51 protein-coding genes and 2 pseudogenes (2 of these 53 running past the window's edge) are annotated in these 57,671 nt (G+C 56.0%); 33 read left to right on the top strand and 20 right to left on the bottom strand.

Going from position 1 to position 57,671, the window contains the following annotated elements; genetic code table 11:
• The 3 genes in view from ETG88_RS17065 to xylR are tightly spaced (at most 25 nt apart) and all read left to right on the top strand, a layout consistent with a single transcriptional unit that may run on beyond the window.
• Positions 1–345 carry the end of a xylose ABC transporter ATP-binding protein gene (locus ETG88_RS17065; protein ID WP_129035899.1) on the top strand. It extends 1,197 nt beyond the left edge of the window, so only the last 345 of its 1,542 coding nucleotides appear in the window; the start codon falls outside the window, past its left edge; the stop codon is at positions 343–345.
• Positions 323–1,504 (top strand): xylose ABC transporter permease XylH, encoded by a 1,182-nt coding sequence (gene xylH / locus ETG88_RS17060; protein WP_129035897.1) that lies wholly within the window; start codon positions 323–325, stop codon positions 1,502–1,504. Before ETG88_RS17065 ends, xylH begins: the two co-directional genes overlap by 23 nt.
• A 25-nt stretch (positions 1,505–1,529) precedes the next feature.
• On the top strand, positions 1,530–2,708 hold the full coding sequence (xylR, locus tag ETG88_RS17055) for a D-xylose utilization transcriptional activator XylR (RefSeq protein WP_100778145.1): 1,179 nt from the start codon (positions 1,530–1,532) through the stop codon (positions 2,706–2,708).
• 66 nt (positions 2,709–2,774) lie between these two features.
• Here the strand turns inward: xylR and ETG88_RS17050 are convergent, their stop codons facing one another.
• Entirely contained in the window at positions 2,775–3,611 is an 837-nt protein-coding gene (locus ETG88_RS17050; protein WP_129035895.1) for a protein bax, read from the bottom strand.
• 314 nt (positions 3,612–3,925) lie between these two features.
• Here ETG88_RS17050 and ETG88_RS17045 point away from each other — a divergent pair, with 314 nt between their 5' ends.
• Positions 3,926–5,956 carry an alpha-amylase gene (locus ETG88_RS17045; protein ID WP_129035893.1) on the top strand — a complete coding sequence of 677 codons (2,031 nt, stop codon included), beginning with the start codon at positions 3,926–3,928 and terminating at the stop codon, positions 5,954–5,956.
• 175 nt (positions 5,957–6,131) lie between these two features.
• A complete protein-coding gene (avtA, locus tag ETG88_RS17040; protein WP_129035891.1) occupies positions 6,132–7,388 on the top strand; it encodes a valine--pyruvate transaminase in 1,257 nt (418 codons plus the stop codon).
• Positions 7,389–7,449: 61 nt separating this feature from the next.
• Here the strand turns inward: avtA and yiaJ are convergent, their stop codons facing one another.
• Entirely contained in the window at positions 7,450–8,265 is an 816-nt protein-coding gene (gene yiaJ / locus ETG88_RS17035) for an IclR family transcriptional regulator YiaJ (RefSeq protein WP_100778149.1), read from the bottom strand.
• 226 nt (positions 8,266–8,491) lie between these two features.
• Here yiaJ and yiaK point away from each other — a divergent pair, with 226 nt between their 5' ends.
• The 8 genes and pseudogenes from yiaK to araD all read left to right on the top strand — a co-directional run bounded on the left by yiaK (position 8,492) and on the right by araD (position 16,047).
• Complete coding sequence (yiaK, locus tag ETG88_RS17030) at positions 8,492–9,490, top strand: 3-dehydro-L-gulonate 2-dehydrogenase (protein ID WP_129035890.1); 999 nt, start codon at positions 8,492–8,494, stop codon at positions 9,488–9,490.
• Between the two features lie 10 nt (positions 9,491–9,500).
• Positions 9,501–9,968, top strand: coding sequence for a YhcH/YjgK/YiaL family protein (locus ETG88_RS17025; protein ID WP_123429678.1), 468 nt, complete (start codon positions 9,501–9,503; stop codon positions 9,966–9,968).
• Positions 9,969–9,995: 27 nt separating this feature from the next.
• Positions 9,996–10,922, top strand: a complete 927-nt coding sequence (locus tag ETG88_RS17020) for a DUF4862 family protein (protein ID WP_129035888.1) — start codon at positions 9,996–9,998, stop codon at positions 10,920–10,922.
• Positions 10,923–10,971: 49 nt separating this feature from the next.
• Positions 10,972–12,291 carry an MFS transporter gene (locus tag ETG88_RS17015; RefSeq protein WP_100778153.1) on the top strand — a complete coding sequence of 440 codons (1,320 nt, stop codon included), beginning with the start codon at positions 10,972–10,974 and terminating at the stop codon, positions 12,289–12,291.
• Positions 12,292–12,340: 49 nt separating this feature from the next.
• Positions 12,341–13,845: pseudogene (locus ETG88_RS17010) on the top strand (FGGY-family carbohydrate kinase).
• A complete protein-coding gene (ulaD, locus tag ETG88_RS17005; RefSeq protein WP_129035886.1) occupies positions 13,842–14,495 on the top strand; it encodes a 3-keto-L-gulonate-6-phosphate decarboxylase UlaD in 654 nt (217 codons plus the stop codon). Before ETG88_RS17010 ends, ulaD begins: the two are co-directional and overlap by 4 nt.
• Positions 14,496–14,497: 2 nt before the next feature.
• Entirely contained in the window at positions 14,498–15,358 is an 861-nt protein-coding gene (locus tag ETG88_RS17000; protein ID WP_100778156.1) for an L-ribulose-5-phosphate 3-epimerase, read from the top strand.
• Entirely contained in the window at positions 15,352–16,047 is a 696-nt protein-coding gene (gene araD / locus ETG88_RS16995; RefSeq protein WP_100778157.1) for an L-ribulose-5-phosphate 4-epimerase, read from the top strand. The genes ETG88_RS17000 and araD overlap by 7 nt, the downstream gene beginning before the upstream one ends.
• On the opposite strand, the gene ETG88_RS16990 is transcribed toward araD, so the two are convergent.
• Positions 16,048–16,866, bottom strand: a complete 819-nt coding sequence (locus tag ETG88_RS16990; protein WP_129035884.1) for an AraC family transcriptional regulator — start codon at positions 16,864–16,866, stop codon at positions 16,048–16,050.
• A gap of 223 nt (positions 16,867–17,089) precedes the next feature.
• Between ETG88_RS16990 and ETG88_RS16985 the strand changes: the two genes are divergently transcribed.
• Positions 17,090–18,490, top strand: a complete 1,401-nt coding sequence (locus ETG88_RS16985; RefSeq protein WP_129035882.1) for an MFS transporter — start codon at positions 17,090–17,092, stop codon at positions 18,488–18,490.
• Positions 18,491–18,500: 10 nt separating this feature from the next.
• Positions 18,501–20,456, top strand: a complete 1,956-nt coding sequence (locus tag ETG88_RS16980) for a glycoside hydrolase family 127 protein (protein WP_129035880.1) — start codon at positions 18,501–18,503, stop codon at positions 20,454–20,456.
• 16 nt (positions 20,457–20,472) lie between these two features.
• Here ETG88_RS16980 and ETG88_RS16975 read toward each other — a convergent pair.
• A pseudogene (locus ETG88_RS16975) lies at positions 20,473–20,714 on the bottom strand (type II toxin-antitoxin system HicB family antitoxin); the annotation flags it as partial.
• A gap of 292 nt (positions 20,715–21,006) precedes the next feature.
• On the bottom strand, positions 21,007–21,747 hold the full coding sequence (locus ETG88_RS16970) for a MipA/OmpV family protein (protein ID WP_100778161.1): 741 nt from the start codon (positions 21,745–21,747) through the stop codon (positions 21,007–21,009).
• Between the two features lie 118 nt (positions 21,748–21,865).
• On the opposite strand from ETG88_RS16970, the gene ETG88_RS16965 reads away from it, so the two are divergent.
• Positions 21,866–22,825 carry a LysR family transcriptional regulator gene (locus ETG88_RS16965; RefSeq protein WP_100778162.1) on the top strand — a complete coding sequence of 320 codons (960 nt, stop codon included), beginning with the start codon at positions 21,866–21,868 and terminating at the stop codon, positions 22,823–22,825.
• Here ETG88_RS16965 and aldB read toward each other — a convergent pair whose 3' ends face one another.
• From aldB to ETG88_RS16935, 6 genes are all read right to left on the bottom strand, one after another.
• On the bottom strand, positions 22,826–24,364 hold the full coding sequence (gene aldB, locus ETG88_RS16960; RefSeq protein ID WP_129035879.1) for an aldehyde dehydrogenase AldB: 1,539 nt from the start codon (positions 24,362–24,364) through the stop codon (positions 22,826–22,828). It lies immediately after the preceding gene.
• Positions 24,365–24,468: 104 nt separating this feature from the next.
• Positions 24,469–26,319 carry a selenocysteine-specific translation elongation factor gene (gene selB, locus ETG88_RS16955; RefSeq protein ID WP_100778164.1) on the bottom strand — a complete coding sequence of 617 codons (1,851 nt, stop codon included), beginning with the start codon at positions 26,317–26,319 and terminating at the stop codon, positions 24,469–24,471.
• Positions 26,316–27,701, bottom strand: a complete 1,386-nt coding sequence (selA, locus tag ETG88_RS16950) for an L-seryl-tRNA(Sec) selenium transferase (protein WP_129035877.1) — start codon at positions 27,699–27,701, stop codon at positions 26,316–26,318. Before selA ends, selB begins: the two co-directional genes overlap by 4 nt.
• A gap of 103 nt (positions 27,702–27,804) precedes the next feature.
• Positions 27,805–28,413, bottom strand: coding sequence for a glutathione S-transferase (locus tag ETG88_RS16945; protein ID WP_102105046.1), 609 nt, complete (start codon positions 28,411–28,413; stop codon positions 27,805–27,807).
• A 62-nt stretch (positions 28,414–28,475) separates the two neighbouring features.
• On the bottom strand, positions 28,476–29,612 hold the full coding sequence (locus ETG88_RS16940; protein WP_100778167.1) for an HlyD family secretion protein: 1,137 nt from the start codon (positions 29,610–29,612) through the stop codon (positions 28,476–28,478).
• Between the two features lie 2 nt (positions 29,613–29,614).
• Positions 29,615–29,971 (bottom strand): DUF3302 domain-containing protein, encoded by a 357-nt coding sequence (locus ETG88_RS16935; RefSeq protein WP_129035875.1) that lies wholly within the window; start codon positions 29,969–29,971, stop codon positions 29,615–29,617.
• A 659-nt stretch (positions 29,972–30,630) separates the two neighbouring features.
• Here ETG88_RS16935 and ETG88_RS16930 point away from each other — a divergent pair.
• The 8 genes from ETG88_RS16930 to trmL all read left to right on the top strand — a co-directional run bounded on the left by ETG88_RS16930 (position 30,631) and on the right by trmL (position 39,173).
• The gene (locus ETG88_RS16930) at positions 30,631–32,541 is read left to right on the top strand and encodes a PTS mannitol transporter subunit IICBA (RefSeq protein ID WP_102105050.1); all 1,911 of its coding nucleotides are present in this window, start codon (positions 30,631–30,633) and stop codon (positions 32,539–32,541) included.
• Between the two features lie 96 nt (positions 32,542–32,637).
• On the top strand, positions 32,638–33,786 hold the full coding sequence (gene mtlD / locus ETG88_RS16925; RefSeq protein WP_446669706.1) for a mannitol-1-phosphate 5-dehydrogenase: 1,149 nt from the start codon (positions 32,638–32,640) through the stop codon (positions 33,784–33,786).
• The gene (gene mtlR, locus ETG88_RS16920; RefSeq protein WP_102105052.1) at positions 33,783–34,373 is read left to right on the top strand and encodes a mannitol operon repressor MtlR; all 591 of its coding nucleotides are present in this window, start codon (positions 33,783–33,785) and stop codon (positions 34,371–34,373) included. The genes mtlD and mtlR overlap by 4 nt, the downstream gene beginning before the upstream one ends.
• A 57-nt stretch (positions 34,374–34,430) precedes the next feature.
• Positions 34,431–34,793, top strand: coding sequence for a YibL family ribosome-associated protein (locus ETG88_RS16915; RefSeq protein ID WP_100778172.1), 363 nt, complete (start codon positions 34,431–34,433; stop codon positions 34,791–34,793).
• A 269-nt stretch (positions 34,794–35,062) separates the two neighbouring features.
• Complete coding sequence (gene lldP / locus ETG88_RS16910; protein WP_102105053.1) at positions 35,063–36,718, top strand: L-lactate permease; 1,656 nt, start codon at positions 35,063–35,065, stop codon at positions 36,716–36,718.
• The gene (gene lldR / locus ETG88_RS16905) at positions 36,715–37,476 is read left to right on the top strand and encodes a transcriptional regulator LldR (protein ID WP_129035873.1); all 762 of its coding nucleotides are present in this window, start codon (positions 36,715–36,717) and stop codon (positions 37,474–37,476) included. Before lldP ends, lldR begins: the two co-directional genes overlap by 4 nt.
• Positions 37,473–38,660: an FMN-dependent L-lactate dehydrogenase LldD gene (lldD, locus tag ETG88_RS16900; protein WP_100778175.1), complete on the top strand. Its 1,188-nt coding sequence runs from the start codon at positions 37,473–37,475 to the stop codon at positions 38,658–38,660. Before lldR ends, lldD begins: the two co-directional genes overlap by 4 nt.
• Positions 38,661–38,699: 39 nt before the next feature.
• Positions 38,700–39,173, top strand: coding sequence for a tRNA (uridine(34)/cytosine(34)/5-carboxymethylaminomethyluridine(34)-2'-O)-methyltransferase TrmL (gene trmL / locus ETG88_RS16895; protein WP_129035872.1), 474 nt, complete (start codon positions 38,700–38,702; stop codon positions 39,171–39,173).
• Between the two features lie 16 nt (positions 39,174–39,189).
• Here the strand turns inward: trmL and cysE are convergent, their stop codons facing one another.
• From cysE to ETG88_RS16870, 5 genes are all read right to left on the bottom strand, one after another.
• Positions 39,190–40,011, bottom strand: coding sequence for a serine O-acetyltransferase (gene cysE / locus ETG88_RS16890; RefSeq protein ID WP_059180464.1), 822 nt, complete (start codon positions 40,009–40,011; stop codon positions 39,190–39,192).
• Between the two features lie 79 nt (positions 40,012–40,090).
• Positions 40,091–41,110 carry an NAD(P)H-dependent glycerol-3-phosphate dehydrogenase gene (gpsA, locus tag ETG88_RS16885; RefSeq protein WP_100778177.1) on the bottom strand — a complete coding sequence of 340 codons (1,020 nt, stop codon included), beginning with the start codon at positions 41,108–41,110 and terminating at the stop codon, positions 40,091–40,093.
• Positions 41,110–41,577, bottom strand: a complete 468-nt coding sequence (gene secB, locus ETG88_RS16880; protein WP_100778178.1) for a protein-export chaperone SecB — start codon at positions 41,575–41,577, stop codon at positions 41,110–41,112. Before secB ends, gpsA begins: the two co-directional genes overlap by 1 nt.
• A 33-nt stretch (positions 41,578–41,610) precedes the next feature.
• Positions 41,611–41,859, bottom strand: a complete 249-nt coding sequence (gene grxC / locus ETG88_RS16875; RefSeq protein WP_100778179.1) for a glutaredoxin 3 — start codon at positions 41,857–41,859, stop codon at positions 41,611–41,613.
• A 13-nt stretch (positions 41,860–41,872) separates the two neighbouring features.
• The gene (locus tag ETG88_RS16870) at positions 41,873–42,304 is read right to left on the bottom strand and encodes a rhodanese-like domain-containing protein (RefSeq protein WP_095280187.1); all 432 of its coding nucleotides are present in this window, start codon (positions 42,302–42,304) and stop codon (positions 41,873–41,875) included.
• A gap of 248 nt (positions 42,305–42,552) precedes the next feature.
• Between ETG88_RS16870 and gpmM the strand changes: the two genes are divergently transcribed.
• From gpmM to ETG88_RS16855, 3 genes are read left to right on the top strand one after another with little or no spacing between them, the layout of a single operon-like run.
• Positions 42,553–44,097, top strand: a complete 1,545-nt coding sequence (gene gpmM, locus ETG88_RS16865) for a 2,3-bisphosphoglycerate-independent phosphoglycerate mutase (RefSeq protein ID WP_129035870.1) — start codon at positions 42,553–42,555, stop codon at positions 44,095–44,097.
• A gap of 33 nt (positions 44,098–44,130) precedes the next feature.
• Positions 44,131–45,390, top strand: a complete 1,260-nt coding sequence (envC, locus tag ETG88_RS16860) for a murein hydrolase activator EnvC (RefSeq protein ID WP_233446128.1) — start codon at positions 44,131–44,133, stop codon at positions 45,388–45,390.
• Positions 45,391–45,393: 3 nt separating this feature from the next.
• Positions 45,394–46,335: a divergent polysaccharide deacetylase family protein gene (locus ETG88_RS16855; RefSeq protein ID WP_129035867.1), complete on the top strand. Its 942-nt coding sequence runs from the start codon at positions 45,394–45,396 to the stop codon at positions 46,333–46,335.
• On the opposite strand, the gene ETG88_RS16850 is transcribed toward ETG88_RS16855, so the two are convergent.
• From ETG88_RS16850 to kbl, 3 genes are all read right to left on the bottom strand, one after another.
• Positions 46,336–47,136 carry a glycosyltransferase family 2 protein gene (locus tag ETG88_RS16850; RefSeq protein ID WP_129035865.1) on the bottom strand — a complete coding sequence of 267 codons (801 nt, stop codon included), beginning with the start codon at positions 47,134–47,136 and terminating at the stop codon, positions 46,336–46,338.
• Between the two features lie 143 nt (positions 47,137–47,279).
• Entirely contained in the window at positions 47,280–48,305 is a 1,026-nt protein-coding gene (tdh, locus tag ETG88_RS16845) for an L-threonine 3-dehydrogenase (protein ID WP_129035863.1), read from the bottom strand.
• Positions 48,306–48,314: 9 nt separating this feature from the next.
• Positions 48,315–49,511, bottom strand: a complete 1,197-nt coding sequence (gene kbl, locus ETG88_RS16840) for a glycine C-acetyltransferase (protein WP_107702526.1) — start codon at positions 49,509–49,511, stop codon at positions 48,315–48,317.
• Positions 49,512–49,726: 215 nt separating this feature from the next.
• On the opposite strand from kbl, the gene rfaD reads away from it, so the two are divergent.
• The 5 genes from rfaD to ETG88_RS16815 all read left to right on the top strand — a co-directional run bounded on the left by rfaD (position 49,727) and on the right by ETG88_RS16815 (position 55,012).
• Entirely contained in the window at positions 49,727–50,668 is a 942-nt protein-coding gene (rfaD, locus tag ETG88_RS16835) for an ADP-glyceromanno-heptose 6-epimerase (protein ID WP_102105062.1), read from the top strand.
• Between the two features lie 105 nt (positions 50,669–50,773).
• Entirely contained in the window at positions 50,774–51,820 is a 1,047-nt protein-coding gene (gene rfaF, locus ETG88_RS16830; RefSeq protein ID WP_102105063.1) for an ADP-heptose--LPS heptosyltransferase RfaF, read from the top strand.
• Positions 51,821–51,823: 3 nt separating this feature from the next.
• Positions 51,824–52,810 (top strand): lipopolysaccharide heptosyltransferase RfaC, encoded by a 987-nt coding sequence (gene rfaC / locus ETG88_RS16825; RefSeq protein WP_123429698.1) that lies wholly within the window; start codon positions 51,824–51,826, stop codon positions 52,808–52,810.
• Entirely contained in the window at positions 52,803–53,906 is a 1,104-nt protein-coding gene (gene rfaQ, locus ETG88_RS16820) for a putative lipopolysaccharide heptosyltransferase III (protein ID WP_129035861.1), read from the top strand. The genes rfaC and rfaQ overlap by 8 nt, the downstream gene beginning before the upstream one ends.
• Positions 53,903–55,012 (top strand): glycosyltransferase family 4 protein, encoded by a 1,110-nt coding sequence (locus tag ETG88_RS16815; RefSeq protein ID WP_129035860.1) that lies wholly within the window; start codon positions 53,903–53,905, stop codon positions 55,010–55,012. Before rfaQ ends, ETG88_RS16815 begins: the two co-directional genes overlap by 4 nt.
• On the opposite strand, the gene ETG88_RS16810 is transcribed toward ETG88_RS16815, so the two are convergent.
• On the bottom strand, positions 54,994–56,094 hold the full coding sequence (locus ETG88_RS16810) for a glycosyltransferase family 4 protein (protein ID WP_129035858.1): 1,101 nt from the start codon (positions 56,092–56,094) through the stop codon (positions 54,994–54,996). The two genes, ETG88_RS16815 and ETG88_RS16810, sit on opposite strands and share 19 nt — an antisense overlap.
• Positions 56,095–56,345: 251 nt before the next feature.
• Between ETG88_RS16810 and ETG88_RS16805 the strand changes: the two genes are divergently transcribed.
• On the top strand, positions 56,346–57,671 hold the 5' portion of the coding sequence (locus ETG88_RS16805) for an O-antigen ligase family protein (RefSeq protein ID WP_187469900.1). The gene runs 45 nt beyond the window's last position; only the first 1,326 of its 1,371 coding nucleotides appear in the window; its start codon is at positions 56,346–56,348; the stop codon falls past the right edge of the window.

Below are 57,671 nucleotides of genomic sequence, written 5' to 3'. Positions count from 1 at the left end.
GAGCTGGCCATTGGGCGGCTGAGCGGGGGCAATCAGCAGAAAGCGATTCTGGCGCGCTGCCTGCTTTTGAATCCACGCATCCTGATTCTGGATGAGCCGACGCGTGGAATCGACATCGGCGCAAAATATGAAATCTACAAACTCATTAACCAGCTGGTGCAACAGGGCATCGCGGTCATTGTTATCTCGTCCGAACTGCCCGAAGTGCTCGGCCTGAGCGATCGCGTTCTGGTCATGCATGAAGGCAAACTGAAAGCTAATTTGATCAACCAAAACCTGACCCAGGAACAGGTGATGGAAGCCGCCCTGAGGAGCGAACGTCATGTCGAAAAGCAACCCGTCTGATATCAAAGTCCCTGTGTCTGCGCCAGGTTTGTTCTCGGGATTTAAAGCGTTAAACCTACAGGTTTTCGTCATGATCGCGGCCATTATCGCCATCATGCTGTTCTTCACCTGGATGACCGACGGTTCGTATTTAAGCGCGCGCAACATCTCCAACCTGCTGCGCCAGACGGCGATTACCGGCATTCTGGCAGTCGGGATGGTGTTCGTCATTATCTCTGCCGAAATCGATCTGTCGGTCGGTTCGATGATGGGGTTACTGGGCGGTGTCGCCGCAATCTTTGACGTCTGGCTCGGCTGGCCGCTACCGTTGACGGTGGCCGTCACGCTGGTACTCGGCCTGCTGCTCGGCACCTGGAATGGCTGGTGGGTGGCGTATCGTAAGGTGCCTTCATTCATCGTCACCCTGGCGGGGATGCTCGCATTTCGTGGCATCCTGATCGGCATCACCAATGGCACCACGGTTTCACCCACCAGCGCGTCGATGTCGCAAATTGGGCAGAGTTATCTCTCCGATGGCGTTGGTTTTACCTTTGGCGCTATCGGTCTGATGGCATTCATCGCCTGGCAGTGGCGCGCCAGAATGCGCCGTCAGGCGCTGGGGCTCGCCTCGACGCCTTCAACGTCGGTCGTCGGGCGGCAGGCGCTGACCGCCGTCATTGTGCTGGGCGCGATCTGGCTCCTGAATGATTATCGTGGCGTGCCGACGCCCGTGCTGATTCTGACCCTGCTGTTACTTGCCGGTATGTTTATGGCGACTCGCACCGCTTTTGGCCGACGCATTTACGCCATCGGCGGCAATATTGAAGCCGCACGTCTTTCAGGGATCAATGTGGAGCGAAACAAACTCGCCGTGTTTGCGATTAATGGTCTGATGGTGGCTATCGCCGGGCTGATTTTAAGCTCGCGCCTCGGCGCGGGTTCTCCCTCTGCCGGTAACATTGCCGAGCTGGATGCTATCGCCGCGTGCGTCATTGGTGGAACCAGCCTCGCAGGAGGCATCGGGAGCGTTGCGGGCGCAGTAATGGGGGCATTTATTATGGCGTCGCTGGATAACGGAATGAGTATGATGGACGTTCCGACCTTCTGGCAGTATATCGTTAAAGGCGCCATTTTGTTGCTGGCGGTCTGGATGGACTCCGCGACCAAGCGACGGGCATGAGTCACTGATTTGGGAAAGATAAACCATGTTTGAGAAGCGTCACCGCATTACGTTGTTATTCAACGCTAACAAAGCCTATGACCGTCAGGTAGTTGAAGGCGTGGGTGAATATTTGCAGGCGTCGCAATCGGAGTGGGATATTTTTATTGAAGAAGATTTCCGCACCCGCATTGAAAACATCAAAGACTGGCTGGGCGATGGCGTGATCGCCGATTACGACGATCCCGTGATCGAGCAGTTGCTGACCGATGTCGACGTCCCGATTGTGGGCGTCGGCGGCTCATATCACTCGCCCGAAAAGTACCCTCCGGTCCACTACATCGCAACGGACAATCACGCGCTGGTCGAGAGCGCCTTTTTGCATTTAAAAGAAAAAGGCGTGCACCGCTTCGCCTTTTACGGCCTGCCCTCCTCCAGTGGCAAAGGCTGGGCGATGGAGCGCGAATATGCGTTTTGCCAGATCGTCGCGCAGGAGAAATACCGGGGCGTGGTCTATCAGGGGCTGGAGACCGCACCAGAGAACTGGCAGCACGCACAAAATCGGCTGGCCGACTGGCTGCAAACCCTGCCGCCGCAAACGGGCATTATTGCCGTCACGGATGCCCGCGCGCGCCACGTGCTGCAGGTCTGCGATCATCTGCACATTCCGGTTCCTGAGAAACTTTGCGTGATTGGCATCGATAACGAAGAGCTGACGCGCTATCTGTCGCGCGTGGCCCTGTCGTCGGTGGCACAAGGGACGCGTCAGATGGGCTATCAGGCCGCGAAATTACTTCATCGTCTTCTGGATAACGAATCCCTGCCTCTTCAGCGCCTGCTGGTGCCGCCGGTTCGCGTAGTCGAGCGCCGCTCCACGGACTACCGCTCGTTAAACGATCCGGCGGTCATTCAGGCCATGCACTACATCCGTAACCATGCCTGTAAAGGTATCAAAGTGGACCAGGTGCTGGACGCGGTCGGTATTTCTCGCTCAAATCTGGAGAAGCGCTTTAAAGAAGAGGTCGGGGAGACGATCCACGCGGTGATTCACGCCGAAAAACTGGAGAAAGCCCGTAGCCTGCTGATCTCAACTTCGCTGTCGATTAACGAAATTTCGCAGATGTGCGGCTATCCGTCACTGCAGTATTTCTATTCGGTATTTAAGAAAGAGTACGACACCACGCCGAAAGAGTATCGGGAGCGGTATAGCGAAGTGTTGGTATAACGCTGTTGTAGCGCTGATTCAGCAAAGAAAAACGCCTTCCGATGGAAGGCGTTTTTTTGAGATGGCTTACATGTGAGCGGCAATTAAGCGCTGGTTATCCTGGTACATCGCAAACAGGTAGTTGTTGTAGCTCTGCCCTTGCGTTGAATACCCTTTTAGCTTGTGAATCATGGTACTCGCCGTCAGTTCCTGGTCCGCTTTACGCAGCTGAGCGCGTGACTTACGGAACGAAGAGTAGGCCGGATGCGTGTTCAGGTTTACCACGTAGGCATTCACGGAATCTTTAACCGATTCGAACTGCGAATAGCCTTTCACTTTGCCTGGCGCGTTGTTACAGCGGCCTTTGGCGCACTTCATGCCGAAGAGATTGTTGTTGTTACGCGCCAGTTTTGACGTGCCCCAACCACTCTCTGCGGCTGCCATGGTCGCGACCATGCTGCCTGGAATAATATCCACGCGCTCAAGCAGTGAGTTCCACGGCACGCGGCGGGTATTACCATTCCAGCTCACCTTGTAGCGCTTCGCGATGTCTTTCAGACGTGCGCGTTCGCTAGGTGACCAACGGCTTTCGTACTGTTTTGAAACCAGCCAGTTACGGTCTGCAGTAATTGCAGAATTTTGGCTTGTAATATAAGGCATTACCGTCCGGAGAAACGCTTTTTTCCTTGGTGTCCCGGAAGGGTATTTTCGCAAATCAGGAAGTGAACTGCTCTTTACACTATTGCGAGAATACTCTTGTTTACTGCTAACCTTAATCTTACTGCTACTGCTGGTCGTCTTTATGACGTGGGCTTTTTTACTCGTTGTATCCGTGTGCGTCTTCGCAAGCACCTCACCTGAAAATGTCACGGTGAGCAACATGAGTATCGTAGCCCCAAATCGTCGTATGGGAGTCGATATCATTAGTTCTCCTGGTCGGATATATGCATTCCAACACCTTATTTTTTTCACAAAATTGAGAGCGGAATCTCAAATCATATCAAAAATAGTCTTCAAGAGCATCCAAAGAAATAGTCTAATTCCGAAACTATGTCACCTGAAACTTGCTCACTTAACCATCATTTCTACAAATTTGTGTGCGATATCGCAGATAAACGCCTAATTTTGCGCGAGATCACTCACCCTTTCGACTCATCCCGCCATAAAGCTCAGGGGGAGGAGTCAGCGCGATAAACCTGATGGCAAACTGGTTAAAATTGCCGCGACAGGAAAATGGAATGAAACGCTCCGCTTTAGCTCTTTTGCTACTACCCGCGATAGCGAATGCAGACTGGTCATCTCCCGGCTTTTCTACCTTTAACGCCGAAGGCGCTGGGGTGTTCACAAGCCATGCAAAGCTCGCGAAGGGTACTCGTCCTCTGACCCTCAATTTTGACAATGCGTGCTGGCAGCCCACAAATCCCATTAAACTCAATGAGATGATGTCGCTTAAACCCTGCGAGGGAATGCCACCTCAGTGGCGTCTGTTCCGTGAGGGCGATTATCAGATGCGCATTGATACGCGCTCAGGCACGCCAACGCTGATGTTGACGGTGCAAAGTGCCGCAGAGAAAACCGTCGCAGAGGTCACTCGCCAGTGCCCGAAATGGGACGGTAAACCGCTCACCATCGAGGTGAAAGACACTTTCCCGGAAGGCTCCGTGGTACGGGATTTCTACAGCCAGCAGACGGCCACGGTGCAGCAAGGGAAAATCACCCTGCAACCCGCTGCGAACAGCAACGGTCTGCTCCTGCTTGAACGGGCCGAAACCGACAAAGCCGCGCCATTCAGCTGGCAGAACGCTACCGTCTACTTTGTGCTGACAGACCGCTTCGTGAATGGCGATCCATCTAATGACAACAGCTATGGCCGCCACAAAGACGGCATGCAGGAAATTGGCACCTTCCACGGCGGCGATCTTAAAGGACTCAGCAGCAAGCTCGATTATCTCCAGCAGCTTGGCGTCAACGCCCTGTGGATTAGCTCGCCGCTGGAGCAAATTCACGGCTGGGTAGGCGGCGGCACCAAAGGCGATTTCCCGCACTATGCCTATCACGGCTACTACACGCAGGACTGGACAAAACTCGACGCCAACATGGGCAGCGAAAACGATCTCCGCCACCTGGTCGACGAGGCGCACAAGCGCGGCATCCGCATTCTGTTTGACGTCGTGATGAACCACGTCGGCTACGCCACGCTTGCGGATATGCAGGAGTATCAGTTTGGCGCGTTGTACCTGCAGGGCGATGAGTTGAAAAAAACGCTGGGCGAACGCTGGACCGACTGGAAACCCGCGCCCGGGCAAAGCTGGCACAGCTTTAACGACTACATCAATTTCAGCGACAAAGCCGGGTGGGAAAAGTGGTGGGGCAAACACTGGATCCGCACCGATATCGGCGATTATGACAATCCTGGCTTTGACGATCTGACCATGTCGCTGGCCTTTTTGCCCGATCTCAAAACCGAATCGACCACCCCTTCCGGTTTACCGAATTTCTACCACCACAAGCCGAACTCCCACGCCGAAGCAATCGCCGGTTACACCCCGCGCAATTATCTTACCCACTGGCTCAGCCAGTGGGTGCGCGACTACGGCATTGACGGTTTCCGGGTGGATACGGCTAAACACGTTGAACTGCCCGCCTGGCAAGAGCTGAAGGATAAATCCACCCAGGCACTGAAAGCGTGGAAGCACGCTAATCCGGACAAAAAGCTGGATGATGCCCCGTTCTGGATGACGGGTGAATCCTGGGGGCATGGCGTTATGCAAAGCGACTATTACCACCATGGTTTCGATGCGATGATCAATTTTGACTATCAGGAGCAGGCCGCCAAAGCCGTCGATTGTCTCGCGGATATCGATCTCACCTGGCAGCAGATGGCGGAAAAGTTACAGAGCTTCAACGTCCTGAGCTATCTCTCGTCTCACGACACGCGCCTGTTCCGCGAAGGTGGCCGGCGCGCGGCAGAACTGCTGCTGCTGTCTCCGGGGTCGGTGCAGATCTATTACGGTGACGAATCAGCACGGCCATTTGGCCCAACCGGTTCCGATCCGCTGCAAGGCACACGCTCAGACATGAACTGGCAGGACGTCACCGGCAGCCAGGCTTTGGGCGTCAAACACTGGCAAATTCTCGGGCAGTTCCGGGCGCGCCATCCGGCTATTGGCGAGGGTACGCAAACCACCCTCACCCTCGCGCAAGGCTACGGTTTTGTGCGCCAGCACCAGGACGATAAAGTGATGGTGGTCTGGGCCGGAAATCACTAATTCCTGCGGCGTCCCCTTCAAGTGGAGGGGACGTTCTTTAATCAGAATAATTCACCACACAAATACAAATCAGCAAAACAAAACAACGATCCGCCCCTCTTCCCTCGATTTGCACCCACACGATGCTAGCGTTATGGTTACCCACTTTCATTATAAGAATGCCAGATCACCTGTTATGACGTTTTCACTTTTCGGCGATAAATTCACCCGCCATTCAGGCATTACCCGCCTGATGGAGGATCTCAACGACGGGCTGCGCACACCGGGCGCCATCATGCTCGGCGGGGGAAATCCGGCCCAAATCCCGGCCATGAACGACTACTTCCACAACCTGCTGGCGGAGATGCTGCAAAACGGCAAAGCCACTGATGCGCTGTGCAATTACGATGGCCCGCAAGGCAAAACTGAGCTGCTGACGCTGCTGGCAGATATGCTGCGCGACGAACTGGGTTGGGATATCGAACCACAGAATATTGCACTGACAAACGGCAGCCAGAGCGCATTTTTCTACTTGTTTAATCTTTTTGCAGGACGTCGCGCCGATGGCAGCACCAAAAAAGTGCTGTTCCCGCTGACGCCGGAGTACATCGGCTATGCCGACTCCGGGCTGGAAGAGGATCTATTCGTCTCCGCTCGTCCTAATATCGAGCTACTGCCTGAAGGCCAGTTCAAGTATCACGTCGATTTTGAACACCTGCACATCGGCGAAGAGACGGGCATGATTTGCGTCTCACGCCCGACCAACCCGACGGGCAACGTCATCACTGACGAAGAGCTGATGAAGTTAGACGTGCTGGCCAATCAGCACGGTATTCCGCTGGTGATCGATAACGCCTACGGTGTGCCGTTCCCCGGCATTATCTTTAGCGAAGCCCGTCCGCTGTGGAATCCGAACATCGTCCTGTGCATGAGCCTCTCGAAACTCGGCCTGCCGGGCAGCCGCTGCGGCATCATCATCGCCAATGAAAAAATCATCAGCGCCATCACCAACATGAACGGCATCATCAGCCTGGCGCCGGGTGGAATGGGCCCGGCTATGATGTGCGAAATGATTAAGCGCAACGATCTGCTGCGCCTGTCGAATGACGTGATAAAGCCGTTTTACTACCAGCGCGTTCAGGAAACCATCGCGACAATTCGCCGCTATTTGCCCGAAGATCGCTGCCTGATCCACAAACCGGAAGGGGCGATTTTCCTCTGGCTGTGGTTTAAGGATCTGCCGATCACCACCGAGCTGCTGTATCAGCGCCTGAAAAAGCGCGGCGTGTTGATGGTGCCGGGGGATTACTTCTTCCCGGGGCTTGATAAGCCATGGCCGCATACGCATCAATGTATGCGAATGAACTACGTGCCAGACCCAGAGAAAATCGAAGCCGGGGTGAAAATCCTGGCCGAAGAGATCGAGCTGGCCTGGAGTGAAGGCAGCCACTAACGGCGTACCCGCAGAACAACAAAAAAAGGCCAGATTCTACATCTGGCCTTTTTTTTAGCACTTATCCGCGCACGGTGAACCCAAGCTCTTGTGAAATCGCTTCAGCGGTTTCGCGCAGCGGTTTAAGCAGATTCTTTTCCCCCACCTGCTTCATGCGTGAGGTCGAAAGGGAAATCGAGATGGCATACGGCACCCGCCCGTGAATATCAAACACCGGGACCGCAATGCAGGATACCCCCAGTTCGTTCTCTTCTTTATCCATCGCCATGCTGCGGGAGCGGATCTCCTCCAGCTCGTCGTACATCGCACTCAGCTCGGTAATGGTATTGCGGGTCAGGGGCTGAATCTGCTCCTGATGGCTCTGCCAGTAACTCGCCACGTAATCCTGATGGCCGAACGCCATGTAGATTTTCCCCATTGCAGAACAGTAGAGCGGCATGTGCTGGCCGATATAAGCGCGCGTACGCAGCATCCCGGTCGTCGGTTCCAGCTTGTAGATCAGAATCGCATGGTCATCTTCCCGGCTGGAGAAGTTCACCGTTTCGCCCGTCACGATATTCAGATTTTCCAGATGGGGCGCCGCCACGTGAATGATATTGAGCGACGACAGCGCTTTTTGCCCCACGGCGATAAATTTCGTGGTCAGACGATAGCTGCCCGCCGCAGGCGCGGGGGTAACGTAGCCGCACGACTGCAAACCCTGCAATAACCGATGCACGGTGCTTTTATTCAGGCCGGCAAGTTCAGATAAATGCGCAAGCGGACACCCGTTCGGATAGTTACTGAGAATTTCAATCAGCATCAGGCCGCGAAACAAGCTCTGGCTGCCTGCTGGCCTCTCTTTTTCTTGCGTCATCTCGCTCTCTTTCATGCTCATTACATCGTTCTCCGTTAATCGCGTCCTGATGGTAGCGCAAAGTGTGGTTCAGTTCACGATCTCAGCATTAAAAACACAATTCGTTGATTTTACTACATTTTGAAAAACATGAATGTCGTTGATCTGACAAAAATTGATCGCTATATTTGAAATCAGATTTCGCAATGTGAAATTTAGAGATAAAAAAGCACTCACACGCGCCCCTCATACGAACAGGAGAACAGGGATGAAAGTGACCTTTGACGAGTTGAAAGCAGCATTCAATCAGGTGCTGCTCAACCGTGGCGTCAAGGCAGAAACCGCCGATGCCTGCGCAGAGATGTTTGCGCGCACCACCGAATCAGGCGTCTATTCACATGGCGTTAACCGTTTTCCGCGTTTCATTCAGCAGCTGGATGCCGGGGACATCATTCCTGACGCGCAGCCGAAGCGCATCACCACGCTGGGAGCCATTGAGCAGTGGGATGCCCAGCGCGCCATCGGCAATCTGACGGCCAAAAAAATGATGGATCGCGCAACCGAGCTGGCCTCGGATCACGGAATTGGTCTGGTGGCGCTGCGCAATGCCAACCACTGGATGCGCGGCGGCAGCTACGGCTGGCAGGCCGCTGAAAAGGGCTATGTCGGAATTTGCTGGACCAACTCTATTGCCGTCATGCCGCCGTGGGGCGCGAAAGAATGTCGCATCGGCACCAACCCGCTGATCGTCGCCATTCCATCAAATCCCATCACCATGGTGGATATGTCGATGTCGATGTTCTCCTACGGCATGCTCGAAGTGAACCGTCTGGCAGGGCGCGAATTGCCGGTAGACGGCGGGTTTGACGACGAAGGCAATCTGACCAAAGAGCCGGGCGTGATTGAGAAAAACCGCCGCATTTTACCGATGGGCTACTGGAAAGGTTCCGGTCTGTCTATCGTGCTGGACATGATCGCCACCCTGCTGTCTAACGGTTCCTCCGTGGCGGAAGTCACCCAGGACAACAGCGATGAATACGGCGTGTCGCAGATCTTTATCGCCATCGAAGTAGATAAGCTGATCGACGGCAAAACCCGTGATGCCAAACTGCAGCGCATTATGGATTTCATCACCACCGCTGAACGCTCTGACGACGACGTCGCCGTGCGCCTGCCGGGGCATGAATTCACCCGTCTGCTGGAAGAGAACCGCCGCAATGGCATCACCATTGATGACAGCGTATGGGCGAAGATCCAGTCGCTGTAAGGAGTGACGTATGATATTCGGACATATTTCACAGCCCAATCCTTGCCGCCTGCCGCAGGCAATAGAACGGGCGCTCGCGTTTCTACGCACCACGGATTTCACTACGCTGGAACCCGGCGTGGTGGAGATCGACGGGCGCACTATCTTCGCGCAGGTTCTCGATCTCACCACCCGGCCGCATCACGAAAACCGCCCGGAAGTCCATCGCCGCTATCTGGATATTCAATTTCTGGCATGGGGCGAAGAGAAAATAGGTTTTGCGATCGACACCGGTAATAACGAAATAAGCGAATCATTACTGGAACAGCGCGACATTATTTTTTATCACCAGATGGAAAATGAATCACTGATTGAAATGATTCCGGGCAGTTACGCCATATTTTTCCCGCAGGATGTTCATCGCCCGCAATGTCATAAACACAAGGAGTCGGCCATTCGTAAAATTGTCGTCAAAGTGGCTGTCAGCGAATTAATGTAATTTTTCTGAATTAGACAGGAAAGCCAAATGACTCACACCGGTTTTATTATTGGTGCGTACCCCTGCGCACCCTCGTTTCACCAGAAAGGGGAACAGGAAGAGCGCGATTTCTGGCGTCAGTTAGCTGATACACCCGATATTCGCGGTCTTGAACAACCGTGCCTGGACAACCTCCACCCGCTGGGGGATGAGTGGCTGTTTCGCCACACGCCGGGGGACTGGCAAATCGTGGTCACGGCGGTGATGGAAACCATGCGTCGGCGCGGCGCTAACGGCGGGTTTGGCCTGGCCTCCGCCGATGAAGATCAGCGTCGTGAAAGCGTGACATTTTATCGTCATCTGCTTGAGAAAATTGTCGCCGTTAACGCCCGCTTCCCGGGGAAAGTGATCGCCCTGGAAATGCAGGCCGCACCGCAGTCTGGCAACCCCTGCGTTGCGCAAGCCACCGAGGCGTTCTCTCGTTCGATGAAAGAGATCGCCGCCTGGGACTGGCCATGCGATCTGGTGCTGGAACACTGCGATGCTATGACAGGCCGCGCGCCACGAAAAGGGTTTCTCCCTCTTGAAAACGTTCTTGAGGTGCTGGACGACACGGATATCAGCGTCTGCATTAACTGGGCGCGCTCAGCCATCGAAGGACGCGACACTGCACTGCCTGTCGCGCATGTTCAGGCCGCGCAGAAGGCAGGAAAGCTCGGCGCACTGATGTTTTCTGGCACCACGGTGACGGGCGATTACGGCGACTGGCAGGATCTTCACGCGCCATTTTCGTCGTTCTGCCCCGACAGTTTAATGACGCCTGAAAAAGTCACTGAGCTATTTACTGCGGCGAGCGCCGCAACATTGAAATTCTCCGGTATCAAATTACTGGAAATAAATGCTAATGCTGACGTCAACCATCGCATCGCCATTTTGCGCGACGGTATTAGCGTTATGAAAAAAGCAACACAATAAAAATAAAAACCTGTATTCCCGAGCCGATTACCTTAATGAGACATTAATTATGACTATTTCTTCTCGTGCTCTACATGCGGATATTCCGCGCCAACGCTGGTTAAGAATAATTCCGCCTATTCTTATCGCCTGTATTATCTCTTATATGGACCGTGTCAATATTGCCTTCGCTATGCCAGGCGGTATGGATGAGGAATTAGGGATCACCGCCACCATGGCGGGACTGGCAGGCGGAATATTCTTTATCGGATATCTGTTCCTGCAAGTTCCCGGCGGCAAAATCGCGGTGCACGGCAGCGGTAAAAAATTCATCGGCTGGTCGCTGGTGGCCTGGGCGGTGATCTCCGTGCTGACGGGGATCGTCACCAATCAGTATCAGCTGCTGGCACTGCGCTTTTTACTCGGTGTCGCCGAAGGCGGAATGCTGCCGGTGGTGCTGACCATGATCAGCAACTGGTTCCCGGACGCCGAGCGCGGTCGTGCCAACGCGATCGTGATTATGTTCGTACCCATTGCCGGGATCATTACCGCCCCGCTCTCCGGCTGGATCATTACGGCTCTCGACTGGCGCTGGCTGTTCATCATTGAAGGCCTGCTGTCCCTGGTGGTGCTGGTTCTCTGGACGCTGACCATCTATGACCGCCCGCAGGAGGCGAAGTGGATTTCCGCCGCCGAGAAAAACTATCTGGTTGAAACGCTGGCCGCCGAGCAGCGCGCCATCGCAGGCAAAGAGGTGAAAAATGCCTCGCTCGGTGCGGTGCTGTCGGACAAAACCATGTGGCAGCTGATCGCCCTTAACTTCTTCTACCAGACCGGAATTTACGGCTACACCCTCTGGCTGCCAACCATTCTGAAGGAGCTAACCCATTCGACGATGGGCCAGGTGGGGATGCTCGCGATTCTGCCGTATGTCGGCGCGATTGCCGGGATGTTCCTGTTCTCTTCCCTCTCTGACCGCACCGGCAAGCGCAAGCTGTTCGTCTCCCTGCCGCTGATCGGTTTTGCTCTGTGCATGTTCCTCTCCGTGGCGCTGAAAGAAAACATCTGGCTGGCCTACGCCGCGCTGGTGGGTTGCGGTTTCTTCCTGCAGTCGGCAGCGGGCGTCTTCTGGACCATTCCGGCACGTCTGTTCAGTGCAGAAATGGCCGGTGGTGCGCGCGGTGTGATCAACGCGCTCGGCAACCTCGGCGGCTTCTGCGGCCCTTACGCGGTAGGCGTGCTGATCACCCTTTACAGCAAAGATGCGGGGGTTTACTGCCTGGCGATCTCCCTGGCACTGGCCTCGCTGTTAGCGCTGCTGCTGCCGGCGAAATGCGATGCCGGCGCACAGCCCAATCCAACGGTGAATCCACACAAACGTGTGGCCTGAAAACGCCGGGTGGGCTGCGCTCACCCGGCAACGACAGAGAATCGCAAAGATGAGTGAAAAAGAGCCCTTCTGGCTGGGTATCGATTGTGGCGGTACTTATCTGAAAGCCGGTCTGTACAACAGCCAGGGTAAAGAACAGTGCATCGAACGGTGCGCGGTCGCCACCCTTAGCCCGCGTCCGGGCTATGCGGAGCGCGATATGTCCCTGCTCTGGCAGCGCTGCCACGAAACCGTCGCCGCACTGCTCAAACGCACGGGTGTCCGTGGCGATCAAATCAAAGGCGTAGGCATTTCTGCGCAGGGTAAGGGGCTGTTTCTGCTGGATAAACAGGATCGCCCCCTGGGCAACGCCATTCTCTCCTCCGACCGACGGGCGCTTGCGATCGTGCAACGTTGGCAGCAGGACGAGATCCCCGAAAAGCTCTACCCGCACACGCGGCAAACCCTGTGGACCGGGCACCCGGCCTCGTTGCTGCGCTGGGTTAAAGAGCACGAGCCGAAGCGCTACCAGCAAATCGGCTGCGTAATGATGGCGCATGACTATCTGCGCTGGTGCCTGACGGGCAAAAAGGGCTGCGAAGAGAGCAACATTTCCGAATCCAATCTCTACAACATGAACACGGGCGCCTACGACCCGCAACTGACGCACTGGCTTGGGATCGCTGAAATCGACGGCGCCTTGCCGCCTATCGTCGGTTCAGCAGAAATTTGCGGTGAAATCACCTCTCAGGCAGCCTCCCTGACCGGTCTTGCGGCGGGTACGCCCGTCGTGGGGGGCCTGTTTGATGTGGTTTCCACCGCGATCTGCGCCGGGCTGCACGACGAGCACACGCTCAATGCCGTGATGGGCACCTGGGCCGTCACCAGCGGTATTGCGAATGGTATTCGCGATAACGAACCTTTCCCTTACGTCTATGGCCGCTACGTTCATCCGCAGCAGTACATCGTTCACGAAGCCAGCCCGACCTCCTCCGGCAATCTTGAATGGCTCACGGCACAGTGGGGCGAACTCTCTTTTGACGAGATCAACCAGGCCGTCGCCAGCCTGCCGAAAGCGGCAAGCGACGTGTTTTTCCTGCCGTTTCTCTACGGCAGCAACGCCGGGCTTGAGATGACCAGCGGCTTCTACGGCATGCAGGCGATCCATACCCGCGCCCACCTGCTGCAGGCGGTGTATGAAGGGGTGGTGTTCTGTCACATGACCCACCTCAACCGCATGCTGGAGCGCTTTACCGATGTGTCTGCCCTGCGCGTCACCGGCGGCCGACCCATTCCGATGTCTGGATGCAGATGTTGGCAGATGTCAGCGGCCTGGCGATTGAACTGCCCCAGGTCGAGGAGACTGGCTGCTCCGGCGCGGCGCTGGCCGCCCTCGTCGGCACCGGGGTTTATCCCGACTTCTTTACCGCGCAGCAAAATCTCAAACATGCCATCCGCGTCGTTGAGCCGGATATGCAGGCTCACGCCGCCTATCAGCACAAATATCACCGCTATCAGCAACTGATTTCAGCATTGCAGGGTTATCACGCCCGAATTAAGGAGCACGACCTATGAGCCGACCATTACTGCAGCTGGCGCTCGACCACACCAGCCTTAAGGCCGCCCAGCGCGATGTCTCGCTGCTGCACGACCATGTCGATATCGTCGAAGCGGGCACCATTTTGTGCCTGACGGAAGGCCTTTCAGCCGTCCGCGCGTTGCGCCAGCAGTGCCAGGACAAAATCATCGTCGCCGACTGGAAAGTGGCTGATGCCGGTGAAACGCTGGCGCAGCAGGCCTTTGATGCGGGCGCAAACTGGATGACCATCATCTGCGCCGCACCGCTGGCAACCGTTGAAAAAGGCCACGCGGTGGCTGCCGCACGCGGATGTGAAATCCAGATGGAGCTGTTTGGCAACTGGACGCTGGACGACGCCCGCGCGTGGCACCGCGTTGGAGTTAAACAGGCGATTTATCACCGTGGGCGCGACGCCCAGGCCTGCGGCCAGCAGTGGGGAGAAGAGGATCTCACAAGGATGAAAGCCCTGTCGGATATCGGCCTGCAGCTTTCTATCACCGGCGGCATCACCCCGGCGGATTTACCGCTGTTCCGGGAGATTAACGTCAAAGCCTTTATCGCCGGACGGGCGTTGGCAGGGGCCGCTAACCCACCACAGGTGGCACAGGCGTTCCACACGCAAATCCGCGAAATCTGGGGAGAATAACCATGCGTCAGCATCCGTTAGGGATTTATGAGAAAGCGCTGTCGAAGGATCTCTCCTGGCCGGAGCGTCTGGTGTTAGCCAAAAGCTGCGGCTTTGATTTCGTCGAAATGTCGGTGGATGAAACCGACGAGCGCCTCTCACGGCTGGAGTGGAGCACCACGCAGCGCGCCTCGCTGGTCGAAGCCATGCTGGAAACCGGCGTCGCCATTCCGTCCATGTGCCTGTCGGCGCACCGCCGTTTTCCGTTTGGCAGCCGCGATGAAACCGTGCGCCAGCGCGCCCGCGAGATCATGACCAAAGCGATCAAACTGGCGCGCGATCTGGGGATCCGCACCATCCAGCTGGCGGGTTACGACGTCTATTACGAAGAGCACGACGCGGGCACGCAGCAGCGTTTTGCCGAAGGGCTGGCGTGGGCGGTGGAACAGGCCGCCGCCGCGCAGGTGATGCTGGCAGTGGAGATCATGGATACCGCGTTCATGAACTCCATCAGCAAGTGGAAAAAGTGGGATGAGATGCTCGCCTCGCCGTGGTTTAGCGTCTATCCGGATGTGGGCAACCTGAGTGCCTGGGGCAACGATGTCACCGCCGAGCTGACCCTCGGCATCGACCGAATCGCCGCCATCCACCTGAAAGACACGCAGCCCGTTACCGAACAAAGCCCGGGACAGTTTCGCGATGTGCCGTTTGGCGAGGGCTGCGTCGATTTCGTCGGCGTATTCAACACCCTGAATCAGCTCAACTATCGCGGGGCATTTTTAATCGAAATGTGGACCGAAAAAGCGAAAGAGCCGGTACTGGAAATTATCGAAGCGCGGCGCTGGATCGAAGCCCGCATGCAGGAAGGAGGCATGACATGCTAGAGCAACTCAAAGCGGAAGTCCTGGCCGCTAACCTGGCGCTGCCCGCCCACCAGCTGGTGACATTTACCTGGGGCAACGTCAGTGCAGTCGATCGCGAAAGCGGCCTGATGGTCATCAAACCCTCTGGCGTCGAGTATGACGTCATGACCGCAGACGACATGGTGGTGGTGGAGATCGCCACCGGCAAGGTGGTGGAAGGCAGCAAAAAGCCATCGTCCGACACGCCGACGCATCTGGCGCTTTATCGCCGCTACCCGGAGATTGGCGGCATCGTCCACACCCACTCGCGTCACGCGACTATCTGGTCCCAGGCCGGGCTGGATCTCCCCGCCTGGGGCACCACCCATGCGGACTATTTCTATGGCGATATTCCCTGCACGCGGCTGATGACGCCCGCAGAAATTGCGGGCGAATATGAGTATCAGACTGGGGAGGTGATCATCAAAACCTTTGAAGAGCGCGATCTAAGCCCGATGCAGATCCCCGCCGTGCTGGTCCACTCCCATGGTCCGTTTGCCTGGGGTAAAGATGCCGCCGATGCGGTCCATAACGCCGTGGTGCTGGAGGAGTGCGCTTATATGGGACTTTTCTCGCGCCAGCTGACGCCGCAGCTGCCGGTCATGCAACAAGAGCTACTGGATAAACACTACCTGCGCAAGCACGGGGCGAATGCCTATTACGGCCAGTGATCAGCCGGAATTAATATGCTCCTTACAATACCGCCGTTTCCAGACGGCGGGTGTTAGTCCGGTGTGTTTGCGAAAGATCTGGCGAAAATACCCGACATCATTAAAGCCGCAGCGATTGGCCACCTCCGTAAGTGAGGACGCGTCATCAAGCAGCAGTTTCTCCGCTGAGCGGACGCGCTGGCGATGGATCGCCTCGGTCAACGTTAAATGAAAGGTGCGACGAAACACGCGCCCCAGATAATCCGCATTACAGTGCAGCTCTTTTGCCAGCTGCGAGGTCGAAAGGGGCAGATGAAATTGCGTGCGGATAATTTGTTTGGCTCTCCACGCGATCGACGTGCCTGCTTCGTCCTGAATTTCCTCGTTTCCCACCGAAAACGAAATTTGCTCCAAAATCAGCAGCAGCATTAATTCCAGCGCCACGCTTCGCTGTAATTTCTCCTGCTCCGTCAGGAACTGACGGAAAAGAGACACCACATAAGAAGCCTCACGAACACGGCAATGTTGTTCGATGGCGAGCTGCGTAAAAGCGTCTGGCCTGTGCGGCTCAGCCGCAACGTCAAAATGCAGCCAGTAAAACCGCAAATCGGCCGGGAAATCTTCGGTTCCCACGTGGCGACGGTTGGGCCATAAAACCAAACTCTCACCCGCTTTTACCTCGAAAACCGTATTTTCCTCCTGAATCGTTAACGTCCCTTTTTCGACAAAGATGATTTCCCACGAGGTTAATTTACGGGCGGGATGACGCCCAACGCCCCGGGAAATAAATAACCCGCCGTTTTGAACGTGAATCGGAAGCGCTATGGATAATTCGAGCATCGGTATTCAATTTCCCGCTTTAAACTCTATTGATAATCACCTTTCACATTGATTATTAATGAATAATTGTATTTTCGCCAGATCGAAATCACATTTTCATCATCAGGTCGGAATCGTCATCTTTTTATACTTTTCCCTTCCCTTGTTGGCGCTGACTTTCAGTGCAGAATGAATTGGGTACCTTGCAGAACATAATAAAATCCCCTTCACGAGGAGTTATCGAATGACTTCCACTCCGATTACGCAAACCGATGTCGTACAACAGGCCGCCGACGAGCGCCTGTCAGTGCGCGAGAAGATTGGCTACGGCCTGGGTGATGCTGGCGGGACGGTAATTACCTGCCTGATCATGAACTTCCTTACTTTTTTCTATACCGATGTCTTTGGCCTGACGCCAGCGCTGGTCGGTACGTTGTTTATTGCCCTGCGCGTATTTGATGCCGTTTCTGACCCCATCATGGGGGTGATTGCCGACCGTACCCAGAGCCGCTGGGGGCGCTTTCGCCCGTGGCAGCTGTGGATCGCCTTCCCGATCGGGATTATCGGCGTCCTGACGTTCACCGTGCCAGAAGCCAGCATGGGGGTGAAAATCGCCTGGGCGTTCGGCACCTATCTGCTGCTTTCCGTCGGCTATACCGCCATCAACGTGCCCTACTGCGCGCTGATCAACACCATGACTACCCGCCACAGCGAGGTGATCTCCTGCCAGTCCTGGCGCTTTGTGCTGTGCGGCGTGGCAGGCTTTTTGGTCTCCGTAGGCCTGCCGTGGCTGGTCGCGGCGCTGGGCCAGGGCAACGTTGCGCAGGGCTATCAGCTGGGTGTCGGCGTGCTGTGCGCCATCGCGGTGGTGATGTTCCTGTGCTGTTTCTTCTGGGTACGCGAGCGCGTCCCGCTGGCCCTGATGGGGCGCTTTACCCTGCGCGAACATCTGGCCGGGCTGCGTAACAACGATCAGCTGCTATTGATGCTGGTGATGTCTTTCCTGCTGATTAACGTCTTTAACATTCGCGGCGGCGGGTACATGTACTTCATCACCTACGTGCTACAGGGCAGCACTGCCTATACGTCGCTGTTCTTCACCATGGTGACCTTTGCCGCCATTCTCGGTGCGGTGATCGTCAGCCCGCTCACCCGTCGTATTGATACGGTGAAACTGTACTACACCACCAACCTGGTGCTGGCCGCACTGGCATTCGCCATGTGGTTCCTGCCAACTGGCCCGGCGTATCAAACCCTGTGGCTGGCAGTGATTTTGGGCAACGGCGTGATCCTCGGCTTTACGCTGCCGTTGCACTTCTCGCTGATGGCCTTCGCCGACGACTACGGCGAATGGAAAACCGGCGTGCGCTCGTCAGGGATGAACTTCGCCTTTAACCTCTTTTTCATCAAGCTGGCGTGGGCCTCAAGTGCCGGGATCATCAGCCTGGTCTTTATCTTCGTCGCCTATCAGCCCGGTGCGGGCAACCAGACCCCGGCTTCGCTTTCTGGCATCACCACCATGGAAACGCTGCTGCCCGCCCTTTTCCACCTGCTGCTGGCCCTTTCAATACGCTGGTGCAGACTCACTAATCCGATGATGTCGCGCATCTCTACCGATCTGCGCCAGCGTCACGTTCAGTCCTGAGGAGAACAACATGTCCATCATGGAACCCGACCTGCATAAGCTCAAAATTAACGATCCGTTCCTCGGCCAGTATCAACAGCTGGTACGGGATGTGGTCATTCCCTATCAGTGGGATGCGCTAAACGACCGCATCGCCGAAGCGGAGCCGAGTCACGCCATCACCAATTTCCGGATCGCTGCCGGGCGGGAAGAAGGGGAATTTTACGGCATGGTTTTCCAGGACAGCGATGTCGCCAAATGGCTCGAAGCCGTGGCGTGGTCCCTGTGCCAGAAACCCGATCCTGAACTTGAGAAAACCGCCGACGAGGTCATTGAACTGGTGGCCGCTGCCCAATGTGACGATGGCTATCTGAATACCTATTTCACCGTGAAAGCACCTGGCGAACGCTGGACTAATCTCGCAGAGTGCCACGAACTGTACTGCGCCGGGCATATGATCGAGGCGGGCGTGGCGTACTTCCAGGGCACCGGAAAACGCGCACTGTTAGACGTGGTCTGCAAACTGGCCGATCATATCGACCGCGTGTTTGGCCCCGGAGAAAACCAGCTGCACGGCTATCCCGGCCACCCGGAAATCGAGCTGGCGTTAATGCGCCTGTATGACGTCACCCAGGAGCCACGCTATCTGGCGCTGGTGAAATATTTCGTCGAAGAGCGCGGCGCGCAGCCGCATTTTTACGATATCGAATACGAAAAGCGCGGCAGAACATCGCACTGGCACAACTACGGCCCGGCGTGGATGGTCAAAGATAAAGCCTATAGTCAGGCGCATCAGCCTCTCGCGGAGCAGCAAACCGCCATCGGGCACGCCGTGCGTTTTGTCTATCTGATGACCGGCGTGGCGCACCTTGCGCGGCTGAGCGGTGATGAAAGCAAACGTCAGGACTGCCTGCGTCTTTGGAATAATATGGTGCAACGGCAGCTCTATATTACGGGCGGAATTGGCTCGCAGAGCAGCGGCGAGGCCTTCAGCAGCGACTACGATCTGCCCAATGATACGGTCTATGCCGAAAGTTGCGCCTCGATTGGCCTGATGATGTTTGCCCGCCGGATGCTGGAGATGGAAGCGGATAGCCAGTATGCCGACGTCATGGAGCGCGCGTTATACAACACCGTGCTGGGCGGCATGGCGCTGGACGGTAAACACTTTTTCTACGTGAACCCGCTGGAGGTCCATCCTAAAACGCTGGCTTTCAACCATATCTATGATCACGTGAAACCGATTCGCCAGCGCTGGTTCGGCTGCGCCTGCTGTCCGCCGAATATCGCCCGCGTGCTGACTTCGCTTGGGCACTACATCTACACCGCACGCCCCGAGGCGCTGTTTATCAACCTCTACGTCGGCAACAGCGCGGCCATTCCGGTCGGGGACCACGAGCTGCAACTGCGTATTAGCGGCAACTATCCGTGGCAGGAGCAGGTGAAGATCGACATCACCTCGCCGGTTGCGGTTGAGCACACTCTCGCCCTGCGTCTGCCCGACTGGTGCGCCAGCCCGCAGATAGCGCTGAACGGTGAAGCAATAACAGGCGACGTGCGTCAGGGATATTGTTATCTCACCCGTCGCTGGCAGGAGGGGGATTCTGTGACCCTCACGCTGCCGATGCCGGTGCGCCGCTTATACGGCAATCCACAGGTGCGCCAGCAGGCAGGCAAAGTGGCGTTGCAGCGCGGCCCGCTGGTCTATTGTCTGGAAGAGGCGGATAACGGCGCGGGGTTACATAACCTGTCGCTGCCCGCCGACAGCACCTTCCGCGTGTTCGAAGGGAAAGGGTTGTTCTCGCATAAGATGCTGATTCAGACCGACGGCATCTCACAACGCGCCGTTGAGACCGAGCCGCAACCGCTCTGGCAATACGACCGCACGCCCACTGCGCCACACACTCAGACACTAACGTTTATTCCGTGGTTTAGCTGGGCCAACCGCGGCGAGGGCGAGATGCGGATATGGGTGGATGAGGTGTAAATCCTGACCATCTTCCAGGCAGCACACGCCGTGCTGCCTCGGCAAGAAAGACGCTTCGGTTGCTGAACTTTGGATGCTCGCTAATAAACGCGTCAATTTTCACTAATAAACGGCGGGGGAGCGTGATATTGATGCACTCTGCTCTGCCGTCAAATTGCTGCATATTGATCTCCACCAGCAAAAACCCCCCGGTACATCCGGGAAAAACCCGCTCGCGCGGCCATCGCGGTCGGTATGAATATAAGCCGGGTAGAACATAACCACTCCTGCAAATTGACTGTTTGATATCCCTCGACTGTGACACACCCAGCCAGGCACTTAAGATCACGATAACCTATTGGCTAAGCGACATCAGTGGCAAAAAATCAAAGCGGGAAAGGAGTTCGCAAAGAGAACAGGCAAAGGAGAGAGTTACATCAGAATGTGGAAGCAGGCTCGTAATACCCGACGACGCTAAACCTGCCCGGCCTGACTACCGCAGGCCGGGCAAGCACAGCACCACCGGGAAAGCAGGTGAAGCAGCCTCATCCTTGAGGACCGCTTTTTAAACTTAGAAGCGCCAGCTCATGCCGGTCATCAGCACGAAACTGTCTTCGCGGTCGATCATTGGGCTGTTTTTAACGTCATCCGGCAACACGGTATAAACCGCGCTGGCATTCAGGAACAGGTTATTGGTCAATTTGTATTTCGCGACCAGGCCCACGTATGGGTTCCAGCTATCGCCCGCAGTGTATTCGTTCATACCGCTGTGGCGAGACTCTTTGCCGGAAACACCGTAGTAATAGTCGTTGAAGCTTTCGTCATAGTAAAACACACCCACGGACGGAATCAGAGTCAGGCGCTCCATGCGGATCGGGTGGAAGTAGGAAATTTCACCCACCACGCCGCCACTTTCGTCCATGGCATCCGCCGCGACGCCAAACTTCAGGCTACCCCAGCGCTCGTGGCGATAGTAGGCGCCTCCCAGAAATGCAGATGCTTTGCGCTCATCGAGCTGCTTCATCGCGTGGTCGTCATTGTCATCGGGATCAAAATGCAGCGGCATCCAGGACGCCGTCAGGCTGAGTTCATTCTTACTGTCTTTCCACAACGCCCAACCGGCGGTGGTCTGGCGCACGTAGAAATTATCGCCTTCATAACTAATGAGTGGAACCGCAGTCGTATTTTCGTTATACCCTTTGTAAGGCGATTCATTGAAAACAGCGCCCGCACCCAATGAAAATTCACCCGCCATTGCTGATGAAGCGAAAAATAAGGTTGTGGTGATGAGCAAATTCTTTTTAGTAATCATTCCCTGTATCCATTAAATGCCTAACAAACGAGGCGAATAATAATGGTTACAAATTTGCCGATGCAATGAATGTGTTTATATAATATTATATATGAAATCATATAGATGAGCGTACGTGATGAATAATTTACAGATTAAGCCGCGTGAGTTAAAAATCATTTCTGTTATTGCCGCCACCGGCAGTATCGGAGACGCCGCCGCGTTGTTAGGCATGGCGCAGGCCAATGTCAGTAAATATCTCGCAGATTTTGAAACCCGCGTGGGTTTGAAAGTTTTTGAACGTACCACCCGTCAACTGGCGCTCACGCAGTTCGGCGAGGTGCTGCTCCCTTATATCAACGCATCACTTGATAAAAATAATCAACTCATTAATTTTATTGCCGATTATAAACATGAAAAAAGCGGACGCGTCACGATTTACGCGCCTACAGGGATCAACACCTATCTCGCTCGCCATGTGATCCATCTTCTCGAAGAGATCGGCGATATTCGTATTTGTTTAAAAACCTATAACCCTAATCGTAATGAATTATCTGAAGGCGTCACGTTTCCTGACGACTGCGACATCTTAATTACCTATGCACAACCCAAAGATGAAAGCCTGGTGGCTTATCAGCTAACCAAATATTCCGTTACCGCCTTCGCCACGCCAGAATATATAAAAAAGCGTCCCATTAACGGACCCGATGATTTAATTAAACACTCATGCATTTTGCTGGATTCAATATTAGTGGATGATGCTAACATCTGGCGTTTTCGCGTTCATGGCAGCGACGAAGTGCGCGATTATAAAGTCACCGGTAATTATATCTGTGATAATACACAAACGGCGCTGGAGCTGGCACGCAACCATCTCGGTATCGTGTTTGCGCCAAAAGAGAGCCTGAAAAGCGAGATTGAGCAGGGCATCTTAATGCCCTGTTTTTCTCATCAGGAGGAGTGGTGGCTGGATCTGACGGCTATTTTCCGCAAGCGCGAATATCAGCCGTGGCGGGTTCAGTACATTCTGGATGGCGTGCTGAACAGTCTGCGAGAGCGAATTAAGCAGGCCGTCCCAGGGGCGACCCGCTCTGATTAATTAGAACAGTCCCAGCGGTTTGTCGGAATAACTCACCAGCAGGCATTTCGTCTGTTGATAGTGATCCAGCATCATCTTATGGGTTTCACGTCCGATGCCCGATTGTTTATATCCCCCAAATGCCGCGTGGGCCGGATAGGCGTGATAACAGTTAGTCCAGACACGCCCTGCCTGAATACCGCGTCCCATTTTGTACGCCAGATTACCGTTGCGACTCCAGACCCCGGCACCCAGCCCGTATTGCGTATCGTTGGCCAGCTCAAGCGCTTCCTCCATGGTTTTAAAGGTCGTCACCGCCAGCACCGGGCCGAAAATCTCTTCCTGGAAAACGCGCATGTTGTTTTGACCAAACAGAATGGTCGGCTCCAGGTAATAGCCGTCTTTCAGATCGCCTTCCAGCACTTTGCGTCGGCCACCCGTCAGGACATCCGCGCCCTCTTTTTTGCCGATATCGATATAGTTCAGAATGGTTTCCAGCTGCCCATGAGAAACCTGTGCGCCCATCTGCGTCACGCTGTCCAGTGGGTTTCCGCTGCGAATGGATTCCACACGACGAATGGCGCGTTCCATAAAGCGTTCATAAATCGATTCCTGAACCAGCGCGCGGCTCGGGCAGGTGCAGACTTCGCCCTGGTTGAAGGCAAACAGCGCAAAGCCTTCCATCGCTTTATCAAAGAAGGCGTCCTCTTCGTCCATCACATCGGCGAAGAAGATATTCGGCGATTTACCGCCCAGCTCCAGCGTCACTGGAATGATATTCTGCGTGGCGTACTGCATGATCTGCTGGCCGACTTCCGTGGAGCCGGTAAACGCCACTTTCGCGATACGTTTTGAGGTCGCCAGATATTCACCGATTTCGCCACCCGCGCCGTTCACCACGTTTATCACCCCTGGCGGCACCAGATCGCCGATGATTTCCATCAGCAGCAAGACCGACAGCGGCGTTAAGCGCGCCGGTTTGAGCACCACGCAGTTACCCGCCGCCAGCGCGGGCGCCATTTTCCAGCTCGCCATCAGTAGCGGGAAATTCCACGGAATGATTTGCCCGACCACGCCCAGCGGCTCCTGGAAGTGATAGGCCACGGTGTCGCTGTCCACTTCGCTGATCCCGCCCTCCTGGGCGCGAATACAGGAGGCAAAATAGCGGAAATGGTCAATCGCCAGCGGGACGTCCGCGGCGGTGGTTTCGCGGATCGGTTTACCGTTATCCCAGGTTTCTGCCGCGGCCAGCAGCTCGAGATTTTGCTCCATTCGGTCGGCGATTTTGAACAGGATCGCGGCGCGGTCCTGAACGGAGGTGTGCGCCCATTTCTCTTTCACTTTGTGGGCCGCATCGAGCGCCAGATCGATATCTTTTTTGCCGGAACTGGCAATTTCGCACAGGGGCTGCCCGGTCACCGGGGTCAGGTTGGAGTAGTATTCACCGTCGACCGGCGCGACCCAGCCACCGCCAATGAAGTTGTCATACCGGGGTTTTAGCTTGAGAGGATAACCATACTCGCCAGGCTGCATACGCGTTGAGGGAGGATTGTTCGTCATGACCGTCTCCTTGCTGTTGGTGTTTAACAAGGGTAGTCACAGCTGGCGATTTTCTCGCCAGCCGCTTACAGCTTTACGACAGGTATCACGGATTATTTGCGCGGTTATTTTTCGATCTGCGGGAACAGCAGCGAATCACGTAACAGGTGGTCATTACCCCGGCGGCGCGTGAAGCCAATACGATTGAAATACTCCAGAATTTGTATCGCCAGTTTGCGGCCCACGTTCAGGCGATCGCGGAAGTCGGCAGCGCAGGTCGATCCCTTTTCCTGATGCAGATCGCGGATCAAACTGGCAAAGGTGACGATGCGATCGTTACGGTAATAGCGATCTTTAACGATCGCGGTAATCAGCCCCTGCTGCGCGGCGTGGCGCAATACCTGACGCATCACCACTTCATCCGTTGCAGTTTCGCGGGCCAAATCGCGCACCCACCAGGGTTCATCGCCAAACAGCGGCGCGGCTTTTTGCCAGATGGCGTCCTGTTCCGGGGTAAATCCGGCTTTGTGATCCGGCAGATGTAACCAGCCGTGATGGCTGTGGATCATGCCGCTTTCGCGCATCTTTTCTATCAGCAGCAGCACCAGCGCGTCGTCTTCCATCGGCAGCGCCATACGGCGCAGGCGTTCGCGGCCTGGGCCTGGCTCGTCCTGATGCTGTTCGTGGTAGGTCGCAAGCGTAGAGAGCACCTTGCGCTGCCAGTGGGCGGCAACCGGTGCGTTAAGCAGGCTGTATCCGGCCTGAATAAAGCCCGGCTGCTGCGTGAGCTGCCGCAAACCGTCACCGCTCAGCTGACGCCCCCAAGCGAAATCGGCGAGATTCACCGCACCGCGCTCGAGATGCACCGCCAGCGCAGCCTGGTCGTCTTCTGCCTGTGCCAGCGCCGCCAGCCACTGCAGATATTCAGGCTTACGTTTACCGCGACGCGGCGGATTGAGCGTCACCACGCGGGCGCCCGCCAGGGTGACGCGCGCAGAGATATCGCGCAGCACCAGCCGGTCGTTATCCGCCAGCCACAAAGGGGTATCCAGCACCAGCTCAGCCAAATCGTTTTCCAGTAAAGAGACACGGCCGGTCACGTGGCTGGCGGCGTGGTGGATATGCAGCGGCTGCCACTGGGTGAGCGGCGCGTGGGTGTGCAGAGAGACAATCACCCGCGTGGAAGGCTCCGGCGGCGCGTCGGCCAGCAGCCAGTCACCGCGATTGAGCTGCTCTTTTTCCGCATCACCGGCGATATTCAGGGCGATACGCTGCCCGGCATGGGCCTGTTCCGTGGGCTGGTTCTGTGCGTGCAGCCCGCGCACGCGCATCGGTTTATTCACGCCCGTCAGCCACAGACTATCGCCCACCTTCACTTCACCGCTGAGTGCCGTCCCGGTCACCACCAGTCCGGCCCCTTTCACGGTGAACGCGCGATCTATTGCCAGACGGAAGCTGTGATCGCTGGCCGGTTCGCGGGAGGAAAGATGCTGTAAATGGTCGCGTAGTTCGTCGATTCCGCGCCCTTCTGTCGCTACTGTGACAAAAACCGGCGCATCGGTGAAACCGTACTCCAGCAGAGTGGCGCGAATCTCTTCGCGCACTTCGTCAATGCGGCTCTCGTCGACGCGATCCGCTTTGGTGAGCGCCACCGTCAGCTGCGGCTGGCCCGTCAGCTGTAAAATCGCCAGATGCTCACGCGTTTGCGCCATCACGCCGTCGTCGCAGGCCACCACCAGCAGAGCGTGATCGATACCGCCGACCCCGGCCAGCATATTGGCAAGAAACTTTTCATGACCTGGCACATCGATAAAGCCGAGTACCCGACCGTCTGGCAGCGGCCAGTAAGCGTAGCCAAGATCGATGGTCATGCCGCGCTTTTTCTCTTCCGGCAGACGATCGGCATTCACGCCGGTAATGGCATGTAACAGCGTCGTTTTTCCGTGGTCAACGTGACCGGCAGTGGCAATAATCATTTCAACAACATCTCCAGAAACCGTTCTTCATCTTCAAGGCAGCGCAGATCCAGCCACAGGCGACCATCGTAAATGCGCCCGATAATCGGCGTAGGCAGCGCACGCCAGCGCGCAGACAAGGCGTCGAGCTGGCTTCCGCGCCCGTCGCGCGGCGTCAGAGTCAGCGCGGCGCTGGGCAGGCGGTCAACGGGCAGCGATCCGCTACCGATCTGCGACTGACAGGGTTCCACGCGCACGTCGAAATCGGGGAAGTGTGCGGCAACTTGCGGCAGCAGCAGTTCCGCCTGAGCGCGAATCGAGGCCGCATCGCGCGACAGCAGACGCAGCGTTGGCAGGCGTTCGGCCAGTTTCTCCGGATGGAGATAGAGCCGCAGCGTAGCGTCCAGCGCAGCGAGAGTCATTTTATCAGCGCGCAGGGCGCGTTTCAGCGGGTGCTGCTGGAGCTTCGCAATCAGTTCACGTTTACCGACCACAATCCCGGCCTGTGGGCCACCGAGCAGTTTGTCGCCGGAGAAGCTCACCAGGCTAACGCCTGCGGCGATCATCTCCTGTGGCATCGGCTCTTTCGGCAGACCGTAGAGACTCAAATCCACCAGCGAACCGCTGCCCAGATCGGCAATGACCGGCACGTTCAGTTCGCGGCCAATCTCCGCCAGCTCCGCCTCTTCCACCGTTTTGGTAAAGCCTTCAATGTGATAGTTGCTGGTGTGGACTTTCATCAGCAGCGCGGTGTTTTCGTTAACCGCCGCGCGATAATCTTTCGCATGCGTGCGGTTGGTGGTCCCGACTTCATGCAGCTCGCAGCCCGCCTGACGCATCACGTCAGGAATGCGGAACGCCCCGCCGATCTCCACCAGCTCGCCACGCGACACCACCACCTCTTTACCGCTCGCGGTGGCCGCCAGCATCAGCAGAACCGCCGCCGCGTTATTGTTCACAATGCAGGCATCTTCCGCGCCCGTTATTTGGCACAGAAGATCAGCCAGCGCGCGGTCGCGGTGTCCGCGCCCGGCACCGTCCAGATCGTACTCCAGCGTCACCGGGGATCGCATTGCCTGCATCACCGCCGTTATCGCCTCTTCCGCCTGTAGCGCGCGGCCTAAATTGGTGTGCAGCACCGTTCCCGTCAGGTTGATCACCGGACGCAATGCGCTTTGCGTATGCGCTGTCAGCCGTTTCTCCACCTCGTCCGCCCAGTCCTCGCACCACTGCGGCAGCGTATTTTGCGTCTGAATGTGCAGACGGGCTTCGTCCTGCATTACATTCAGGAGCGCCACCATGTGGGTGTGCCCGGACCGTTCAAGAAGAGGGGTGAATCGGGGATCGCGCAGCAGGCGATCGGTCGCAGGGATCTGGCTGTAGAGGGAACGATGAGTAGTCATTAACATGCCTGGCGGTTGGAGTTCTACCCCCCTCCCGACGGGAGAGGGAGTCAACGTGCAGAGGGATTGTACAGCGTACAGAGGTGAAGTGTTATAACCCGCGTCAAGCCTTTGGTGGTTCGGTGCGGGCAAAGCTTTCGCGGCTAAAGAGCGTTTCGGCCAGTTTGACCAGCAGCGGGCGATCCACGCACCAGCCGGGAGAAACGCGGCGGAAATTGAGATAGCCAATCGCGCAGGCGATGGCGATGGTCGCCAAATTCAGCGCGTCGGTTTTGAGTTTCCCGTCCTGAAGCAACTGTTCGCACATATCAAGACTGCGGCTGATTTTTTCCCGCTGACGCACCAGCTCCGCTTCGGATTGCTGCGCGGCAGGTCGCGCCTGTTCACGCACCGACACCAGCGCCGCATCCATGATGCCGTCGGCCAGCGCTTCGATCTGTTTAATCGCCAGCGCCGCTTTCGGCTCTCGGGGCACCATCGCCGGGGCAATCCCGAGCAGCTCGATGTACTCGGCAATAATCGGAGAATCAAACCAGGTTTCGCCATCATCGGTTACCAGCGCCGGTACTTTCCCGAGCGGATTGTACTGTGCCACCCCGGTTTCCGCGTGATAAGGCTGTTCGTTCACAAACTCGAACGTGATGCCTTTTTCCAGCAGGAGAATCGAAATCTTACGTACGAAAGGGCTGGTGTAGCTGCCGATGAGTTTCATTGCCTGATCCTTTACGCCAACAAAAGTGTAAGTATGGATCAGGCAACAAAAAAAGCAGAACGTTAATGGTCGAGATAGAGGTAATGCATCCAGCTGGTCATGCGCAGCAGCACTTTCCTCATGACGGAGACGTGCGCGAAGTGGTCGGAATAGACCGCCACCTGGGCATAAATCCCGTCAGGGAGGGCATCGACGTCCGCGCTAGGGTCCAGATCGATAGTGGCAAGCACGCCGTCTGTGCCAGGTACCACCGTCAGGGATTGCAGCGAACCTTGCGCCTGGTAGGAACCGCCCGGTACGACCGGCAGAATGCTGCTCAGTTTGCCGTGGAATACTTGCCCCGGTAGCGCGTTAAAGACCACTTCCGCGTCATCGCCCGGTTTCAGGCGCAGCAGAGAGTTCTGGCGGAACTGAGCGACAATCTGGCGTTTTTGGTCAGGAATAAAGACCATCACCGGGCGCAGCGGGAGTGCTGCGGCATAGGTGCCGGGGCGAATCAGCACCTGAGTGACATAACCATCGCTCGGCGCACGCACCACCGTTTGTTCGAGGTTGTACTTCGCCTCGGTCAGCTGTGCCCGCAGGCTGGCAATCTGCGACTGCTCGCCGTTGACCATGCTGTCTAACTGGCTTTTGATTTGTGCCTGATCGGCCACCGAGGCTTTCACCATCGCATCCTGCGCCAGATAGTTTTGCTGTGCGTTGTCGATATCGCTTTCAGAAAACGGGTTTACCTTCGCCCGGCTGCCTTTCAGATAGCGCTGGTAATCCTTATACAGGCGGTCGCGCTCTGCGGAGACGCGTGTGGTATTAGCCTGCGCTTCCGACAGCTGGCCTTTCAGCACGTCAATATTGTAGGTGGCGGTGACCAGATCAGCCTGCAGTCTGTCGACTCGGGCCTGATAGCGAACCGGATCGATTTTAAATAACACGTCGCCTTTTTTAATTAGCTGGTTATTTTTATCCGTCACTTCACTCACCACCCCGGTCACTTGTGGCGTGATCGGAATAGAAATCACCGCTTTTTGCGCCGTAAATGTATAAGGGTGGTTATAGTTCATTAATAAGATCAAACCGGCGACGATAAATACCCCACCTAATGCGGCGGTAGCGAGCGTCCATTGGTTAACCGGAATACGGAAGATTTTAAAGATCGCCCAGGCAAACGCGACATAGGTCAGAATAATTAGCAGATCCATGATTAGCTCTCCGGCGTATTTTTTTCTGCGGGCGTTGGCTCCGCGCCAAGCCGGTGTTCCAGCTCGGCAACGCGTCTGGTGAGGGCATCAATATCGGGTTGCTGCGGGGACTGCGCAATGTGATTTTGCATCCCCCATCCGCGCTCGGGCTGGTACAGCGTGGCCCAAATCCACAGGAATGGCCAGATGATATGCAGCGTAAACAGGCTGACCCAGCCCGCTGTATGGATCGCATCGGCATGGGGATGATTACGCTTTTTCGCCATCAAATAGGGGATATCATGAATCGCAATGATCCCATAAAAAATGACCAGAAAAACGAAAATCAATACGCCCAGCGCGAAATAGTTAAGGAACATATTTGCCTCACTAAAATAGCTTCAACTCTTTAAAAATATTAAATGGTAAGCAACCAAATTAATTTCTTACTGTGCAATTTCTTTGCACATATAAATTAGAGCCGTGGAGTATTATTATTAAAATATCTCCGCGCAAGTTTAATAGCGTGACAAAATATATCCTGACTAATAATCTACTTAATCTTACATTAGCAGATTAATCCTCATTACGCTTTTTCTCCATAACACTAAGGGATGAAACCATGTTGAGGAAAATCAGTGACTGGATTACAGCCTGGCTGAATTGACAAAACAGAAGTGGGCGGCGATCACACCTGGAGAATTCTGCCTTCAAATTTATTGTGAAGATGATCACAAACATCCAACAAACCCGCCAACACAAACTGTGATATCAATCACATAAAAGCGTCAATCCTGGCGGATTTTTCCCCTGTGTATTTTTTTTACACACCACATTTGTGACGAAGATCACTTCAATTTTAGCCCCACCCCCTACATTTACGTGATTGAGATCACACAAAATTTCGCTGTCTGGACAGTTGAACGATTCAGTGCCAGATTTCACAGCATCAGAACAGGGCTCGGCTACCTCTGCCGCCGCACATTAACGATAAACCTCGGGCCGCAAGCCTAAGCGTAAACAGAAGAAGGGGTGTTTTATGTCATCCGATATCAAGATCAAAGTGCAAAGCTTTGGTCGTTTCCTGAGCAACATGGTGATGCCAAATATCGGCGCGTTTATCGCGTGGGGTATCATCACTGCGTTATTTATTCCGACAGGGTGGTTGCCGAACGAAACGCTGGCGAAACTCGTTGGCCCAATGATTACCTATCTGCTGCCACTGCTCATCGGTTATACCGGTGGTCGTCTGGTTGGCGGCGATCGCGGCGGTGTGGTCGGTGCTATCACCACCATGGGCGTTATCGTCGGTGCGGATATGCCAATGTTCCTCGGTGCGATGATTGCAGGTCCTTTAGGCGGCTGGGCAATTAAGAAATTTGACGTCTGGGTTGATGGCAAGATCAAATCCGGCTTCGAAATGCTGGTGAACAACTTCTCCGCTGGCATCATCGGTATGATCCTGGCGATTCTGGCATTCCTGGGTATCGGTCCTGCGGTTGAAGTGCTGTCGAAAGTGCTGGCTGCGGGCGTTAACTTCATGGTTGTTCACGACATGCTGCCGCTGGCCTCTATCTTTGTAGAACCAGCGAAAATCCTGTTCCTGAACAACGCGATCAACCACGGTATCTTCTCACCGCTGGGTATTCAGCAGTCCCATGAACTGGGCAAATCCATCTTCTTCCTGATTGAAGCTAACCCAGGTCCGGGTATGGGTGTTCTGCTGGCGTACATGTTCTTCGGTCGCGGTAGCGCTAAACAGTCTGCTGGCGGCGCGGCTATCATCCACTTCCTGGGCGGTATCCACGAAATTTACTTCCCATACGTGCTGATGAACCCACGTCTGATCCTGGCCGTTATCCTTGGCGGTATGACTGGCGTGTTCACTCTGAGCGTGCTGGGCGGTGGTCTGGTTTCTCCTGCGTCTCCGGGTTCTATCCTGGCGGTTCTGGCGATGACGCCAAAAGGTGCCTACTTCGCTAACATCGCGGCTATCTGCGCGGCAATGGCAGTCTCCTTCGTGGTTTCCGCTATCCTGCTGAAAACCAGCAAAGTGAAAGAAGAAGACGATATCGACGCTGCGACCCGTCGTATGCAGGATATGAAAGCCGAATCTAAAGGCGCTGCAACGCCGCTGACTGCGGGCGACGTCTCTAACGATCTGAGCCACGTGCGTAAAATCATCGTAGCCTGTGATGCCGGTATGGGTTCAAGCGCAATGGGTGCAGGCGTGCTGCGTAAAAAAGTCCAGGATGCGGGCCTGACCAACATCTCCGTAACCAACAGCGCAATCAACAGCCTGCCACCGGATGTCGACCTGGTCATCACGCACCGCGATCTGACAGAGCGTGCGATGCGTCAGGTTCCACAGGCACAACACATTTCACTCACGAACTTCCTCGACAGCGGCCTGTACTCTAGCCTGACCGAGCGTCTGGTGGCGGCACAGCGTCACACCGACAACGAAGTGAAAGTCCGTGATAGCCTGAAAGACAGCTTTGATCCAAACGACAGCCACCTGTTCCGTCTGGGCGCTGAAAACATCTTCCTCGGCCGCACCGCGAGCCACAAAGAAGAAGCGATCCGCTTTGCAGGTGAGCAGCTGGTGAAAGGCGGTTACGTCGAGCCAGAATATGTTGATGCGATGCTGGCGCGTGAGAAACTGACGCCAACGTATCTGGGTGAATCCATCGCAGTGCCACACGGTACGGTTGAAGCGAAAGATCGCGTTCTGAAAACCGGCGTGGTGTTCTGTCAGTACCCGGCAGGCGTGCGATTCGGTGAAGAAGAAGACGACATCGCCCGTCTGGTGATTGGTATCGCCGCTCGCAACAACGAGCACATCCAGGTGATTACCAGCCTGACCAACGCTCTGGATGATGAATCCGTCATCGAGCGCCTGGCGCAGACCACCAGCGTTGAAGAAGTGCTGGCGCTGCTGAACAAGTAACAGCGTCCTATCCCCTCTCCCTTTCGGGAGAGGTAGGTGGAGGGAAATGCCTCACCCCAGCCCTCTCGGGTAAAAACATTGATGAAGGTTAATACTATGAAAGCATTACATTTTGGCGCAGGTAATATCGGTCGTGGCTTTATCGGCAAACTGCTGGCAGACGCGGGCATTACGCTGACATTCGCCGATGTGAATCAAGTGGTGCTCGACGCCCTGAATGCCCGTCATAGCTACCAGGTTCACGTCGTGGGCGAAAACGAGCTGGTTGAAACCGTCTCGGGTGTGAATGCCGTCAGCAGCATTGGCGACGACGTTATTGACCTGATCGCCAGCGTTGATCTGGTGACCACCGCCGTCGGTCCGGTTGTGCTTGAGCGTATCGCCCCTGCCGTCGCGAAAGGTCTGGCAAAACGTAAAGCACAGGGCATCACCACGCCACTGAATATCATCGCCTGTGAAAACATGGTGCGCGGTACCACGCAGCTGAAAGGCCACGTTCTGGCCGCCGTCGCCGATGAAGATAAAGCCTGGGTCGAAGAACACGTTGGCTTTGTCGATTCCGCCGTGGACCGTATCGTCCCGCCGTCTGAATCCGCCACTCACGATCCGCTGGAAGTGACCGTTGAAACCTTCAGCGAGTGGATTGTTGATAAAACCCAGTTCAAAGGCCCGCTGCCGACGATCCCGGGTATGGAATTAACCGATAACCTGATGGCATTTGTCGAACGCAAACTCTTCACGCTGAACACCGGGCATGCTATAACCGCGTACCTCGGAAAATTGGCCGGTCATCAGACCATTCGTGATGCGATTCTCGATGAGAAAATCCGTGCGGTGGTAAAAGGTGCGATGGAAGAGAGCGGCGCGGTCCTGATCAAACGCTACGGTTTTGATGCCGAGAAGCATGCGGCATACATTCAGAAAATCCTCGGTCGTTTTGAAAACCCGTATCTGAAAGATGACGTTGAGCGCGTCGGTCGTCAGCCGCTGCGTAAACTGAGCGCCGGCGATCGCCTGATCAAACCGCTGCTGGGCACGCTGGAGTACGACCTGCCGCACGCCAACCTGGTAAAAGGGATTGCGGGGGCCATGCACTATCGCAGCGAGCAGGACCCACAGGCGCAGGAGCTGGCTCAATTGATCGATACCAAAGGCCCGCAGGCGGCACTTGCCGAGATTTCAGGGCTTGAGGCCAATAGTAGCGTGGTTGTGGAGGCGGTTAACGCATATAACGCAACCAAATGATTCAGGATCAGGCGCAGGTTCTCCTGCGCCCGAACGACAGATTGTCAGATATGCAGGCAATAATGGAACAAACCCAGGCCTTTGAAAACCGTGTGCTTGAGCGTCTGAATGCTGGCAAAACCGTACGAAGTTTCCTGATTGCCGCCGTCGAGTTACTCACCGAGGCGGTGAATATTCTGGTACTTCAGGTGTTCCGCAAAGACGACTACGCGGTAAAATATGCTGTAGAACCGTTACTGGACGGCGACGGACCGCTGGGCGATCTGTCGGTGCGCCTGAAGCTCATTTATGGCCTCGGCGTCCTCAGCAGGCCCGAGTATGAAGACGCGGAACTGCTGATGGCCCTGCGCGAAGAGCTAAATCACGACGGTAATGAGTACGCTTTTACCGACGATGAAATTCTCGGGCCGTTTGGTGAATTACACTGCGTCACCGCCCTGCCGCCGGCCCCGCATTTCGATAACAGCGATCCTGAACTGTATGCGATGCAAAAGCTTCGTTATCAACAGGTTGTGCGTTCTACGATGGTCCTTTCCCTGACTGAGCTGATTTCACGAATCAGCTTAAAAAAAGCGTTTCAGAAGTAACCCTGCGCACATTGGTGTATCCTTCCCTTAATTCCCCCGTTTTTAGAGCTATATGTGATGAAAGAAGTCGAAAAGAACGAAATTAAACGCCTGAGCGATCGCCTGGATCTGATCCGCCACCAGCAGGCTGATATGTCGCTGGTTGAGTCCGCTGAGAAATACGCTGAGCTGGAAAAAGAGAAAGCGACGCTGGAAGCGGAAATCGACCGTCTGCGTGCCGTAAAAGGCCACAAGCTGAGCAAAGAAGCGCAGAAGCTGATGGACATGCCGCATCGCCGTGCGATCACCAAAAAAGAACAGGCCGACATGGGCAAGCTGAAAAAAAGCGTGCGCGGCCTGGTGGTTGTGCACCCGATGACCGAACTGGGCCGTGAAATGGGCCTGAAAGAGATGACCGGCTTTTCGAAGACGGCGTTCTGATTTAGCTGCCGGGTGGCGCCATGCTTACCCGGCCTGCCCCCCCTCCCCTTAAAATTGGCCCAACCAATCCCCTGACCAATACTTCCCTGGTTCACACTTCCATTATTTCTGCTCACAAAATCATTGCCCATCCATAACATTTGATTAACCATTTGTTGTCATTACCCCTACATCACACTATTGGCAGGACCACTTTTACACAGACTGTGACGCCGAGATGAGCGCAGACTCACCGCGAAGCAGAATGTGTGGTCCTCAGGAGACCTGCAATGAGCCTCTGGCAACAAAACTACGATCCGGCCGGTAACATCTGGCTGTCGAGCCTGATCGCATCGCTACCGATTCTGTTCTTCTTCTTCGCGCTGATTAAGCTCAAGCTGAAGGGCTATCTCGCCGCAACCTACACCGTCGCGATTGCGCTGGTGGTGGCGCTGTTCTTCTACAAAATGCCGGTCGATCACGCGCTGGCGTCGGTGGTGTATGGTTTCTTCTACGGATTGTGGCCAATCGCCTGGATCATCATCGCGGCGGTGTTTGTTTATAAAATCTCGGTGAAGACCGGGCAATTCGACATCATTCGCTCGTCGATTCTCTCCATTACCCCGGATCAGCGCCTGCAAATGCTGATTGTCGGTTTCTGCTTCGGCGCGTTCCTCGAAGGGGCGGCGGGCTTTGGTGCACCGGTGGCGATCACCGCTGCGCTGCTGGTGGGTCTCGGCTTTAACCCGCTGTATGCTGCGGGCCTATGCCTGATCGTTAACACCGCTCCGGTAGCCTTCGGCGCGATGGGGATTCCTATTCTGGTCGCCGGGCAGGTCACCGGTTTAGACAGCTTCGAAATCGGCCAGATGGTGGGGCGTCAGCTGCCGTTCCTGACCATTATCGTGCTGTTCTGGATCATGGCGATTATGGACGGCTGGCGCGGCGTGAAAGAGACCTGGCCTGCGGTGGTGGTTGCAGGTGGTTCGTTTGCTATCGCCCAGTATCTCAGCTCGAACTTTATCGGCCCGGAACTGCCGGACATCATCTCGTCGCTGGTATCGCTGGTCTGTCTCACCCTGTTCCTGAAGCGCTGGCAGCCGGTGCGCATCTTCCGCTTTGGCGATATGGGCGCGGCGCAGGTCGATCAGACTCTGGCACGCACCCATTACAGCGTCGGCCAGATTGTGCGTGCCTGGTCGCCGTTCCTGTTCCTGACCGCGACGGTCACCCTCTGGAGCGTGCCGCCGTTCAAAGCGCTGTTCGCCCCTGGCGGCGCGCTGTACGACATGGTGATTAACATCTCCGTGCCGTTCCTCGACAAAATGGTTGCCCGCATGCCGCCGGTCGTTCACGAAGCGACGCCGTATGCTGCGGTCTATAAGTTCGACTGGTTCTCTGCAACCGGCACGGCGATCCTGTTTGCGGCGATTCTTTCAGTGGTGTGGTTGCGGATGAAACCGGCGGCGGCTATTCAGACCTTTGCCAGCACGCTGAAAGAGCTGGCGCTGCCGATTTACTCTATCGGTATGGTGCTGGCGTTCGCGTTTATCTCGAACTACTCCGGTTTGTCATCGACGCTGGCGTTAGCCCTGGCCCATACGGGGCACGCCTTCACCTTCTTCTCGCCGTTCCTCGGCTGGCTGGGCGTGTTCCTGACCGGTTCCGATACGTCATCCAACGCCCTCTTTGCCGCGCTTCAGGCGACCGCCGCGCAGCAGATTGGTGTTTCGGACGTGCTGCTCGTCGCGGCGAACACCACCGGCGGCGTGACCGGCAAAATGATCTCCCCGCAGTCCATCGCCATTGCCTGTGCAGCGGTGGGACTGGTGGGTAAAGAGTCGGACCTGTTCCGATTTACCGTCAAACACAGCCTGATATTCACCTGTATGGTGGGCGTGATTACCACGCTTCAGGCCTACGTCTTAACCTGGATGATTCCATGATAGTGATGCCCAGACGCCTGTCCGACGAGATTGCCTCTCGCGTGCGGGCGCTGATTGAAGAACAACAGCTGGAAGCGGGCATGAAATTGCCCGCGGAACGCCAGCTGGCGGCGCTGCTTGGCGTGTCGCGTAATTCACTGCGCGAAGCGCTGGCGACGCTGGTCAGCGAGGGCGTGCTGCTCAGCCGTCGCGGCGGCGGGACCTTTGTCCGCTGGCAGCACGACGACTGGTCCGAGCAAAATATCGTTCAGCCTCTTAAAACGCTGATGGAGAACGATCCGGATTACAGTTTCGATATCCTCGAAGCCCGCCATGCCATTGAAGCCAGCACCGCCTGGCGCGCGACGGACGCCGATAAAGAGAAGCTCAAAGCCTGCTTTGAGGCGACGCAGAGCGATAACCCAGATATCGCCTCGCAGGCGGACGTGCGTTTTCATCTCGCCATTGCCGAGGCCTCACACAACGTGGTGCTGCTGCAAACCATGCGCGGCTTTTTCGATCTGCTGCAATCCTCCGTTAAGCAGAGCCGCCAGCGCATGTATCTCGTTCCGCCGGTCTTTGCCCAGCTCACGGAGCAGCATCAGGCCGTACTCGACGCCATTCTAAAGGGCGACGCCGACGCCGCGCGTAAAGCGATGATGGCCCATCTCGGTTTCGTCCATACCACCATCAAACGATTCGATGAAGATCAGGCCGGGCAGGCGCGCATTACCCGCCTGCCCGGCGATCATGATATTTCCAGGGAGAACAAAGCATGATTATTTCCGCAGCCAGTGACTATCGCGCAGCGGCGCAGCGCATCCTGCCCCCATTCCTGTTCCACTACATCGACGGCGGGGCGTATTCCGAATACACCCTGCGCCGCAACGTGGAGGACCTGTCCGAAGTGGCGCTGCGCCAGCGTGTGCTGAAGAACATGTCCGATCTGAGTCTGGAAACGAAGCTGTTCAACGAGACGCTGTCGATGCCTGTGGCTCTGGCACCCGTTGGCCTGTGCGGCATGTACGCTCGTCGCGGTGAGGTGCAAGCGGCGGCGGCGGCTGATGCCAAAGGTATCCCGTTTACGCTCTCGACAGTCTCCGTGTGTCCGATTGAAGAGGTGGCACCGACCATTAAGCGCCCGATGTGGTTCCAGCTGTACGTCCTGCGCGATCGTGGCTTTATGCGTAACGCCCTTGAGCGTGCCAAAGCGGCGGGCTGTTCAACGCTGGTGTTTACCGTCGATATGCCGACACCGGGCGCCCGCTATCGCGATGCCCACTCGGGTATGAGCGGCGCGAACGCGGCCATGCGTCGCTACTGGCAGGCGGTCACGCATCCGCAGTGGGCGTGGGATGTGGGCGTCAACGGTCGTCCACACGATCTGGGTAATATTTCGGCGTATCTCGGCAAACCGACCGGGCTGGAGGATTACATCGGCTGGCTGGCGAATAACTTTGATCCGTCGATCTCGTGGAAAGATCTGGAATGGATCCGCGAGTTCTGGGACGGCCCGATGGTCATCAAAGGCATTCTCGATCCGGAAGATGCACGCGATGCGGTGCGTTTTGGCGCAGATGGCATTGTGGTGTCGAACCACGGCGGGCGTCAGCTTGATGGCGTGCTCTCCTCCGCGCGCGCGCTGCCGGCCATCGCCGACGCGGTGAAAGGCGATATTGCGATTCTGGCCGACAGCGGCATCCGCAACGGGCTGGACGTGGTGCGCATGATTGCCCTCGGCGCTGACAGCGTGCTGCTGGGCCGGGCGTATCTGTATGCGCTGGCGACGCATGGCCAGGCGGGCGTGGCGAATCTGCTGAACCTTATCGAAAAAGAGATGAAAGTGGCGATGACGCTGACCGGGGCTAAAACCATCGGTGAGATCAGCAAGGATTCGCTGGTGCAGGAGCTGAGTAAATTACCGGCGGCGCTGGCACCATTGGCGCGAGGGGACGCGGCGTAGGGAAAGTGGTATCCTGCCCCCGCATTTTAAGGGGGCAGCATGCTTAACATCGTTTTATTCGAACCAGAAATTCCGCCGAATACCGGGAATATCATCCGCCTGTGCGCCAACACCGGTTTTCGTTTGCATATTATCGAGCCAATGGGGTTTGCGTGGGATGACAAACGCCTGCGCCGTGCCGGGCTGGATTATCACGAATTTACCGCCGTGGTCCGCCATCACGATTACGCCGCGTTTATGGAAGCGCAAAAGCCGCAACGTATGTTTGCCCTGACGACGAAAGGCACGCCTGCACACAGTGCGGTGAGCTATCAGGAAGGCGATTATCTGATGTTTGGTCCGGAGACGCGCGGGTTGCCTGCCACTATTCTTGACGCCCTGCCTGCTGAGCAAAAAATCCGTATTCCGATGATGCCGGACAGCCGGAGCATGAACCTGTCGAACGCGGTGTCGGTAGTAGTGTACGAAGCCTGGCGCCAGCTGGGATATGCTGGCGCGATATTACGAAGCTGATGTTGTCGGGTAGCGTTTAAATCCCGTCGCCATACTCAAAGGTATGGTGGATACCGTTGAAGTGCTGATCCATATCCATCGCGGGTTTATCGCTCTCTGGCTTGCCAACGATACGCGCTGGCACTCCAGCGGCGGTGGTATGCGGTGGAACAGGTTGCAGCACCACGGAACCGGCGCCGATTTTCGCGCCGCGCCCCACTTCGATATTGCCGAGAATTTTCGCGCCCGCGCCAATCATCACCCCTTCACGGATCTTCGGATGGCGATCGCCGCTGGTTTTACCGGTACCCCCGAGGGTGACGGACTGCAGAATCGACACGTCATCCTCGATCACCGCCGTTTCCCCGACGACAATCCCCGTGGCGTGGTCGAGCATGATTCCACGACCAATTTTCGCCGCCGGGTGGATATCGACCTGGAAAGTGACGGAAACCTGGTTCTGCAAGAAGATCGCCAGCGCGCGGCGGCCCTCATTCCACAGCCAGTGGCCAATACGGTAGGCCTGCAGGGCGTGGAAGCCTTTCAGATACAGCAGCGGCGTTGAATATTTATCGACGGCAGGGTCACGCGTGCGCACGGCCTGAATATCACAGGCGGCGGAGGCGATCATTTCAGGGTCAGCGGCATACGCCTCTTCCACCACTTCGCGAATAGCGATCGCGGGCATAATGGAGGACGCCAGTTTGTTGGCGAGCATATAGCTCAGGGCGCTGCCGAGGTTTTCATGCTTGAGTAGCGTCGCGTGGTAGAAACTGGCCAGCATTGGCTCGCAGTCGGCCAAAGCCCGGGCTTCGGCTTTAATATTGTTCCAGACGATATCCAGTTCTTCACACGGCATTGCATACTCCAGGCGGTATCATAATGACCGGCCAGTTCTGCGCCAGCCGGGTCATTCAGGTGACTAAGGTTCCCTGCGATTAATTACTACTGCGCTCGTCCTTGCGTGAGCGACCTAACAGCGTTAATGCTGCCTCGCGCGCATTTTTTCCGCAATACAATACCTGATAAATTTCCTCGGTTATTGGCATTTCGACACCAAAACGGTGCGCCAATTCCCGAACTTCTTTGGTATTGCGATAGCCTTCAACCACCTGACCAATCTTCTCCTGCGCGCCGATCACGTCCATACCCTGTCCAAGCATCATGCCGAAACGGCGGTTGCGAGACTGGTTATCAGTGCAGGTCAGCACCAGATCGCCTAAACCGGCCATCCCCATAAAGGTGGCAGGATCGGCGCCCAGCGCGGTCCCGAGACGAGACATTTCAGTCAGTCCACGGGTGATCAGCGCTGTACGCGCGTTGGCGCCAAAGCCGATACCGTCGGACATCCCGGCACCAATCGCGATGACGTTTTTCACCGCGCCGCCCAGCTGCACACCGATAAAATCGGGATTGCTGTAGACGCGGAAGCTCTTACCGCAGTGCAGCAAATGCTGGAGATCGTCGGAGAAGGTCTGATCGGTCGATGCCAGAGAGATGGCCGTTGGCAGGCCTGCGGCCAGCTCTTTGGCAAACGTCGGCCCGGAGATCACCGCGAGCGGAATGTCATCACCCAGAATTTCGCGGGCGACATCCTGCAAGAGACGTCCGGTTTCCGCTTCCAGCCCTTTCGTCGCCCACACAATGCGCGCATCCGGGCGCATCAGCGCCTTGATCTGGTGCAGCACCTGGCCAAAGACATGGCTCGGCACAACCACGAGAATATTGCGGCTGGCGGCAAGCGCGGTGGCAAGATCGCTTTCGAGATGCAGCGAATCAGGGAAAGGCACGTCAGGAAGAAACGCCACGTTGCAGCGGTCGTGTTGCAACGTCGCGATATGTTTGGGATCGTGGCCCCAGAGAACCACTTCGTGACCATTTCTTGCCAGAGTGATGGCAAGAGCGGTGCCGTAAGAGCCGGCACCGATCACAGTCATTGACGCATTAACTGTACTCATCAGGCATCCTGATGTTGGTCAGTACCTTCGCCAGCTTGCTGCTGCAGATAGTTCATGAACAGCGCATCAAAGTTTACTGGCGCAAGGTTCAGTTGCGGGAATGTACCGCGGGATACCAGGCTGGTGATGCATTCGCGAGCATACGGGAACAGGATGTTCGGGCAGTATGCACCCAGGCAATGCGCCAGCTGATTACCTTCGATACCGCCAACGGAGAAGATACCGCCCTGCTGTACTTCGCACAGGAATGCAGTTTCTTCGCCCAGCGCAGCGGTAACGGTCACGCGCAGCACAACTTCATACACGTCTTCTGCCAGTTGGGTAGAAGCAGTATCAAGATCAAGTTTAACCTCTGGCTGCCAATCTTTCTGGAAAACGTGTGGCGCATTTGGAGCTTCGAAAGAGACATCTTTGGTGTAGATGCGCTGGATCTGGAAACTCATTTCGTTGTTGTTTTGTTCTGACATGGAAATACCCTTTTTAATTGTCCTAAAACGCTATCACAGCAGGGGATCGAGCCCGCCGCGTGCATCCAGCGCATACAAGTCATCACAGCCGCCAATGTGCTGCGCATCAATAAAAATCTGCGGAACCGTCGTGCGGCCACTACGTTTGATCATCTCTTCACGTTTTGCCGCATCGCCATCAATGGGCAGTTCCTGGAAAGTTACCCCTTTGCTGTTTAGCAGCGCTTTTGCACGATGGCAAAACGGGCAGGTCGCTTTGGTGTAGATTTCAATATTGGCCATCACGTCGTTCCTCTTATTTACCGCGAACTAAAGGCAGATTCTCACCGCTCCAGCCAGAGACGCCGTCTTTCAGTACAAAGACTTTATCGAAGCCAGCTTTGGTGAGTGCGCTCGCCGGGTCCTGAGCCTGCATGCCGGTACCGTCAACCACGATAATCGGTTTGTCTTTATGCTTTTCCAGCTCGCCAAGATTGTTGGCTTTGATTTCTGTTGGCAGCAGGTTAATAGACCCTGCAATGTGCCCTTTACGGAAATCATCACGCTGGCGCAGATCCACAACGACCGCGTCTTCTTTGTTGATGAGGCGCGTTGCTTCGCCACGGGTAATAACCTTAACTTTAGACGTAAGGCCTTTAAACGTGGTGAACAGCACAGCGGCCAGTAAACCAATCCACGCGATACTGAGTACTGGGTGGCGGCTAACAAATTGCATAATTTCTTGCATGGGGGGTAACAACTCCCGACGTAGTGATTAAAAAAACCAGGACAGGAGTATACCTGTGCGTTGTGGCAAATACAGCCAGCGAGAATAAGCTAATCCATTTTCTGCGGCATGCCACGAAAAAAAAGCGTCAAAATGAGCACACCCGCCGCCTGTCCCCTCCCTTTCTTTGATCTTCTGCGGCTATTTTATCGATTCAGCTGTAGTAAAATTACGCAAATTTTTTGTCTCTTGAGCATGAGGTTGTCGCAATGTCGGTTTCTAAAAAACCTATGGTACTGGTGATTCTGGATGGTTATGGCTATCGTGAGGACAGCCAGGATAACGCCATTTTCAACGCTAAAACCCCGGTCATGGATGCGCTGTGGGCAAAACGTCCGCATACCCTGATTGACGCTTCTGGCCTGGAAGTTGGCCTGCCAGACCGTCAGATGGGCAACTCCGAAGTGGGACACGTCAACCTGGGCGCCGGTCGTATCGTCTATCAGGACCTGACCCGCCTGGACGTTGAAATTAAAGAACGTACTTTCTTCACCAACCCGGTGTTGACCACCGCCGTTGATAAAGCGGTCAATGCGGGCAAAGCCGTCCACATCATGGGCCTGCTCTCTGCAGGTGGTGTTCACAGCCACGAAGATCACATCCTGGCGATGGTTGAGATGGCTGCCGAACGCGGCGCAGAAAAAATCTATCTGCACGCTTTCCTCGACGGCCGCGACACCCCACCGCGCAGCGCGAAATCCTCCCTGCAAACCTTTGAAGAGAAATTTTCTGAACTGGGCAAAGGCCGCGTGGCGTCTATCATTGGCCGTTACTTCGCCATGGACCGCGACAACCGCTGGGACCGCGTTGAGAAAGCCTACGACCTGATGACCCAGGCAGCAGGCGAATTCCAGTTTGATACCGCTGTTGCCGGTCTGGAAGCCGCTTACGCGCGCGATGAAAACGACGAATTCGTGAAAGCGACCGTGATCCGTGCTGAAGGCCAGGCCGATGCCGCAATGGAAGACGGCGATGCGCTGATCTTCATGAACTTCCGCGCTGACCGTGCGCGCGAAATCACCCGCGCTTTCGTGAACGCGGATTTCGACGGTTTTGCCCGTAAAAAAGTCGTGAACCTCGACTTCATCATGCTGACCGAGTACGCCGCAGACATCAAAGTCCCTTGCGCGTATCCACCGGCATCGCTGGCAAACACCTTCGGCGAGTGGATGGCGAAGAACGACAAAACGCAGCTACGTATTTCTGAAACCGAAAAATATGCGCACGTGACCTTCTTCTTCAACGGCGGTGTTGAAGAGCCGTTCAAAGGCGAAGACCGCATTCTGATCAACTCTCCGAAAGTGGCGACTTACGATCTACAGCCAGAAATGAGCTCTGCTGAACTGACCGAGAAACTGGTTGCGGCAATTAAAAGCGGTAAATACGACACCATCATCTGTAACTACCCGAACGGCGATATGGTCGGGCATACGGGCGTGATGGAAGCCGCGGTGAAAGCGGTTGAAGCGCTGGACCACTGCGTTGACGAAGTGACCAAAGCGGTCGAATCCGTCGGTGGCCAACTGCTGATTACAGCTGACCACGGTAACGCAGAACAGATGCGCGATCCGTCTACCGGACAGGCGCACACAGCACACACCAACCTGCCTGTTCCGCTGATTTACGTGGGTGAGAAATCTCTGAAAGCAGTGGAAGGCGGCAAGCTTTCTGACATCGCACCAACCATGTTGACGCTGATGGGTATGGAAATCCCGCAAGAGATGACTGGCAAGCCGCTGTTCATCGTGGAATAATCCCTCCCCATGAGGGGAAAGGCGATTTTTTCAATCACATGGGTCGTGAAGCCGTTACGGTTATCAGTCAGGCCTCTGCTTTACGCCAGCGCACTCAGCGCTGGCGTATTGCTGTGCGCCGCATCCGCCCACGCTGACGATCGCGATCAGCTCAAATCTATTCAGGCCGATATCGCCGCCAAAGAGCGCGCGGTACGCCAGCAGCAACAGCAACGCGCCTCACTGCTTGCACAGTTAAAGCAGCAGGAGGAAGCGATCTCCGCCGCCGCGCGCAAACTGCGCGAAACACAGAACACCCTTTCCGTGCTGAACAAGCAAATCGATGAGATGAATGCGTCGATTGCCAAACTGGAACTCCAGCGAGCCACTCAGGAACGTAACCTTGCAGCACAGCTCGACGCTGCGTTTCGTCAGGGCGAGCACACCGGCATTCAGCTGATCCTCAGCGGGGAAGAGAGCCAGCGCGGGCAGCGCCTGCAGGCCTATTTCGGCTATCTGAACCAGGCACGTCAGGAGACCATCGCGCAGCTTAAACAGACGCGCGAAGAGGTCACCTCGCAGAAAGCCGAGCTGGAAGAGAAGCAAAGTCAGCAGCAGACCCTGCTTTACGATCAGCAGGCGCAGCAGGCGAAGCTGGAGCAGGCGCGGAACGAACGTAAGAAAACCCTCTCCGGGCTGGAATCTTCCATTCAGGAAGGCCAGGCGCAGCTGGGTGAAATGCGCGCCAACGAAACAAAACTGCGCAACAGTATTGCTCGCGCAGAAGCCGCCGCCCGGGCACGCGCCGAGAAAGAGGCCCGCGAAGCGCAAGCCGTGAAAGACCGTCAACAGGAAGCCTCCCGCAAAGGCTCGACCTACAAGCCAACGGAAAGCGAGCGCTCGCTTATCTCACGTACCGGCGGATTAGGCGCCCCACGCGGACAAGCCTACTGGCCCGTGCGCGGCTCTATTTTGCATCGCTATGGCGAACAGCTGCAGGGTGAGCTACGTTGGAAGGGTATCGTGATTGGCGCGTCGGAAGGGAGCGAAGTCAAAGCGATCGCCGATGGCCGCGTGATCCTCGCCGACTGGCTGCAAGGCTATGGTCTGGTGGTGGTGGTTGAGCACGGGAAAGGCGACATGAGTCTTTACGGCTACAACCAAAGCGCGCTGGTCAGCGTCGGCACTCAGGTCCGTGCAGGACAACCCATCGCCCTTGTGGGCAGCAGTGGCGGTCAGGGCCGCCCGTCACTCTATTTCGAAATTCGTCGCCAGGGTCAGGCGGTCAATCCACAGCCGTGGTTGGGAAGATAAGTTTTGCTTCAATTTCGTCGTATTGTTCTCTCCGTCGTCAGTGCACTGGCGCTAGCTTCACCGGTTTACGCAGGCAAATTAGCCATCGTCATTGATGACTTTGGCTATCGTCCGCACAACGAGAATCAGGTGCTGGCGATGCCGTCGGCCATCTCCGTCGCCGTCTTACCGAATGCACCGCACGCGCGTGAAATGGCGACCAAAGCCCACAACAGCGGGCATGAAGTGCTCATCCACCTGCCAATGGCGCCGCTGAGCAAACAACCGCTGGAAAAAGACACCCTCCGTCCGGAGATGAGCAGCGACGAGATCGAGCGCATCATCCGCGACGCCTACGGCAAAGTGCCGTTTGCGGTCGGGCTGAATAACCACATGGGCAGCGCCATGACCTCGAGCCTGTTCGGGATGCAGAAAGTGATGCAAGCACTGGAGCGCTACAACCTCTATTTTCTCGACAGTATGACCATCGGCAATAGCCAGTCTATGCGCGCCGCGCAGGGCACGGGCGTGAAAGTGATTAAGCGCAAAGTGTTTCTTGATGACACCCAGAACGAAGCCGATATTCGCTTCCAGTTTAATCGCGCCGTCCAGTTGGCTCGCCGCACGGGCTCCGCGATCGCCATTGGTCACCCGCACCCGTCCACGGTGCGTGTCTTGCAGCAAATGCTGCCGACGCTGCCCTCAGACATCACGCTGGTCCGCCCAAGCAGTCTGCTGAACGAACCGCAGGTTGATACGTCACGGCCAGACACTTCCACGCCAGGCAGCAAGCCACGCACGGAGCCTAAAAATCCATTCCGTGGCGTACAGATTTGCAAACCGAAACAGCCGCCTGAGCCGGTCTATGCGACCCGATTCTTCACAGTGATAGGTGAGAGCGTCAGCCAAAGCTCGCTGGTGACTTACTTCCAGCACCAGTGGCAGGGCTGGGGTAAGAAAGCGTAATTATTCTGTGAGATGAGAGTCCGCTGGCTTTTTCGCCACGGACTCTTTTTGATCCTGGTGCTGATACCAGGCTTTGAAATATTTCAGGAAGCTGTACGAAATGGCATACAACCCCGTCACGATCCCCACTTTTCCCTGCCGCCATGCGCCGCTCAGCAGATACCATTTAAAGAACGCGCCAATACCGCTGACCACACCGCGCACGATAGAAGGCCGCACGTTCTGATATTTCACCAGCCGGGACGTGTAGCTATTCAGCTTATTGAACACTTCATGAAGAGTGTAAAACGTGTCATGACGAACCCGGCCCGGCATTTTGATTGCCTTAAGCGCGCCTTCCACTTTGTCATCGACCGGACGGTGATTAAACCGGGCATGTGTACGATTGAACAGACGCACCGGGAAGTCTGGTGAAGAGACGGGATAAATGGTCCGGACCTCTTCACCCAGCACATGCCAGTAGCGCGGAATACGCCAGGCCTGATCAGCGGCAGGGTCATCGCCCGCTTTGAGCGCCAGAATGAAATCAACCAGCTCAGCGTCGAGGATCTCATCGCTGTCCATGCACAGCACCCAGTCGTTTGTCGCCAGATCAATCGCATGATTCATCTGCGCACCGTGCATTGCATAGGAGTGGTAGTGGGTGGTAAGGCCGTATTCACGGCAGATTTCCAGCGTGGCATCCGTACTCCCGGAATCAACCACGACGAATTCATCCGCCACGGTGAGCAGCGGTGGCAGGACTTCACGCAGCAGACGCGCTGAGTTACAGGTCAATAAACAAACGGTAAGCTTGAACATAGGCACTGTAAAAGTAAATGAAACCTAAACAAACTTTATAAGCGTGTGGTTAAAAAAGCGAAGTAAAAATCGAAATAATCTGATTGCGGATACAAGAAGTGTGAAAGAGTCGAAAAAAAAAGCGCCCGCAGGCGCTTTCATGGTTAATCCCAGCTCAGGATCACTTTCCCGGACTGGCCCGAGCGCATCGCATCGAAACCTTTCTGGAAATCATCGATGCCGAAATGGTGCGTAATGATTGGCGTCAGGTCCAGACCGGACTGGATCAGCGCAGCCATTTTGTACCAGGTTTCAAACATCTCACGGCCATAAATGCCTTTGATGAACAGCCCTTTAAAGATGACTTTGTTCCAGTCGATAGACATATCTGATGGCGGAATACCCAGCATCGCGATACGGCCACCGTGGTTCATGGTATCGAGCATAGTGCGGAACGCAGGCGGTGCGCCGGACATCTCCAGTCCCACATCGAAGCCTTCGGTCATGCCAAGCTCGGTCATCACGTCGCTCAGGTTCTTTTTCGAGACATCCACTGCGCGAGTCACGCCCATTTTGCGCGCCAGAGACAGGCGGTATTCGTTCACATCGGTGATCACGACGTTACGCGCACCCACGTGTTTCGCCACCGCTGCGGCCATAATGCCAATTGGGCCTGCGCCTGAGACCAGCACATCCTCGCCCACTAAATCAAACGACAGCGCTGTGTGAACCGCGTTGCCGAACGGGTCGAAGATCGAAGCCAGGTCGTCAGAGATGTTGTCCGGAATTTTGAAAGCATTAAACGCCGGGATCACCAGATATTCAGCGAAACAGCCCGGACGGTTAACGCCTACACCTACGGTGTTGCGGCACAGATGGGTGCGTCCACCGCGACAGTTACGGCAGTGACCGCAGGTGATATGGCCTTCACCGGAGACGCGATCGCCGATTTTGAACCCCTTCACTTCCTGGCCGATACCGACCACTTCGCCGACGTATTCATGACCAACCACCATCGGAACCGGAATGGTTTTTTGCGACCACTGATCCCAGTTGTAGATGTGAACGTCAGTACCGCAAATGGCGGTTTTACGAATTTTGATCAGCAGATCGTTATGACCGACTTCCGGCTCCGGCACGTCGGTCATCCAAATCCCTTCTTCCGCTTTCAGTTTGGATAACGCTTTCATCACACGTCCTCAGGCAATCACGCCCAGTTGTTTGCCGATGCGGGTAAAGGCTGCCACCGCACGCTCGATTTGCTCAGGTGAGTGCGCCGCAGACATCTGGGTGCGGATACGCGCCTGACCTTTTGGCACCACCGGGAAGAAGAACCCAGTGACGTAAATCCCCTCTTTTTGCAACTCGCGTGCAAAGTTTTGCGCCACAACCGCGTCACCTAACATCACCGGGATAATCGCGTGGTCGGCACCTGCCAGCGTAAAGCCTGCAGCGGTCATTTTTTCGCGGAACAGACGCGCGTTAGACCACAGGCGATCGCGCAGCTCAGCGCCCGACTCAACCATCTCCAGCACTTTAATGGAGGCAGAGACAATCGCCGGTGCCAGAGAGTTAGAGAACAGATACGGACGGGAGCGCTGGCGCAACCATTCGACCACTTCCTTGCGCGCTGCGGTATAGCCGCCGGACGCGCCGCCGAGCGCTTTGCCCAGCGTACCGGTGATGATGTCCACGCGACCCATCACGTCACAATATTCGTGGGAACCGCGACCGTTTTCACCGACAAAACCGACCGCGTGTGAGTCATCGACCATCACCAGCGCATCGTATTTGTCTGCCAGGTCGCACACGCCTTTCAGGTTGGCGATAACGCCGTCCATGGAGAACACGCCGTCGGTGGCGATCAGTACGTGACGCGCACCGGCTTCACGCGCCTCTTTCAGACGCGCTTCCAGCTCCTGCATGTCGTTGTTGGCATAGCGGAAACGCTTCGCTTTACACAGACGCACGCCGTCGATAATCGAAGCATGGTTCAGGGCATCAGAGATAATCGCGTCTTCCGCACCCAGCAGGGTCTCAAACAGACCGCCGTTGGCGTCGAAGCAGGAAGAGTAGAGAATTGCATCTTCCATCCCGAGGAACGCCGCCAGCTTGCTCTCAAGCTGTTTGTGGCTGTCCTGCGTGCCACAGATAAAGCGCACGGAGGCCATACCAAAACCGTGGGTGTCCATGCCGTTTTTGGCAGCGGCAATCAGCTCAGGGTGATTCGCAAGACCTAAGTAGTTGTTCGCGCAAAAGTTGATCACCTTGCTGCCGTCAGCGACGGTGATATCCGCCTGCTGCGCAGAAGTGATAATACGTTCTTCTTTGAACAACCCTTCCGCGCGGGCGGTCTCCAGGTCGTTGTTTAACTGTTTGTAAAAATCACCACGCATTGCAATTCTCCAGACTCGGCAAATTTCGGCACATATTACCCAAACCTATACGTCGATACGAGATGACGCATCATCAGTTATCGTTTTTGCAGCATAAATCACGTGTACCCCTGCTGCATATCGGTGAATGGCTGAAGGGGCGCCATACTAATGATATGATATGAATATTAGTGTTCGGGACTGGCCCCGAACTCCACACTACAAAGGTTACCGTTATGATCATCGTTACCGGCGGCGCGGGCTTTATTGGCAGCAATATTATCAAGGCCCTCAATGACAAAGGCATCACCGACATTCTGGTCGTGGACAACCTGAAAGACGGCACCAAGTTCGTGAACCTGGTCGATCTGAATATCGCCGACTACATGGATAAAGAAGATTTCCTTATCCAGATTATGGCAGGTGAAGAGTTCGGCGAGATCGAAGCTATCTTCCACGAAGGTGCCTGCTCCTCCACTACCGAGTGGGACGGCAAGTACATGATGGATAACAACTATCAGTACTCCAAAGAGGTTCTGCACTACTGCCTGGAGCGTGAAATTCCGTTCCTGTACGCCTCTTCTGCGGCGACCTACGGCGGCCGTACCTCCGACTTTATTGAATCACGCGAATACGAACAGCCGCTGAACGTATACGGCTACTCCAAATTCCTGTTCGACGAATACGTGCGTCAGGTTCTGCCGGAAGCCAACTCCCAGATCGTGGGCTTCCGCTATTTCAACGTCTACGGACCGCGTGAAGGCCATAAAGGCAGCATGGCGAGCGTGGCGTTCCACCTGAACACGCAACTGAACAACGGCGAAAGCCCGAAACTGTTCGAAGGCAGCGACGGCTTCAAACGCGATTTCGTCTATGTGGGCGACGTGGCGGCAGTCAATCTGTGGTTCTGGGAAAACGGTGTCTCCGGCATCTTCAACCTGGGTACCGGCCGGGCGGAATCCTTCCAGGCGGTAGCTGACGCGGCGCTGGCCTACCATAAAAAAGGCAGCCTCGAGTACATTCCGTTCCCGGAAAAACTGAAAGGCCGTTACCAGGCGTTCACTCAGGCCGATCTGACCAATCTGCGTGCTGCGGGCTACGATAAGCCGTTCAAGACCGTTGCCGAAGGCGTAACGGAATATATGGCCTGGTTAAACCGCGATTCACAAACACATTAAGCGGTAACAAGGCTGCATCTGAGTGCATCCCCAGGAACATAGGATAACTATGTGACTGAGGTGAAGAAGGCAGCCAACGCTGAGACCGTTTGAAGGATGAAGTGAATGAAAATACTGGTGATTGGTCCGTCATGGGTGGGCGACATGATGATGTCGCAAAGTCTCTATCGCACGCTCAAGGCGCGCTATCCCCAGGCGATAATCGACGTGATGGCACCCGCGTGGTGCCGTCCGTTATTGTCGCGGATGCCGGAAGTGAACGAAGCGATCCCCATGCCGCTCGGCCACGGGGCGTTGGAAATTGGCGAGCGTCGCAAGCTCGGGCATAGCCTGCGCGAGAAACGCTACGACCGCGCGTTTGTTCTGCCGAACTCTTTCAAATCTGCCCTCGTGCCTTTCTTTGCGGGCGTCCCGCACCGCACCGGCTGGCGCGGCGAGATGCGCTACGGTCTGCTTAACGATGCCCGTGTGCTGGATAAAGAGGCCTGGCCGTTAATGGTCGAGCGTTACGTGGCGCTGGCGTATGACAAAGGCGTGATGCGTACAGCGAAAGATCTGCCGCAGCCGCTCCTGTGGCCGCAGTTGCAGGTGCACGACGGCGAAAAATCGCAAACGTGTAATGCGTTTGACCTTTCGGCGGAACGCCCGATGATCGGCTTCTGCCCTGGGGCAGAATTCGGCCCGGCAAAGCGCTGGCCGCACTATCACTACGCCGAGCTGGCAAAACAGCTGATCGACGAAGGCTATCAGATCGTGCTGTTCGGTTCGGCGAAAGACCACGAAGCGGGCAACGAAATCCTCGCCACCCTGAGTAACGAACAGCAGGCCTGGTGTCGCAATCTGGCAGGGGAAACTCAGCTGGAGCAGGCAGTTATCCTGTTGGCGGCCTGTAAAGCGGTCGTCACCAACGATTCGGGGCTGATGCACGTCGCCGCCGCGCTAAACCGCCCGCTGGTCGCGCTGTACGGCCCAAGCAGCCCGGATTTCACGCCGCCTCTGTCCCATAAAGCGCGTGTGATTCGCCTGATCACCGGCTATCACAAGGTCCGCAAAGGCGATGCGGCAGAAGGCTATCACCAGAGTCTGATCGATATTACGCCCCAGCGTGTCCTCGATGAACTCAACGATCTGCTGTTGAACGATGAAGGATAACGAATGCGGGTCTTGATCGTGAAAACCTCTTCTATGGGCGATGTCCTGCACACGCTGCCGTCTCTGACGGACGCGATGCGCGCCATCCCCGGTATTCGTTTTGACTGGGTGGTGGAAGAGGGGTTCGCGCAAATCCCCACCTGGCACGAGGCGGTAGACCGCGTTATCCCGGTGGCGATTCGCCGCTGGCGCAAAGCCTGGTTCTCCGCACCGATTAAAGCTGAACGCAAAGCCTTTCGCGAGGCGGTGCAGGCCCAGCGCTACGATGCAATCATCGACGCCCAGGGTCTGGTTAAAAGCGCCGCACTGGTAACGCGCCTGGCGCATGGCGTCAAACACGGTATGGACTGGCACAGCGCCCGCGAACCGCTGGCGAGCCTGTTCTACAACCGCCGCCACGCCATCGCTAAGCAGCAGCACGCCGTTGAGCGCACGCGCGAGCTGTTCGCTAAAAGCCTCGGCTACGCCAAGCCTGAAATCCAGGGCGATTACGCTATCTCGCAGCACTTCTTAACGGGATCGCCCCATGACGCTCAGCCCTACCTGATTTTCCTCCACGCCACAACGCGCGACGACAAGCACTGGCCAGAATCTCACTGGCGGGAACTGATCGGGCTGCTCGGCCACACAGGCTTGCGGATAAAACTCCCGTGGGGCGCGCCACACGAGGAGGCGCGGGCCAAACGGCTGGCGGAAGGGTTTGATTACGTCGAGGTTCTGCCACGCATGAAACTCGATGGCGTCGCACAACAGCTGGCGGGGGCGACCGCGGTGGTTTCCGTGGATACAGGGCTAAGTCACCTGACGGCGGCCCTCGATCGACCTAATATTACGCTTTACGGCCCAACCGATCCGGGCCTTATCGGCGGCTACGGAAAAAATCAAACTATCTGCCGCCCGGAACATTCATTGCAGCTGAGCGACCTCAGCGCCGCTGCGGTTTTTGCGCAATTAGAGCCTTTGCTGGCAGCAGAGAGAGCCTATGTCTGATTTTTTCTCAGCGGAGCGTCCGCCAAAACGCGTGCTGATCATTAAGCTGCGTCACCACGGTGACGTCCTGCTGACCTCCCCGGTCTTTACCGTATTGAAAAAAAACTGGCCGGACGTGGAAGTCGATGCCCTGGTGTATGACGACACCCAGGCGATGCTCACCAGCCATCCGTACATTGACCAGGTGCATACCATTGGCCGCAACTGGCGCAAGCAGGGGTGGTTTGCCCAGCTCCGCCTGTACCGTGCGCTGCTCAAAACGCTGAAAGCGCGTCACTACGACGTGCTGATTAACCTCACCGAACACTGGCACGGCGCGCGTCTGGCGCGTCGTCTGAAACCGCGCGTCTCCGTGGGCTTTAAGCCGGAGAAACGCAGCGGGCTGGCGCGTCGTCGCTGGGTGAATTCCTTCACCACGCTGTATCCGGCGATTCAGGATAACAGCCGTCACATGGTGGAGGTGAACCTCGACGCCCTGCGTCGGATCGGGATTCACCCGCAAAACGATGACGATAAACATACGCTGTTTGTGCCAGGCGACGCGGCGGAAGCCTCAATCGCGGAAAAACTGGCCGGTTTTGGCCTTGCCAGCAAATCCTATATTCTGGTGCACCCGACCTCCCGCTGGATGTTCAAAGCCTGGGATATCAAAAAGCTGGCGGCCACCATCGACAACCTCGCCTCGCGCGGGCTGCCTATTATACTCTCGGCTGCACCGTCGAAAGAGGAGTCGGCCTATATGGATGAGCTGCGGGCTGCGCTCAGACAACCGGTGTTTGATTTAAGCGGACAGCTGAATCTGAAAGAGCTGGGCGCCCTGATGAAACATGCGCGGATCTACTTCGGCGTCGACTCAATGCCGATGCACCTCGCGAGCGCCGTCGGCACGCCAACCGTGGCGATTTTCGGCCCGACAGGGGCGATCAAATGGGCACCGTGGGGCGTGAACTATCGCGTCATCACCGCCGGAATGACCTGCCAGCCGTGTGGCAAAGCAGGCTGTGGCGATGGCGGCGTGTCGGACTGTATTACGGCCATTACGCCTCAGCAGGTTCTGAGCGCCATTGATACGCTGCTGCTGGACTCTCCGGCATGAAACTGGCGATCGTCCGACAAACCTATAACCCCAACGGCGGCGCGGAGCGCTTTGTCTCCCGCGCGCTGAACGTCCTGGCGCAGGATACGGCGCTGGATGTGACGCTGATTGCCCGCCAGTGGGAAGACGCTGCCGGCTGGAACACGCTGACGGTAAACCCGCCGTTTCGTAACCGTCTGACCCGCGAATCCGGCTTTGCTGACGCTGCCGCCGCGCAGTTTGCGCAATTCGATATCGTGCAAAGCCATGAGCGCATTCCGGGCGCGACGATTTTCCGCGCGGGCGATGGTGTTCACGCCACCTGGCTTGAGCAATACAGTCGCATTTTGTCGCCGCTGGCGCGCTGGGCGCAGTCCCTGAGCCGCTATCATCGCTATATTTTGCAGGCAGAAACGCAGATGTTTACCCATCCGCAGCTGCGCAAAGTGATCTGCAACTCGAAGATGGTGCGCGACGATATTGCTCGCCGCTTTGCGCTGCCGGACGATAAATTGACGGTGATTTATAACGGCGTCGATACCCAACATTTCTCGCCCGACGTGCGCGCGCTGTCCCAGCGTGATGCGTGGGGCATTCCGCGCCATGCCCCGGTGCTGGCGTATGTCGGGTCCGGCTTCAGTCGCAAAGGGGTGGCTACTGCCCTGCGGGCCATTGCGCCGCATCCTGACGTCTGGCTGGTGCTCGCCGGGCGCGATAAACATGCCCGTAAATTCGAAAAGCTAGCCCAGACTCTTGGCGTGGCTTCCCGCGTACGTTTTCTGGGACCGGTTGCCGATGTTCGCCAGGTGTACGGCACCGCCGATGCGCTGATCCTGCCGACCCTTTACGATCCTTTCCCGAACGTCTGCGTCGAAGCGCTGGCCTGCGGCCTGCCGCTGATAACCAGCCACGGCTGCGGTGCGGCAGAGTGGATCGAAGAAGGCGTTAACGGCTGGGTACGTGATGCCCTCGACAGTAACGGCTATCAGCAGGTCGTCGGCGAATGGCTTAAAGGGCGAGAACTCGGGCGGGACTATTCAGCAGCGGCGCGCGCCACTGCTGAACCCTACACTCTTGAGAGAATGGCGAAAGAGCTACAGTCGCTTTATCACGATTTGCTGCGCTGAGCGGCATCGGAAAAAACCTTCTCCATCGCATCCAGCATGCATTCGCGCGTAAAATGGGCGCACAGGTAGTCATATCCCTGCTGCGCCAGCGTCTCGCGAAGAGGCGCGTCGTTATACAGTTTCTCAATCGCCCCTTGCAGTGCAGACTCATCACGCTGAGCAATCAATAATCCCGTTTTGCCGTCGATCACCGCATCCGCTGTACCACCCGCATCGGTGGCTATGGTCGCGATACGTGAGGCCAGCGACTGCAATACCCCCTGCGGTACCCCTTCCATATCGTGCGATGGGCTAAGGGCGATATCAAACGCCGGGAACCAGCGCTCCGGATCGCTACGATGCCCGGCCATGAGCACGCGCTGCTGCAACCCCAACGCGGTGATTTCCTGCTCCAGCGTCGCCTTGTGTGGCCCCTCACCGACGATCGCCAGTTTAATACGCGGGTTATCAATCTTCGCCAGAGCGCGCAGCAACACGCTGTGGCCTTTGTTCGGGCGCAGATGCGAGACCACACCGAGCCAGAAATCATCCTGCGTCAAACCGCAGTGCTCACGGGCCTGCTGTTTATCAGCAGGATGAAAACGCTGAGTATCTACCCCACTGGGCACCGACGTGCTCTGTGCCATCGGCACACCAATATCAGCCACCTGATGGCGAAGCGCCTCGCCCGTGGTCACAATATGGGCGCAGGCTTTGCGAAACAGCCAGCGGGTCGTCCAGTTGTTACGTGGAACACCCGATGCATGGCGAGTACGTACCAGCGGGACGGGATTCGAGAGAGTCAGGTTGGCGAGCGCCACCAGCCAGGTATCCGCAGAATTGTGACTATTGATGACATCTATAGATTTTCGGTTGTCTTTTAACCAACGACGCAGCAACTGCAGATTTTTGAAATTTTTGCGCTTCAGCGGCATCGTCACTACCGTCAGCCCAGCTTCACGGGCCAAGGCGTGCAGCGGCGCCGTTTCCGGGCAGAGAATGGTCACCTGATGGCCGCGATGAATAAGCCCTAATGATTCATTGATAATGCGCAGCGGCTGCCCGCCTTTGCCACCATCTGCTTCAGTGTGAACAATATGCATACATTTCCTGTGTTTGGGCTGTAACCGGACTCATACGGGCATTATATACATTGCCGGCAACGGAATGCACAAAGTCAGCATTACGCGGGAAATCACGGATTATTCTTGCTTACAAACATAGTCCTTCTGTAGTTAAGGTATTTGTGGTACTTTTCCCACGCTTTTATTCCCATCGGATATCCGTGGAATTATCGTATAGCATTGTTAACTAACCGGTATAAAAGCCTAAATCCTTAACCAGTACCATAAATATGACAAATATTCGCAACATCCTGACGGGCCTTTTAGTACCGGCTGTACTGGCTTTGTGTTTTGTCTGGCCAATCCCGAATGACCAGCTTCCTTTTCACCGCAATGGCCTGATCTATCCCATCATCGCTGTGACCCTGGGTCTCTTTTTTAGCTCAAGCTCGGCGAAGAAAAACCTTGACGTCAGCAAAATCAAGTTCGTTCTCATCGCGATATGGGTATTAACGTTCTATGTCTTGATTAACGGCTTTTTTGTCGCGCCTGATATTAAAGAGATGGTGTCGACGTGGGATGGACAATGGTTGCGCCCGGTATTACTTTTCTGCGCAGGCCTTGTGTTAATCCCGGCCATTCAAACCCAGTATCCTTCTATTTCAGCCGCCCGCTATTTCACGCTGATCGTTCTCTTTTTCTGGGGCGTAGTCTGTATTCATTTACTGGATACACTCTGGCTCTACTGGCGCGACGGTGTGATCCATTGGGGCGAAACGCGGATTGTATACAACCGCACGCGTATGAGTTTCCAGGTGAATATGATCACTGGATTCCTGATTGCCGAACTGTTAGCGCGCGGCTTACTGCATCAGCGTTTTTTACGCCTGAAAACGCCGTTCCTGGCCTTCATGCTGGTCTGCAACCTGATCTGCACAGCGCTGGTTGATACGCGCTGGGGCACTATCGGCCTGGTCGGCAGTCTCTTTTCGACCTTTGTCCTGCTGAGCCTGCACAGCATGCGTCGTAGTCGGGTGATACTCACTGCGGGGATTTTAGGCATCATTGTCGCCTCCTCGGCCTTATTGGGCTATGCATCCTGGAAAACCGATCCTCGCTGGCAAAGTCTGGAAACTGATGCAATCACTGGCTGGAACGCTCCCTTCACCAGTTTCTGCTACAACAAGACGAACGGGACCGTCCCACGTAACGAGCTGGGCCGCCCAATGGATCATTCCAATGGTTGCCGCGCCAGTTTCTTCCATCAGGGCTGGAAACTGATTGCAGAACATCCCGCAGGGATGGGGCCGCGCAAAGAAGCGTTCCGCTACGTGCTGCGCCGCGATACCCAGGACAACCGCATTAACATTCCTCACAGCCACTACGGCCTGATTGAATTCGGCATCCAGAACGGGATTGCCGGGATTGCGGGCTGGCTGATTTTGCTGGCGGGCTGCTGGTACGTTGGCTGGCGTGAGTTCCGTCATGGCAATACTATGGTCGGGATGTTCTTGCTGCTGTTCACTATCGGTTTCTTCTCCCGAACCATGGTCGATCACAACCTGAAAGACCACTATCTGGAGCAGTATCTACTCTTGACTGGGCTGCTTATCGGG

Source organism: Lelliottia nimipressuralis (assembly GCF_004115925.1).
Taxonomy (GTDB): Bacteria; Pseudomonadota; Gammaproteobacteria; order Enterobacterales; family Enterobacteriaceae; genus Enterobacter; species Enterobacter nimipressuralis.
Note: the sequence above shows the minus strand (reverse complement) of the source record. Positions and strands in the feature narration are given on the sequence as shown.

Excerpts from the sequence above, each read along its gene's own strand:
- xylH (WP_129035897.1), top strand. The coding sequence starts at position 323 with ATGTCGAAAAGCAACCCGTCTGATATCAAAGTCCCTGTGTCTGCGCCA.
- xylR (WP_100778145.1), top strand. The coding sequence starts at position 1,530 with ATGTTTGAGAAGCGTCACCGCATTACGTTGTTATTCAACGCTAACAAA.
- ETG88_RS17050 (WP_129035895.1), bottom strand. The coding sequence starts at position 3,611 with ATGATATCGACTCCCATACGACGATTTGGGGCTACGATACTCATGTTG.
- ETG88_RS17045 (WP_129035893.1), top strand. The coding sequence starts at position 3,926 with ATGAAACGCTCCGCTTTAGCTCTTTTGCTACTACCCGCGATAGCGAAT.
- avtA (WP_129035891.1), top strand. The coding sequence starts at position 6,132 with ATGACGTTTTCACTTTTCGGCGATAAATTCACCCGCCATTCAGGCATT.
- yiaJ (WP_100778149.1), bottom strand. The coding sequence starts at position 8,265 with ATGAGCATGAAAGAGAGCGAGATGACGCAAGAAAAAGAGAGGCCAGCA.
- yiaK (WP_129035890.1), top strand. The coding sequence starts at position 8,492 with ATGAAAGTGACCTTTGACGAGTTGAAAGCAGCATTCAATCAGGTGCTG.
- ETG88_RS17025 (WP_123429678.1), top strand. The coding sequence starts at position 9,501 with ATGATATTCGGACATATTTCACAGCCCAATCCTTGCCGCCTGCCGCAG.
- ETG88_RS17020 (WP_129035888.1), top strand. The coding sequence starts at position 9,996 with ATGACTCACACCGGTTTTATTATTGGTGCGTACCCCTGCGCACCCTCG.
- ETG88_RS17015 (WP_100778153.1), top strand. The coding sequence starts at position 10,972 with ATGACTATTTCTTCTCGTGCTCTACATGCGGATATTCCGCGCCAACGC.
- ulaD (WP_129035886.1), top strand. The coding sequence starts at position 13,842 with ATGAGCCGACCATTACTGCAGCTGGCGCTCGACCACACCAGCCTTAAG.
- ETG88_RS17000 (WP_100778156.1), top strand. The coding sequence starts at position 14,498 with ATGCGTCAGCATCCGTTAGGGATTTATGAGAAAGCGCTGTCGAAGGAT.
- araD (WP_100778157.1), top strand. The coding sequence starts at position 15,352 with ATGCTAGAGCAACTCAAAGCGGAAGTCCTGGCCGCTAACCTGGCGCTG.
- ETG88_RS16990 (WP_129035884.1), bottom strand. The coding sequence starts at position 16,866 with ATGCTCGAATTATCCATAGCGCTTCCGATTCACGTTCAAAACGGCGGG.
- ETG88_RS16985 (WP_129035882.1), top strand. The coding sequence starts at position 17,090 with ATGACTTCCACTCCGATTACGCAAACCGATGTCGTACAACAGGCCGCC.
- ETG88_RS16980 (WP_129035880.1), top strand. The coding sequence starts at position 18,501 with ATGTCCATCATGGAACCCGACCTGCATAAGCTCAAAATTAACGATCCG.
- ETG88_RS16970 (WP_100778161.1), bottom strand. The coding sequence starts at position 21,747 with ATGATTACTAAAAAGAATTTGCTCATCACCACAACCTTATTTTTCGCT.
- ETG88_RS16965 (WP_100778162.1), top strand. The coding sequence starts at position 21,866 with ATGAATAATTTACAGATTAAGCCGCGTGAGTTAAAAATCATTTCTGTT.
- aldB (WP_129035879.1), bottom strand. The coding sequence starts at position 24,364 with ATGACGAACAATCCTCCCTCAACGCGTATGCAGCCTGGCGAGTATGGT.
- selB (WP_100778164.1), bottom strand. The coding sequence starts at position 26,319 with ATGATTATTGCCACTGCCGGTCACGTTGACCACGGAAAAACGACGCTG.
- selA (WP_129035877.1), bottom strand. The coding sequence starts at position 27,701 with ATGACTACTCATCGTTCCCTCTACAGCCAGATCCCTGCGACCGATCGC.
- ETG88_RS16945 (WP_102105046.1), bottom strand. The coding sequence starts at position 28,413 with ATGAAACTCATCGGCAGCTACACCAGCCCTTTCGTACGTAAGATTTCG.
- ETG88_RS16940 (WP_100778167.1), bottom strand. The coding sequence starts at position 29,612 with ATGGATCTGCTAATTATTCTGACCTATGTCGCGTTTGCCTGGGCGATC.
- ETG88_RS16935 (WP_129035875.1), bottom strand. The coding sequence starts at position 29,971 with ATGTTCCTTAACTATTTCGCGCTGGGCGTATTGATTTTCGTTTTTCTG.
- ETG88_RS16930 (WP_102105050.1), top strand. The coding sequence starts at position 30,631 with ATGTCATCCGATATCAAGATCAAAGTGCAAAGCTTTGGTCGTTTCCTG.
- mtlD (WP_446669706.1), top strand. The coding sequence starts at position 32,638 with ATGAAAGCATTACATTTTGGCGCAGGTAATATCGGTCGTGGCTTTATC.
- mtlR (WP_102105052.1), top strand. The coding sequence starts at position 33,783 with ATGATTCAGGATCAGGCGCAGGTTCTCCTGCGCCCGAACGACAGATTG.
- ETG88_RS16915 (WP_100778172.1), top strand. The coding sequence starts at position 34,431 with ATGAAAGAAGTCGAAAAGAACGAAATTAAACGCCTGAGCGATCGCCTG.
- lldP (WP_102105053.1), top strand. The coding sequence starts at position 35,063 with ATGAGCCTCTGGCAACAAAACTACGATCCGGCCGGTAACATCTGGCTG.
- lldR (WP_129035873.1), top strand. The coding sequence starts at position 36,715 with ATGATAGTGATGCCCAGACGCCTGTCCGACGAGATTGCCTCTCGCGTG.
- lldD (WP_100778175.1), top strand. The coding sequence starts at position 37,473 with ATGATTATTTCCGCAGCCAGTGACTATCGCGCAGCGGCGCAGCGCATC.
- trmL (WP_129035872.1), top strand. The coding sequence starts at position 38,700 with ATGCTTAACATCGTTTTATTCGAACCAGAAATTCCGCCGAATACCGGG.
- cysE (WP_059180464.1), bottom strand. The coding sequence starts at position 40,011 with ATGCCGTGTGAAGAACTGGATATCGTCTGGAACAATATTAAAGCCGAA.
- gpsA (WP_100778177.1), bottom strand. The coding sequence starts at position 41,110 with ATGAGTACAGTTAATGCGTCAATGACTGTGATCGGTGCCGGCTCTTAC.
- secB (WP_100778178.1), bottom strand. The coding sequence starts at position 41,577 with ATGTCAGAACAAAACAACAACGAAATGAGTTTCCAGATCCAGCGCATC.
- grxC (WP_100778179.1), bottom strand. The coding sequence starts at position 41,859 with ATGGCCAATATTGAAATCTACACCAAAGCGACCTGCCCGTTTTGCCAT.
- ETG88_RS16870 (WP_095280187.1), bottom strand. The coding sequence starts at position 42,304 with ATGCAAGAAATTATGCAATTTGTTAGCCGCCACCCAGTACTCAGTATC.
- gpmM (WP_129035870.1), top strand. The coding sequence starts at position 42,553 with ATGTCGGTTTCTAAAAAACCTATGGTACTGGTGATTCTGGATGGTTAT.
- ETG88_RS16850 (WP_129035865.1), bottom strand. The coding sequence starts at position 47,136 with ATGTTCAAGCTTACCGTTTGTTTATTGACCTGTAACTCAGCGCGTCTG.
- tdh (WP_129035863.1), bottom strand. The coding sequence starts at position 48,305 with ATGAAAGCGTTATCCAAACTGAAAGCGGAAGAAGGGATTTGGATGACC.
- kbl (WP_107702526.1), bottom strand. The coding sequence starts at position 49,511 with ATGCGTGGTGATTTTTACAAACAGTTAAACAACGACCTGGAGACCGCC.
- rfaD (WP_102105062.1), top strand. The coding sequence starts at position 49,727 with ATGATCATCGTTACCGGCGGCGCGGGCTTTATTGGCAGCAATATTATC.
- rfaF (WP_102105063.1), top strand. The coding sequence starts at position 50,774 with ATGAAAATACTGGTGATTGGTCCGTCATGGGTGGGCGACATGATGATG.
- rfaC (WP_123429698.1), top strand. The coding sequence starts at position 51,824 with ATGCGGGTCTTGATCGTGAAAACCTCTTCTATGGGCGATGTCCTGCAC.
- rfaQ (WP_129035861.1), top strand. The coding sequence starts at position 52,803 with ATGTCTGATTTTTTCTCAGCGGAGCGTCCGCCAAAACGCGTGCTGATC.
- ETG88_RS16815 (WP_129035860.1), top strand. The coding sequence starts at position 53,903 with ATGAAACTGGCGATCGTCCGACAAACCTATAACCCCAACGGCGGCGCG.
- ETG88_RS16810 (WP_129035858.1), bottom strand. The coding sequence starts at position 56,094 with ATGCATATTGTTCACACTGAAGCAGATGGTGGCAAAGGCGGGCAGCCG.